Origin of the sequence: Glycomyces amatae (assembly GCF_020991375.1) — a bacterium.
In the GTDB taxonomy this organism is placed as follows: domain Bacteria; phylum Actinomycetota; class Actinomycetes; order Mycobacteriales; family Micromonosporaceae; genus Glycomyces; species Glycomyces amatae.
Genome location: NZ_JAJLQZ010000021.1, coordinates 1 through 55,598 on the forward strand (window position 1 = coordinate 1; position 55,598 = coordinate 55,598).

Here is a 55,598-nt window from a genome sequence, read left to right on the forward strand (position 1 = left end):
TCCCGTAGGCGGGCTTCCCGGCGTGCGCGGCCGGGGGTGTTCGCCGGCCCCTAGGCGAGTTTGCGGACGGTGACGGCCGTGCCGTAGGCGCAGACCTCGGTGCCGAGGTCGCGGGCGTCGGAGACGTCGAAGCGCATCATCACGACGCCGTTGGCGCCCAGGCCCTTGGCCTGTTCGACCATGCGGGTGAGGGCCTCTTCGCGGGAGGCGGCGAGGGCCTTGGTGAGGCCCTTGAGCTCGCCGCCGAGGATCGATTTGAAGCCCGCGCCGATGTCGGAGGCCAGGTTCCGCGAGCGCACGGTCAGACCGAAGACCTCGCCGTGGGTGTCGAGCACCTCGTATCCGGGCACGTTCTCAGTGGTGGTGACGACGAAACCCGCGGCGGTGGGGTTCGCCCCGCCGAAATCTCCGACTCTGTCCATGCCGACCACGGTATTCGGGGCCGGGGGCCCGCGCATGGGCCTTCGGAACGGTGTTTCGGGCCGCGCATGGCACTGAAGTACTACGACCAAAGGAGGGAAGGGCCCCGGCGGCGCCGGGGCCCTTCCTCACGATCCGATGGGACGCCTCCCGCGCGGCCCCTACTGGGAGCTGTGGAGGGCGGCGTTCAGCTCGCCCCACGTGCCCGAGCGCGGGCGCACTTCGAGGACGCCGGTCTGCGTGTTGGTCCAGAACTGGAGGTCGTCCTTGCCCGAGAGGGTGGCGGCCTTGACGACCGAGCCGTCCGGCAGCGTCACCTTCGAGCCCGCGGTCACGTAGCAGCCGGCGGCCACGACGCAGTTGTCGCCCAAGGAGATCCCCAGCCCCGAGTTGGCGCCCAGGAGGCACCGCTCGCCGATGGAGATGACCTCTTTGCCGCCGCCCGAGAGCGTCCCCATGATCGAGGAGCCGCCGCCGATGTCCGAGCCGTCGCCGACCAGGACCCCGGCCGAGATGCGGCCCTCGACCATCGAGTTGCCGAGCGTCCCGGCGTTGAAGTTCACGAAGCCCTCGTGCATGACCGTGGTGCCCTGGGCGAGGTGCGCGCCCAGGCGCACCCGCGAGGCGTCGGCGATGCGGACCCCGGCGGGGGTCACGTAGTCGGCCATCGGCGGGAACTTGTCGAGGGACTTGACCTCGAGGGTGTGGCCCTCGGAGCGCAGGCGCAGGCGCGCGGCGTTGACGGCGTCGGCCGGGATCGGGCCGAAGTCGGTCCAGGCGTTGTTCGGCAGGAGCCCGAAGATGCCCTCGAGGTTGATCGAGTGCGGGATGACGAAGCGGTGGGAGAGCAGGTGCAGGCGCAGGTAGACGTCGGCGGTGTCGACGGGCGCGTCGGCGAGGGACTTGACCGTGACGGCGAGGCCCTTGGAGGCCGTCCCGGCCGGGTTCACCCGGTCGATCGCGGGGGCGGCCACACCGGTGGGCGCCTCGCCGAGGCCGAGGCGGGTGAACCACACGTCGAGGACCGTGCCGTCGGCGGCGTGCGTGGCGACGCCGACCCCCCAGGCTGCGTCAGTCAGGAATTCACTCATCCACAGAGCCTAGCGAGGGGGCGGGTATCGTCTGCGGATGTGACAGTTTTGAGTGAGGCAGTCCTCGCCGACCCGGTCGCGCTGACCAGGGCCCTGTGCGACGTCCCGTCGGTCTCCGGGGACGAGGCCGCGATCTGCGACGAGGTCGAGGCGGCCCTCAAGGGCCTGGGGCACTTGACGACCGAGCGCGTCGGCAACACGCTCGTGGCCCGCACGGGCCTGGGCCGGGGACGGCGCGTCATGCTCGCCGGGCACCTCGACACCGTCCCGGTCAACGACAACTTCCCGACCCGCCTCGACGGCGACGTCCTGTGGGGCCTGGGCACCTCGGACATGAAGTCGGGCACGGCGCTGGCGCTGTGGATCGCCGCGACGGTGAAGGACCCGAAGTTCGACCTGAGCTTCGCGTTCTACGACTGCGAGGAGATCGAGGCCGAGCGCAACGGGCTCAACCGGTTGTCGAAGTCGCGCCCGGACCTGCTGGAGTCGGACTTCGCGATCCTCCTGGAGCCGACGTACGGCCTGGTCGAGGCCGGGTGCCAGGGCACGATGCGGGTGCGCGTGACGACCCGCGGGAAGCGGGCCCACTCGGCGCGGTCCTGGAAGGGCGAGAACGCGATCCACAAGGCCGCGGCGGTCCTGGAGCGGCTCGGGTCGTACGAGGCGCGGGAGGTCGAGGTCGACGGCTGCGCGTACCGGGAGGGCCTGAACGCGGTGTTCGTCGGCGGCGGGGTCGCCGGGAACGTCATCCCCGACGAGGCCTGGGTCGACGTGAACTTCCGGTTCGCGCCCGACCGCGACGAGGCCGCCGCCGAGGCGCACCTGCGAGAGGTGTTCGCGGGCTTCGAGGTCGCGGTGACCGACTCGGCGCCGTCGTGCCGTCCGGGCCTGGACCGGCCGGAGGCCGCCGAGTTCGTCGCGGCCGCCGGGGGCGGGTTCCGGGCCAAGCTCGGCTGGACCGATGTGGCGCGCTTCGCGACGCTGGGCATCCCGGCGGTGAACTTCGGGCCGGGCGACCCGAACCTCGCCCACAAGCAGGACGAGCGCGTGGAGATTCCGCGCATCCGGTCCTGCGCCGAGGCACTTCGAGCCTATGTGGAGGCACCATGACCGAGCGACGCGTCCTCTCGGGCGACCGGCGCATCACCGCCGACCAGCACCTGCTGGACATCGCCCACGAGGAGGAGTGGAAGCAGCGGGCCGCCTGGCGGATCATGAAGTTCCAGGCCGAGTTCGTCGAGGGCTTCGACGCGATGGAGGAGGCGGACCTGGGCGACGCCATCGGCGTCTACGGGTCGGCCCGCACGCCGGTCGACTCCGAGGAGTACAAGCTCGGCGTCGAGCTGGGCCGCAAGCTCGGGGAGGCCGGGTTCTCGATCATCACCGGCGGCGGGCCCGGCACGATGGAGGCCGCCAACCGCGGCGCCGTCGAGGCGGGCGTCAAGTCGGTCGGGCTCGGCATCGAGCTGCCGTTCGAGCAGGGCATCAACGAGTTCGTGCACGTCGAGCTCGACTTCAAGTACTTCTTCGTCCGCAAGGTCATGTTCCTGAAGTACTCGTGCGGGTTCTGCGCGCTGCCGGGCGGCTTCGGGACCATGGACGAGCTGTTCGAGTCGCTCACGCTGGTGCAGACGGGGAAGGTCGGCAAGTTCCCGATCGCGCTGATCGGCACCGGCTACTGGGGCGGCCTGGCCGACTGGCTGCGCAACTCCATGCTGGCCGAGGGCAAGATCAGCCCGAAGGACGTGGACCTGCTCATGGTCACCGACGACCTCGACGAGGCCGTCGACCACATGAGGCGGGCCGGCGGCCCCGACGAGTGACCGCCTGCCGCGCTGCCGCCGCAGGCGGTCCCGTCCGGGTCAACGGAACGGGTTCTCGATGACGAGGCCGTCGTAGGAGGCGCCGTCGGCGAGGTCCTCGGTGAGGACCTTCACGCATCCGGACTGACGCGCCGCTTCCACGACGAGCGAGACCCGGTGCGACAGCTGCCAGCGCTGCCCGGCCCGGAGCGCCAACTGGACCAGCTGCGCATCGACCGGCACGCATTGAAGCCGGGCCAGCTTGCGGACCATGTGCCCGGCGGCCTCGGCGTCGACGGCGGGCTTGAGCTTGCGTGTGACCGTCACATAGAACTCGTTGAGCACTTGTGCCGAGATGACGACGTTCTCCGCCTGCGCGAGCAGGGCCCGTGCGGCCTTCTTCTTCTCGGGGTCGGCGTCGTCGACGGCGTAGACCAGGACGTTCGTATCGAGGAAGGCTCTACCGGTCATAGAGGTCCTCGCGGGTCCAGCCGCGGCCGTCAGGCCCGCTCGACGCCGAGACGCCCTCGGTGAGATCGAGGAAATCGGCCAGCGCCCGCTTCGTGGGGCTTTCTCCAGCGAACCCTTCGAGGTACTCGCGCACTACGGCGTTGACAGTGGTATCGAGCTCCAGGGCACGCATGCGCGCGCGTCGGAGCAGCTCGTCGTCGATGCTGAGCGTCAGGTTCGACATGATGCCTCCATCCGTGTTACACATAAACAGTGTAACACGGGTCAAGAATTCAGAGGCTGCGGCGGGGGGCCTTCGGGGGCTTGTCGCCCTTGATGGCGGCGACCATGTCGAGGACCTCGCGGGTGGCGGCGACGTCGTGGGCGCGGAAGACGCGGGCGCCGTTCCAGGCCGAGACCGCGGTCGCCGCGAGGGTGCCGTTGAGGCGACGGTCGACCGGCAGGTCCAGGGTCTCGCCGACGAAGTCCTTGCGGGACAGGGCGACCAGCACGGGCCAGCCGGTGCCGCCGAGTTCGTCGAGGCGGCGGGTCAGGTCGAGCGAGTGGTAGGTGGTCTTGCCGAAGTCGTGGGTCGGGTCGATGAGGATCCCGTCGGCGCGGACGCCCGCGGCCACGGCCGCCTCGGCGCGCCCGACGAGCTCGGCCCGGACCTCGGCCACGACGTCGCCGTAGACGGCCTTCGCGGCGACGGTGCGCGGCTCGAGCCCGCCGGTGTGGGAGACGACGAGGCCCGCGCCGGTGTCGGCGGCGACCTCGATCACCGCCGGGTCCCACCCGGCCCAGGTGTCGTTGATGAGCTCGGCCCCGGCGGCGACGGCCTCGCGGGCGACCTCGCCGCGCCAGGTGTCGACGGAGACGACGAGGTCGGGGTGCTTGTCGTGGACGGCGGCGATGAACGGCACGACCCGCTCGATCTCCTCCGCGACGGTGACCTCGGGCCCGTCGCCGGCCTTGACGCCGCCGACGTCGACGATGTCGGCGCCGCTCGCCACCGCGTTGTCGACGGCGGCCACGGCCGCTTCGAACGCGAACGTGGCCCCCGAGTCGAAGAATGAGTCGGGCGTGCGGTTGACGATCGCCATCACCGCGTAGTCGCCGTCATCGAACACCCGTCGGCCAAGTCTCAACGCTCGCATTGCTCCATGGTCGGCCACCCGCGGCCGAAATTGCAAACCGGCGCGGCGGCGCGGTCGGGCTCGGGTCGCGGGCGGCGCCGGCGCCGCCCGCCTCAGCGGGCGGCGCGGTCCCGGCGGTACCGGGCCAGATGGCGGGAGCGCCGGTAGCGGTCGACGAGGAGGGCGACGGCGGGCGGGCGGGGAGGCGTGTCCCTGCCGCCTCCGATCGACTGGAGCCGCCCGGTGATCGCGGCCTGGACGGCGGCCGCCCGTACCGGCTTGGACCGGATGAGCGAGCACGGGGGCTCGACCGGGGCGTCCTCGCCCGCGAGCCACCGGAGCGGGACGTCGGGCCGCTGCGCCAGGGCGGTCGCGACGCCGGCGAGCGCGAATCCGCGCTCGACGACGCGTTCGGCGATCTCGCGGCGGCGGATGCCCCCGGTGAGCATGAGCGGTGCGGCCGTCTCGTCGACCAGGCGGCCGGCGAGGTCGATGAGGTAGGCCTCGCGCGCGAGCGTGCGCTCGTCGGCCGGGCGCAGCGGCCTGGTCAGCGACTCGATGTTGCCGCCGGAGAGCTCCACGAAGTCGACGCTGCCGCTGAGCCAGTCGACGACCTGCCGCGCGTCGTCGATCGCGAAGCCGCCGCGCTGGAAGTCCGCGGAGTTGAGCTTGACCGCGACGCCGAAGCCGGGACCGGTGCGGTCGCGGACGGCTTCGACGGTCTCCAGCAGCAGGCGGGCCCGGTTGCGGAGCGGTCCGCCCCACGCGTCGTCGCGGCGGTTGGCCAGCGGCGACAGGAACTGGGAGAGGAGGTAGCCGTGGGCGGCGTGGACCTCGACGCCGGGGAACCCGGCCTGCTGCGCGAGTCGGGCGGTCTGCGCGAACCGGTCGATGACGGTCCGCAGGTCCGCCTCCGTCATGGGCCTCGGCGCGGGGTAGAGGCGGGAGAGCCCTCCGACGTCGAGCGGCACGGCCGACGGCGCCAGGGCGGTGGCGCCGGTGTCGCGCAGGACGATGCGGCCGGGGTGGTTGATCTGCATCCAGACCGGCGTGTCGCCCGCGGCCGCCGCCCAGCGCCGGAACGGCTCGAGGTCGCTGGCCTCGTCGAGCACGACGTCGCCCGGCTGGGCGACGGCGCGGCGGTCGATCATGACGTGCCCGGTGAGGAGGAGTCCGGCGCCGCCCTCGCCCCACCGGCGGTAGAGCGCCTCGAGGCGCCCGTCGGGCTGCTGTCCGGGGCCGGCGAGCTGCTCCTCCATGGCGGCCTTGACGATGCGGTTCCGAAGTGTGGTCCCGCCGCGCAGTGCGAGCGGGCTGCCGAGCGTCGACATGCAAACTCCTTCAAGTCTTGAACTAATTGAAAGAGTACTACAAGTCTTGAAGTAAATTGGCGGGGGCGGACCCGGTCTCGGCGACCCGGGCGAGCGTCCCGGCGAGGGCGCGCAGGTCCTCGGGCGGCAGCGCGGCGAACGGGGTCGCCTCCAGCGCGGCCTCGATGACCTCGCCGCGCGCCCGCACGCCCGCCGCGGTCAGCTCGAGCACGCTCGAGCGGCCGTCCCGCGGGTCGCGCCGCCGCGCCGCGTAGCCGCGGTCCTCCAGCTGCTTCGCGATGAACGTCAGGTTGGAGGCGTTGCAGTGGAGGCGCTGCGCCACCGCCCGCATCGGCGGCGCGGGCAGGTCCGGGTCGACGGCCCACAGCGCCTGCGCGGTCTGGTAGGTGAGCCGGAGCCGGCTCAGCACCGGCTCCAACCTGGTGTTCGTGACCATCGAGATCTCGTGAACGGCGCGCACCACGCCCAGCAGATCGTCCATGCCCCCATTGTGAACCAGCGCGGCCGGGAGGCGGCGGCGTCGGCCGCCGCCCGCATCGCGCCGCGTCGCGGCGATGCCGCCGCTGGAGTGCGCCCAAGTACAATTCCAGACCCCCGCCCGATCCGTGCCAGTGAAGGAACGACGATGCCCCGTTTCGACCGGTCCCACACCGACGACCTCGCCGCGTTCATCGAGGCGAGCCCCACGCCCTACCACGCGTGCGCGGAGGCGGGCCGCAGGCTCGAGGCGGCCGGGTTCCGGCGGCTGGCGGAGGCCGACGAGTGGCCGACCGGACCCGGCGGGTGCTACGCGGTCCGCGACGGCTCCCTCATCGCCTGGCGCGTCGGCGACGAGGACGTGGAGGGCTTCCGGATCTTCGGCGCGCACACCGACACCCCGACGTTCAAGGTCAAGCCCCGGCCGGACACCGGCAGCGCGGGCTGGAAGCAGATCGCCGTCGAGGTCTACGGGGGCGTGCCGCACCAGACCTGGCTCGACCGGGACCTGTCGGTCGCGGGGCGCCTGGTCATGCGCGACGGCTCGGAGGTGCTCGTCCACGTCGACCGGCCGCTGCTGCGCGTCCCGCGCCTGGCGATCCACCTCGACCGGGGCGCCAACGAGGGCCAGAAGCTCAACGCGCAGTCGCAGCTGACGCCGATCTGGGGCCTGGGCGAGCCGCGCGAGGGCGAGTTCCTGGAGTTCATCGCCGCCGAGGCCGGGGTCGACGCGGCGGACGTGTTCGGCCACGACCTGTTCACCGTGGCGCTCGACCGGCCCGCCTACCTCGGCAAGGACGGGGAGCTGTTCGCCGCGTGGCGCCTCGACAACCTCACCAGCACCCACGCCGGGCTCGCGGCGCTCATCGCCGCCGAGGGCACCGGGGCCCGGGTCCCCGTCCTCGCCTCGTTCAACTACGAGGAGGTCGGCTCCATGACCTACTCGGCCGCGCAGGGCCCGTTCCTCGAATCGGTGCTGCACCGGCTCGTAGGCGACGACTTCGAGACGTACGCGCGCGCGATCGCCCGCTCCGCGATGATGTCCTCCGACACCGGCAACGCCGTGCACCCGAACTTCGCCGAGAAGCACGAGCCGGGCCACCGGCCGGTCCCCGGCCGCGGCCCGATGATCAAGGTCAGCGCGAACCAGCGGTACGCCAGCGGCGCCGAGGAGCAGGCCCTGTTCCGGCGCTCGGCCGACGCGGCGGGGATCCCGTGGCAGACCTACGTGAACCGCAACGACATCCCCGGCGGCACCACCATCGGCCCGATCTCGGGGACGCAGCTGGGCGTCCTCACCGTGGACGTGGGCCTGCCGATCCTGTCGATGCACTCCGCGCGCGAGCTGTGCGGCGCCGACGACCCGGCGTACCTCGCGGACCTGGCGCTGGGCCTGTTCACGCATTAGCGGGCGGCCGGGCCCGGCGGTGTCGAGGAGGCCCGGCGAACGGGCGGGCGGCCGCCTCCACGACCTACCGGAAGGACTGCGACCATGGCGACCCTGCTGCACCTGGACGCTTCGGCCGAGCTCGTCGACTCGCGGTCGCGCGCGATCACCCGGGCGTTCGCGACGGCGTTCGCCGCGGCGCCCGGCAACACCGTCGTCCACCGGGACCTCCACGCCGACCCGCTGCCGCACCTGCCGCATCCGGAACTGCACTGGGCCGCGCCGCTGCGGTCCGGCGGCGCACCGGACCCGGCCGCGGAGGCGCTGCAGGAGCGGCTCATCGCGGAGCTGCTCGACGCGGACGCCCTGGTCGTGGACTTCCCGCTGTACAACTACTCGCTGCCTTCGGCGCTGAAGGCCTGGATCGACCACGTGCACGTGCCGGGGAGGACCGCGCCGTCGGCAGTCTCGGAGGCGCCCCTGGCCGGCCGCCCGGCGGTCGTCGTGACCACGCGCGGCGGCGACTACGGGCCCGGCGCGCCCAACGCGGGCCGCGACCACGCCACGCCCGTGCTCGAACTCGTCCTCGGTGAGGAGATGGGCATGGACGTCGCCACCGTCGCGGCCGGGCTGACCCTCGCCGGACGCGACCCGGCCCGCGCGGAGCGGGCCCGCCGCGGCGAACGCGAGTACGCCGAGGCGGTGCGGCGCGCCCGCGACCTGGGGGCGCGCCTCGGCCGCACACTGGGGGCACGCGAGTGACGCACGATGCCCGTGTGACGTGTTCACATTGGGCCGCAGTCGTTTCCGGCACCGCTCCGGTCATCTCGCGCGGGGTCCGCCACCGGTAGGCTGGGAACGGCGGCACGGAACCGCACCATGGTGCCGCTCCGTACCGCGACATGGCCCAGACCCCCAGGAGGCGGCTTTGACTTGGCGGACCGAACTGGAGCAGGCCGCCGCGCGGCTGCGCGAGGCCGCCGGGGCCGCCGACCGGGCCGAGCGCCTGATCACGGACTCCGCGTCCCGGATGGCGGCCGACGACACCGAGCGCCGCCGCCGCGACCTCGCCGGGAGGCTCCGGGCCGCCGCCGAGGCGGCCGCGACCGGCTGGCTCGGGCGGGACCTCGCCGCGACCGCGCCGAACACTCCCGTATGGACGGACGAGCCGTCCTCTGCGGCGGTCCGGATCGGCGAGGCCGAGCTCGACGACGCGCCCGCGTTCCCCGCCCTGGCGGGCCTGCTCGGCAAGGGCCACCTGGTGTGCGACGCCGACGCGGCCGACCCGCGCGTGGCCGGGATGCTCCAGTCGCTGCTGCTGCGGATCACCGCCGCGCACCGGAACCTCGAGGTGAGCCTGGTCGACGGCGTGACGCTCGGCCAGGTCTTCGCGCCCGCGACCGCGCTCGTGGACGCCGGGATCGCCGGGCCCGTCGCCACCGACCACCTCGCGCTCGGCCGCATCCTCACCGCCGCCGAGAAGCGGCTCACCGAGCTGCGCGACATCAGCGCCCGCGGCCTGCCGATCGCCGACCGGCCCTTCCACCTCATCGTCGTCGCCGGGCTGCCGCCCGAGGTCGGCAAGTCCATGCGCGAGCGCCTCGCGGCCCTCGCCCACGCGGGCCCCTCCGCCCGCTGCCACCTCGTCCTGTGCGGATGGCGAGGCGCCCCGCACCGCGAGCCGCTCCCGGCGATCGAGCACGCGACCCACCTGTCCTGCAAGCCGGGCGAGGTGCGGCTGGGGACGCTGCCGCTGCCGGTGGCCCTCGACCCGGCCCCGCCGCCCGCGCTCGCCCGGGCCGTGTACGGCGCCAGGGCGCAGCAGCGCCGCGAGGCCGGCGAGCTGTCGGTGTCCGACCTGGTCCCCGAGGAGCTGTGGACCGCGTCGAGCCGGAACGGGCTGACCACCGTGATCGGCCGCGACCAGGCCGGGAGCGCCACCGGCGGCGACGTCGAGGTGTCCTTCGACGACGCGACCCCGCACTGGCTCATCGGCGGGCGCACCGGCGGCGGCAAAACCGTGTTCCTCCTCGACGTGCTGTACGGCCTGGCGACCCGCTACTCCCCCGAGGAACTGGAGCTGTACCTCCTCGACTTCAAGGAGGGCGTCTCGTTCACCGAGTTCACGCCCTCGCACCTGGACCCGTCGTGGATCCCGCACGTCAGGGCCGTCGGAGTCGAGTCCGACCGCGAGTACGGCGTGGCCGTGCTCGGGGCGCTGCGCGCGGAGCTGTCGCGGCGCGCCGGGCTGATGAAGCGGGCCGGGGCGACCCGGCTGGCGCGGCTGCGGGAGCTGCGGCCCGAGGTGCGGCTGCCGCGCATCGTCGCGGTCGTCGACGAGTTCCACGTGCTGTTCGCCGGGAACGACCGGCTCGCGGGCGAGGCGGTCGCGCACCTGGAGGAGCTCGCCCGCAAGGGCCGCTCCTACGGCGTGCACCTGGTCCTGGCCAGCCAGACCATCTCCGGCATCGAAGCGCTCTACTCCAAGAAGGACTCGATCTTCGGGCAGTTCCCGCTGCGCGTGGCCCTGCCGGGCGCCAAGAACCTCCTGGACGAGGGCAACGACGGGGCCGACGGCATCAGCGTCGGCCAGGCCGTCATCAACGACGCCGGAGGCATCAAGGGCCGCAACCGGACCTGCCGGTTCCCCGACGCGTCCAGCGCCGAGGACCTGCTCACGGGCGTGCGGCACCGGCTGTGGGAGCGGCGCGACTCGGACGCCGAACCGGTGGTCTTCCGCGGTTTCGACGAGCAGCACCTCACCGGGGACCCGACGTTCGAGGAGCTCGCGCCGACGCACGCGCCGCGGGCGCTCCTGGGGCGCGCCGTGGACGTCCACATGTCCACGGTCGAATACCAGTTCGACCGCAGCCCCGGGCGGCACCTCGCGGTCCTGGGCACCTCCGCGGTGGCCGCGGACGTGCTCGCCGCCGGGGCGGTCTCCCTGGGGCGCCAGCACGAGCCGGGGAGCGTCGCGTTCCAGGTCGCCGTGACCGCCGTGGGCGTGGAGGACACCGCCGCCGAAGTGGTCGGCGAGCTCGGGCGCCTGGGCCACGAGTGCGAGCGGCTCGCGCCCGGGTCGATCCTGGACGGCCCGCGCGGCGGGCCGGCCTACCTGGTGTGGTTCGGCGCCGACGGCGCGGACGGGAAGGCCGCGAAGCTGCGTGAGCTGCTGCTGCACGGCCCGGCGAGCGGCGTGCACCTCCTCGGCTGGTGGCGCGGCGCGCGCCGGTTCCTCGACGACATCGGCGGATCGGCCGGGCGCGAGCACTGCGCCGGGATCGTGGCGCTCAACATCGCCGGGAACGACCTGGCCGCGATCACCGGCGGCTTCGAGCGGTCCTGGGAGGCGAGGTCCAACCGGTGCCTGGTCATCGACCGGCACGCGGGCACCGAGACCCTCGCCGTCCCGTACGTGCGGCCCGGCCGCCTCGACGGGCTCCCCGTCCAGGACCGGCCTGCCGGAAAGGTGGAGTCCCGATGAGCCTGAGCGCCTACGAGGACCTGGTCCACGAGCTGACGCGCCTGGACGCCGACAGCGCGGCGAGCACCGCGCGGGCGGCGAAGCGGCTGGAGCGGCGCCGCTCGGCGCTGCGGGAGGTCGAGAGCGGCCTCGTCGAGCGGTCCGCGAAGCTCGCCGAGCTCAGTTCGCGGCTGCGGCACACCGCGCCGGACCTGACGCCCGCGGCGGACGACCTGGCGGCCTACGGGATCGACGGGGACGCCGAGGAGGCGCCCGCAGGGGGCGGCGCCGAGGACGATGTGGACAGGGAGCTGGCGCGGGCGCAGCGGTCCCTGCGCGAGGCCGACGCCGCGCTGGCGAAGACGGTGCGCGTCGCGCAGCGGCCCACGCTGCTGCCGAAGGCCCACCATGTGGTGCGCGAGCTCCTCGTCTACGGCGCGTGCATGGTCGCCTGCCTCGCGGGGCAGCTGCTGTACCTGGCGGCCACGGACGGCGGCGGCGAGGCCGCCTGGTGGGTCACGTTCCTGCCGCCGACGATGGCCGTCCTCGTGGGGTATCTGCTGGTGGGGGCCGCCAACCGGCCCCGGCTGCCGATGCTCGACCGCCACGGGAAGCCGATCAGGCCGGTCGTCCCCCACAACCCGCGTCTGGGAGTGACGCTCGCGGTCTGCACAATGGCGTTGTTCGCCTATGTCGCGTTCTTCGCTTAGAGCTGCTTGGAGGAACCACCAGTGGGTTTCGTGCTGCCGGTCATCGTCGCCGCCATCGGCGTGTGGATCGCCTTCTCGATCGTCGTGTGGGCCACCGGCCGCGACACGCTTCTGGACCTGTCCCCCGCCGGGGCCCCGCTGGGACTCGGCGAGGAGGGGGCGGTGAGCGAGGCCGCCGTCGCGTCCGTCCAGTTCGACACCGGGATGCGCGGCTACCGCACCGACCAGGTCGACGCCGCCCTCACCCGCCTGGCCTGGGAGATCGGCCGCAAGGACGAGCAGCTCGCGGTGCTCCAGGCCAAGCTGGACGGCACCTGGGAGGAGCCGGTCGAGGAGCCGATGGACGAGGACGCGTTCCGCCTCGCGGGCGAGTCGGTCGCCGAGGCCATGCCCGAGGCCCGGCCCGGCGACGTCGAGGGGGCGGACGGCCCCGGGAGTGAGGCAGCGCGCGAGGACGGCGGTGAGGCGGCGCCGCGCGCCGGGACGTGATGGGATATGCCCATGCGTTATTGGCTGCTGGCGTTGCCGGACGACGAGTACACCGAACAACAGGCCTACGAGCTCGACGCGGTCGAGCCGTCCGCGGCCCTCCCCGAGAGCGCCGCGGACGGCGACGAGGTCGCCCTGGCCGGCCCCGAGGGCGTCTTCGCGCTCGGCGAGCTCGAGGGCGGCGCGGTGGCCTACCGGCGGCGCCTGGAGGAGCCGAGCAAGACCGACGAGACCGTCGCGGCCTACGCGGACGACGCGCTGGGCTGGAACGGGCTGAACCCGGACTCGTGGGAGGCGCTGGTGCGGAGCCTGCCGGTCCCCGAGCGCCGCAGCGACTGGCTCGTGACGCTGTCGATGCCGATCGAGGCGGTCGACAAGGCGGAGGCCGTGCGCCAGTTCTGGTCCTACATCCGGTCGCTGGGTCCGATGGAGCTCCCGACCTTCGTGTCCCCGTACGGAAGAGAACTTGAGGGTACTTCGTTCCTTTTGGGCGTCGAGCACGAGCAGGACCCGGAGGAGTGAGTGGCGGGCTTCACAGGCCGTTAAGAAAAATCACGCAAGTCACAAAGGCCGCTTTTCAGGCGTTTTCTACGCAACCTTGTCACATACCCGGAGGGGCGAGTTGGCCTTCGCCCACGTCATCGGGGAAACTTGATCTAGAACGTCGAGTCGCAACCTGCGACCTTGGATCGAGGGGAGACGAATATGGCGGCCATGAAACCGCGGACGGGTGACGGGCCACTCGAGGTCACGCAGGAGGGCCGCGGCATCATCATGCGCGTTCCGCTCGAAGGCGGCGGACGGCTGGTCGTGGAGATGACCCCGGAGGAAGCGGCGACCTTGAACAAGGAGCTCCAGGGCGCCCTCGAGTAGCGGACCCGCCCCACCCCACCTCGGCGGTCACCCCGCCGCCGGACCGGACCGAGGACCCGCGGCACGCCCGTGCGTGAAGCGGGTCCTTCTGCGCGCCCCCGAACCGGGACCCCGCCGGGCGTTCCCGCGGCGAAGGGGAGTCGCGTGAGGACGGACCGGCACGAGGTGAGCGGGAATCGCAGCGCGGATGAAGGCGCGGCAAATGCGGCATAGACTCGACGCATGACTTCCGGCACCCAGCCGCCCCAGGCAGATCCGGGCCCACCGCAAGCCTCACCGCACCACCGGCCGTCCGCGCCGGCGGGCGACGCGGCCCCGCCGCCGGACGGCGGGCCTCCCCGGGACGAGCAGGCGTGGCAGCGCCCCGCCGCCGCTCCCCCGGAGCACGGCGGATGGCGGCAGGCGGCGCCCGCCGCTCCCGCGCCGGACGCGGGGCAGTGGTGGCACCCTGCCGCCGCCGCCGACCCGTGGCGGGACCCGGGCAGCCACGCGGTCGTCCATACCCGCCCGGCGCCGCTCGCGCCCCCCGTGGAGCCGCTCCCGGCGCCGCCCGCCGCACCCGCGCGGCCCGCGCTCGGACTGGTCGTCGCCGTCTCGGCGATCACCGCGCTCATCGCCGGGACCCTCGGCGCGGCCATCGGCATCTGGGCCGCCCGCGGCGACGGCGGCGGCGGGTCGATCACCGGGGCCGACCCGCAGACCGACCGCGAGCTCACCTCGGTGGCCGGTGTCGTCGAGCAGATCATGCCCTCGGTCGTCACGGTCCTCACCGCCGACGGCGGCAACGGCTCGGGCTTCATCGTCTCCGACGACGGCTACATCATGACCAACCACCACGTGGTCGTCGGGGGCGGCACCGAGCCCGTCGCGAACCTCCAGGTCCTGTTCAGCGACGGCAGCGTCACCACCGCCGAGGTCATCGGCTCCGACGCGGACTCCGACGTGGCCGTCCTCCAGATCGAGGGCGGCGACCACCCGGCGATGGTCCTGGCCGACTCCGACCGGGTCGCCGTCGGCGACCCCGTGCTCGCGGTCGGCGCGCCGCTGGGCCTGTCGTCCACGGTCACCGAGGGCATCGTCTCGGCGATCGACCGGCCGGTGCTGACCCAGAACAACAACGGCGAGGTCGAGTCGGTCATGGCCGCGATCCAGACCGACGCGGCCATCAACCCCGGCAACTCCGGCGGGCCCCTCACCGACATCGGCGGGCAGGTCATCGGCATCAACACCGCGATCGCCTCGACCGCCGCCGAGGGCGAGGCCGGGAACATCGGCATCGGCTTCGCGATCCCCATCAACCAGGCCAAGCGCATCGCCGACGAGATCATCGCGACCGGCTCGGCCACCCACACCGTGCTCGGCGCCGAGCTCGGCGACTCCGAGCTGGGGGTGGGCGTGACCCTGAGCCGGATCGTGCCCGACTCCCCCGCCGACGACGCCGGACTCGAGGACGGCGACGTCCTGACCAGCTTCAACGGCAACATGGTCGCCGAGAACACCGAGCTCATCGCCCTCATCCGCAAGCTCGCGCCGGGCACCGTGGTCACCGTCGTCTACGAGCGGGATGGCCAGGAGCACAGCGCCCAGGTCACGCTGGAGGCGGCCGATGACTGACGTGGGAGTACGCTAGGCGGAGGTTTTTCAGGTATCAGCGGTCACAGGCGGTCATCGGAGGGTCAGCGTGTTCGGAGGTCTGGGCGGAACCGAGTTCCTCGTCATCATCCTCATCGCCATCTTCCTATGGGGCCCCGACAAGCTGCCCAAGGCCCTCGCGAACCTGCGCCGGTTCATCTCCAAGGCCCGGAACATGGCCTCGAACGCGGCCGCGGACCTCAGCCGCGAGATCGGCACGGACATCAAGCCCGAGGACCTCAACCCCAAGACGTTCGTCCGCAAGCACATCCTGACCGAAGAGGACCAGGAGATGCTGACGAGCCCGCTGAAGTCCACGATGCGCGACCTCCAGGACGGCACCAAACCGCTCAAGGACGGCCTGACCGACGCCACCAGGGACATCGAGTCCACCCGCCGCAGCGTCAACCGCGGGAGCCTCACCAGGGGCGAGAACGGCTCGGGCGCGAACGACGCCGGGGACGCCGCGCCCGCCGAGCGGACGCGCGGGCGCGCCGCCAGCTTCGACGACGTCACCTAAACGGGTTTATCCGTCGCACCGGCCTGGAACACTGGCCGCATGATCGGAACATGGCACGGCCTCGTCATCGACTGCCCCGACCCGCAGGAGCTCGCGTCCTTCTACCGGGAGCTGCTCGGCATGGTCCCCGTCCAGGACGACGGCGACTGGGTGGTCATCGGCGACGCCCCCGACAGGCCCGGCGTGGCCTTCCAGCAGATCCCCGACTACCAGGCCCCCACGTGGCCCGGCGGGGGACGTCCCCAGCAGATGCACTTCGACGTGAAGGTCGACGACCTCGACGAGGGCGAGCGGCGGGTCCTGCGGCTCGGCGCGCAGCGCCTGGAGGGCGGCGGCGAGGCCTTCCGCGTCTTCGCCGACCCCGTCGGGCACCCGTTCTGCCTGGTCACGATGTAAGGCGGACGCGGCGCCCGCACGGACGACGCCGCGATGGAACGAGAAGGCGGCCCGGGCGATGCCCGGGCCGCCCTTCACGTGCGCCTTAGAGCGTGGACCCCGCGGTGCCGAGCATGGCCATGCCCGCCGCGACCGCGATGATACTGAAGGCCCCGAGCGCGCAGACGATGATGCCGAGCACGAGGCCCGTGATCGCCTGGCCCTTGCCGCCCGCGACGCCCTGGTTGACCTTCTTCAGGGCGATGCCGCCGAGGATCGCGGCGATGATGCCGCAGACGAGGGCGATGAACCCGCCGGCGTAGGGGATGCACAGGAACGCGACCGCGATGATGCCGAGCACCATCGAGGCGATCGCCTGGCCCTTGGGCAGCTGGGGCCCGTAGCCGGGTGCGCCGTACGGCGGCGGGTAGCCCGGGGCCGCGGGGGGCAGCTGCGGGGCCGGGCCGTAGCCGGGCTGCTGGGGCTGGCTGTAACCGGGCTGCTGCGGCTGGGGGCTGTAGCCGGGCTGCTGGGGGGGCTGGGAACCGGGCTGGCTGCCGTACGGGTCGTACTGGAAGCCGCCCTGACCGGACTGGTCCGGAGGCGGAGGATAAGTCATCGCTGATTGCTCTCTGCTCGGGCGGAAACGGCGCGCGGAGGTTCACGATAGCGGACTCCCGCCAGCACGCTGTGACGAGGCCGGTTCGCAAATCGTCGCGAAACAGGGTCAAGGACGGGAGATGATCCGTCCCCTGAGGATGATGAGCGCGGGTTCGCGCGCGGCGGCGAGATCGGCGCGGGGGTCGCGGTCGTACACGACGACGTCCCCGAGGTCGGCCGGGAGGCCGAGCCACTCGCGCGAGCGCCAGGAGGCGGCGGCGACCACGTCGGCGGCGGGGATGCCCGCCTTCTCGTGGAGCAGGCTCATCTCCTCGGCCGCGAGGCCGTGGTCGATGCCGCCGCCCGCGTCGGTGCCGAGGTAGACCGGCACGCCCGCCTCCCAGGCGCCGCGCACGACCTCGGGGAAGCCCTGCTTGAGGCGGCGCATGTGGTCGGCGTAGCGGGGGAACTTGACGTCGGCCCCGGCGGCGATGTCGTCGAACGTCTCGATGTTGATCATGGTGGGGACCAGGGCGGTCCGTTGCGCCGCCATGCGGTCGAGCAGGTCCGGGTCGAGGCCGGTGCCGTGCTCGATCGAGTCCGCGCCCGCGGCCACGACGCAGGCGGCGGCCTCCTCGGAGAAGGTGTGGACGGCGACCTTGGCGCCCTCGGCCTGGGCGGCGCGGATGGCGGCGGTGAGGACCTCGGGCTCGAAGGAGGGGGCGAGGTCGCCCCGGGAGCGGTCGATCCAGTCGCCGACGAGCTTGACCCAGCCGTCGCCGAGCTTCGCCTGGCGCGCGAGGGCGCCGACGACCTCGTCGGGTTCGCACTCGAGGCCGATGCCGCGCAGGTAGCGCCGGGAGGCCGCGATGTGGTGCCCGGCGCGGACGAGGCGCGGGAGGCCGTCCTCGCCGACGAGCTCGGGGTAGGGGTAGGGCGATCCGGCGTCGCGGATGGCGAGCACCCCGGCGTCGCGGTCGAGGCGGGCGAGGGCCCGGGCCTCGTCGAGGCTCTCGATCGGGGCGGCGCCGCGGCGGATGCCGATGTGGCAGTGGGCGTCGACGAGGCCGGGGAGGGCGAAGCCCCCGGTGGCGACGGTGCGGGCCCCGGGGACGGGGTCGAAGGTGATCCGGTCCCCGTCGACGTAGACGTCGCGCACGGCGTCGTCGGGCAGCCAGACGACCCGCAGGTGCAGAGGCTCAAGCGGTGCGAGTGAAGTCATCGCCTCGCAGTATCGCCCGGGAGGCCCGGCTTGTCCAGACCGGGCGCGCCGGTGAGGCGGGCGGCGGCCGGGGCAGGCGGCGGAGAGGGGTCGGCGGTGCCGCGGTGCGGCGAGGCGGCGGGGTGGCCGGGCCTCCCACCCTGGGTGGGTAGGAAGGTATCGCTCCACACTCCCGCCGCGGACCGACAAGATCGCGCTTGCCCGGCCGCGGCAGTGGCCGGGAACACGTCGGCGCCGCTCGGCCTCGAGCGCCGCCGGCCGGGGCGTGCGGGTCCGGCGCCGGCCGGGACGCGCGCGGACCCGGCCCCGGGCCCGCGGCCTACTCGCCGTCCTTCTTGCCGCGCTTCTTCTGGTCCTTCAGGAACTGCTCGAAGTCGATGTCGGGCAGGTCCCCGGCGTTGAGCTGCGACAGGTCGGGCATCTTGCCGCCCAGGCCCGGCGGCAGCTGCGGCATCGCCTTCGGGGCGGCGGCCGGGCCGCCGCGGCGCGCGACCGGCTTCTTCTTGCCCTTCTTGCCCTTGCGCTTGTTGTACGGCGACTTCGTGGCCTTCGTGCCCGCGGGCAGGCCCATGGCGCCGGACATCTGGCGCATCATCTTCTGCGCGTCCTTGAACCGCGTCAGCAACTGGTTGACCTCGGAGACCGTCACACCGGAGCCGTTGGCGATGCGCAGGCGCCGCGAGCCGTTGATGAGCGAGGAGTCGCGGCGCTCGGCGGGCGTCATCGAGCGGATGATCGCGGAGGTCCGGTCGATCTGCTTGTCGTCGATCGAGTCGATCTGCTGGCGCATCTGGCCGCCCATGCCCGGCATCATCTTCAGGAGGTTGCCGATCGGCCCCATCTTGCGGATGGCCTGCATCTGCTCCAGGAAGTCCTCGAGCGTGAAGTCCTCGCCCTGGAGGAGCTTCTGGGTCATCTCCTCCTTCTGCTCCTCCTCGAACACGGCCTCGGCCTGCTCGATGAGGGTCAGCATGTCGCCCATGCCGAGGATGCGCGAGGCCATCCGGTCGGGGTGGAAGACGTCGAAGTCCTCGAGCTTCTCACCGGTGGACGCGAAGAGGATCGGCTGCCCGGTGACGTGGCGGACCGAGAGCGCCGCGCCGCCGCGGGCGTCGCCGTCGAGCTTGGAGAGGACCACGCCGGTGATGCCGACGCCGTCGCGGAAGGCCTCGGCGGTGTTCACCGCGTCCTGGCCGATCATGGCGTCGATGACGAAGAGGACCTCGTCGGGGTCCACGGCGGCCCGGATGTCGCGGGCCTGCTGCATCATCTCCTCGTCGACGCCGAGGCGGCCGGCGGTGTCGACGATGACCACGTCGTGGCCCTTCTGGCGGGCCTCGGCGATCGAGTCGGTGGCGACCTTGACGGGGTCGCCGACGCCGGAGCCGGGCTCGGGCGCGTAGACGGCCACGCCGGCGCGCCGGGCGAGGACCTCGAGCTGCCCGACGGCGTTGGGCCGCTGGAGGTCGGCGGCGACCAGGAGCGGGGAGTGGTCGTCGCCCTTGAGGTGCTTGGCGAGCTTCCCGGCGAGGGTCGTCTTGCCGGCGCCCTGGAGGCCCGCGAGCATGATGACCGTGGGGGCCTGCTTGGCGTAGTTGAGGCGCCGGGTCTCGCCGCCGAGGATCGCGATGAGCTCCTCGTTGACGATCTTGACGATCTGCTGGGCGGGGTTGAGGGCCTTGGAGACCTCCGCGCCCTTGCAGCGCTCCTTGATCTGGGCGATGAAGGTCTTGACCACCGGGAGGGCGACGTCGGCTTCGAGCAGGGCGAGGCGGATCTCGCGGGCGGTGGCGTCGATGTCGGCTTCGGTCAGGCGGCCCTTGCCGCGGATCGACTCGAAGATTCCCGACAGTCGATCTGACAGCGCGTCGAACACGGGCGAACCTTCCGATGGTGGTTGATGCTCCTACGAGCTTAACGGGGATGGCGGCGCGCCCGCCGCCCGGTGAGGCGGGGGTACCCCGGCGCACGGTCCCGACGCCCCTCCGGAGGGGTGATCCGGGACGGGACGCGGAACGGCCGCCCATCGCTGGGCGGCCGTTCCCCTGGGGGCGACGTGCGGTCGCGCTAGGCGTTGACCTTCTCGGGCTCGCCGGCGGCCTCGGGCAGGCCGGTGCCGATGTTGCCGTTGACGGGCAGGTCGTAGCCGGCCTCGCCGTGCTGGGCGGCGTCGATGCCCGCCAGCTCCTGCTCCTCGCTGATGCGGACCCCGATGGTGACCTTGAGAATCAGGGCGATGACCAGGGCCACCACGAAGGAGTAGGCGACCACGGCCAGGACCGCGACGGTCTGCCAGCCGAGGAAGGCGAAGGAGCCGCCGTAGAAGACGCCGTCCGTGCCGCCGGTGACGCCGCCGAAGGCGAACAGGCCGACCGCGATCGAGCCCCAGATGCCGGCGACCATGTGCAGGCCGACCACGTCGAGGGAGTCGTCGTAGCCGAGCTTGTGCTTGAGGCCGATGGCGAAGGGGCAGAGGACGCCCGCGACGGCGCCGATGGCGATCGCGCCCAGCGGGGTCACGTAGCCGGCGGCCGGGGTGATGGCGACCAGGCCGGCGATGACGCCGGAGCAGGCCCCGAGCACCGAGGGCTTGATGCCGCGGAGGCGGTCGATGAGCAGCCAGGCGAGGATCGCGGCGGCGGTGGCGACCTGGGTGTTGAGCAGGGCCAGGCCGGCGATGGCGTCGGAGACGAAGGCCGAGCCGGCGTTGAAGCCGAACCAGCCGAACCACAGCAGGCCCGCGCCGATCACGACCAGCGGCAGGTTGTGCGGGGCGAAGTTGCCGTCCTTCCAGCCGATGCGGCGGCCGACGACCAGCGCGAGGCCGAGCGCGGCGGCGCCGGCGTTGGCGTGGACCGCGGTGCCGCCGGCGAAGTCGAGGACGCCGAGCTCCTCGATCCAGCCGCCGCCCCACACCCAGTAGGCGACGGGGGCGTAGACGAGGACGACCCAGGCGGTGGCGAAGACGACCCAGGCGGGGAACTTCATGCGGTCGGCCACGGCGCCGGCGATGAGGGCGACGGTGATGATCGCGAACATCATGCCGAAGGCGGACATCGCCCCGGCGGAGACGCCGCCGTCGACCGTGCCGAGGTCGGTGACGTAGCGCAGGCCGAAGGCCGAGCCGACGTCCATGCTGAAGAAGGGGTTGCCGCCGCCGTCGCCGACGGCGATGGACTCGCCGACCAGGACCCAGACGACGGAGACGAGGCCGATGGCGACCAGGCACTTGAGCATCATGTTGATGACGCTGGAGGAGCGGCTCAGACCGCCGTAGAACAGGGCGAGTCCGGGGGTCATGAGCAGGACCAGGGCGGCGGAGATCAGGATCCAGGCGTTGTTGCCGGTGTCGAGTTCGGGCATGGCCGCCTCCTCTCTTCGGAGATGGGTAGGTGCGTGAGGGCTGGAGTCGTGGTCCGGTGCGAGGGGAGCGTCGCTGCTCGGTGCGGGTGCCACGCGCCGACCGCCGGGCCTGGCGGCCCGCCCCGCCGTTGCGGGCGGGATGCGGCCGGCGCGTGTTTCTCCTACCTACCGGAGTGAAGACAGCTTCACCGCGACGTGTTACGCGGCCCGGGCCTGCGTGTTAAGAAGCTGTCGCGAAAGATTTCAAGCGTGTGAACTCCCGCTCACCACGGGCGCTGAGACGCCCACCACTGCAACGCGTGGTGCGGATGCGGCTTTCGGGGCGTTTGCGGTGGGCTCACCGCCGGTTGCGCGGCCGTCACCGAGTCGTTGCGGCATCGTGCCTCCGGCGTCTTGACGTGCGAAATGCGTGAGCGCTAACATCGCTCGGCGTATCGTCGTACGGGACCGCGGCCGCACTGTGTCCTCACCGTGTCCCCTGAACCGGCCTGCGACGAACATAGAAAGAGCGACTGCGATGGCGCAACCGAAGAAGGCAGCCAGTATCTGGGACGTGGCCCGCCTGGCCGGGGTCTCCCACCAGACCGTCTCACGGGTCGTCAACGGCTCCCCGCGCGTGGCCGCCGCCACCCGCGACAAGGTCCTCGAGGCCATCGCCGAACTCGGGTACCGGCCCAACCGGCTCGCCCGCAGCCTCGCGGGCGGCGCGGTCGAATCGGTCACCGTGCTCACCGCCGACACCTCCCTGTACGGGCCCGAGGCGGCCCTGCGCGGGATCGAGAAGGCCGCGCGGTCGCTCGAGTGGAGCGTGTCGATCTCGGTGCTCGACCCCGCCGACACCCACTCCGACGCCGACATCATCGCCCGCCTGCCCCGGGCCGGCGAGCCGACGATCATCATGGCCCACGACGAGCCGGGCATGCGCGCCAAGCAGGTCCTGCTCGACACCCAGCCTCACGCGATGGTCGCGATCGGCCCCTACACCGCCGACGAGCTCGCCGCCTCCCCGTGGCTGGTGGGCATGGACGACGGCAAGGCCGCCGCCGAGGCCACCCGCTACCTGCTCGAACTGGGCCACGAGACCGTGCACCACCTGGCGATCCCGACCTCGACCGGGACGTTCGGCGGCGGCAAGGCCCACCGCGCCGACGGCTGGGCCCGGGTCCTGCGCGAGGCGGGCCGAGAGGTGCCCGAGCCCGTGCCCTCGGGGTGGACGATCACCGAGGCGTTCAAGGCCGTGCGGCCGCTCGTGTCCGACCCGGCGGTGACCGCGATCCTGTGCGGCAACGACCACCTCGCGCTCGCCACTCTGCGCGCCGCGCACCTGGCCGGGCGCTCGGTCCCCGGCGACCTCTCCATCGTGGGCTTCGACAACACCCCGTTCTCGGCGTTCACCACCCCCGCGCTGACCACGGTGAACCAGGACTTCGAGAGCGTCGGGCGCGGCGCGTTCGAGCTCCTGCGCCACCGCGTCGACAGCTCGACCCCCCGCCCCCGGCCGAGCTGGCCCGAGCCCGAGCTCATCGTCCGCGAGACCTCCGGCCCGCCCCGCCCCTGACCGCGACAGGCCCGCTGCCCGAGAAAGGCCCGGCATTCGAAAGGCCCCCGCCATGACCCCTCCTCCCCTCCCGCCGGCGGCACCGGACCGCCTCGTCGCGGACTTCGCCGCCCCCACCGGCCCGGTCCTGCACGGCGCGACCGGGTCGCTCTACGGCGTCTCCGACGACGGCGTGCCCGGCGACGAGCTGCTCGACGCCCTCGACATCACCACCCTCGCGGTGAAGCCCGACGGCGGCGCCCAGCACCCCGGCGGCGCCGCCTCGGACGCGGTCGCGGTGCTGCGCCGCGGCGACCGCGCGGGCAAGGGCACCGGCCTGGCGTTCGTGTACCTCCAGGACCTGTTCGCGAAGTGGCCGTACGAGGACGTGGGCATCGACGTCTACCACGAGCGGCTGTGCGCGGTCGTCCCGCCGATGCTCACCGAGGGGAACGCCGGGCGGCTGGTGCTCGTGCCGTTCAACGAGCCCGACTGGATCTGGTACGGGCTCAAGGAGGACGTCCCGGCGCGGTTCGACCGGTTCATGGCCGACTGGACCACCACGGCGCGGCTGCTGCGGGGCCTGGCCCCGGGCGTGCCGCTGGCGGGACCGAACGAGGCGTACTTCCACCCGGAGTTCCTGCGGCACTTCCTCACCCGCGCCCGCGACACCGGGACGCTCCCGGAGTGGACGGCCTGGCACGAGCTCGCACCGGACTCGCTCGCGGACTTCCGCGGGCACTACGCGGCGTACCGGCGGCTGGAGCGCGACCTCGGCATCGAGCCGCGCGAGGTCAACATCGACGAGTACGGGAACAACCGGGACCTGTCGGTGCCGGGTCAGCTCGTGCAGTGGGCGGCGATGTTCGAGGACGCGAAGGTCCACGCCGACATGGCCTACTGGACCGCCGCGGGCGGCTACTCGGGCGCGGCGCCGCGTCCGAACGTGCCGGGCGGCGCGTGGTGGTGCCTCAAGGCGTACTCGGGGATGACCGGCACCACGGTGCGGGTCACGCCGCCCCGGCCGGACACGGTCGACACCCTCCAGGGCGTCGCGAGCCTCGACCGGGAGCGCGGGACCGCGCAGATCCTCGCGGGCGGCGCGGACGGGGACTTCACCATCGCGGCCGAGGGCCTGGACCCGGCGTTCTGGGGCGAGGCCGTCACCGCCACGGTGCACCGCATCGACTGGTCGGGGTACGAGGGCGCCGCCGGGCCGCCCGTCGTGGTCGACCGCCTCACCGGTCCCCCTGCGGGCCTGGAGGTCGCCGTGCGCGGCGCGGACCGGATGGCGGCGTACTGGGTGACGCTGGCGCGCGGCGCGGGCGAGCCGGTCGGGCCGCCGCCGTGGAAGGGCTCGTGGGAGGCCGAGGAGGCGGTCGTCACCTCCGGCGAGATCACCCGGCACGGCCACGCGGGCGACGGCAGCGGCTTCGCGGCCTCCGGCGAGCACGACGTGAACGGCCTGAACCTGGTCGACTCGGGCGTGGTGTTCCATGTGGAGGTCCCGGCGGCGGGCGAGTACGACCTGGGGATCTTCTACGCGCACATGTACGGGCGGGGCGCCGAGGCGACCGAGCCGCAGCCCGCGCAGCAGGTGCTCACCGTGAACGGCGCCGAGCGGTTCGTGGACTACCCGACCACGATGAACTGGCAGCACCGGTCGATCGCCCACGAGGGCGTGCGGCTGCGGGCGGGCGCGAACACCGTGGAGCTGTCGAAGACCGGCGCGATCGGGACCGCCCGCGGGGAGGTGGCGCTCGACAAGATCGAGCTGACCGAGCACCGGCCCTGCCGCGAGGCATACGACGGGGCCTTCGCGCGGACCGACGGCGACGGCCTGGTCTTCGACCTGTACGCGGCGGCCGACGGCTACCACCGGGTCGAGGGCGCCCTCGCGGGCGTCCTGGCGGGGCCGCAGAACCAGGACGTCCCGGTGGACCTGGAGCGGCCGGTGTTCCTGCACGCGGGGATCAACCGGCTGCGGACGGCCGCCGACGTGGCGGGCCTGGAGGTCCGGCCCGTGCCGGGACCCGAGCCGGTGGAGGTCGACGCCGCCGAGGCGGTCCGGTCGGGCGGCTCGTGCCTGGTGGTGAACGACTTCGCGAACCGCGGGCACGTGATCGGCTGGAACGGGCGGGGCGCGGGCGCGGCGATCACCGTCGAGGCCGCGGCGGGGCCGCACATGCTGCTGGTGAGCTACGCGAACGACGTGCGCGCCGAAGGCCACGAGTACAACGTGGACATCGTCACGCGCCACTGCGACATCACCGTGAACGGCGCCCTGATCGGGCGGTTCCCCATGCGGGGCACCTGGACCTGGAACGACTTCTGGACCTGCCCGGTGATCGTCGAACTGCAGGAGGGCGCGAACACGCTCACCTTCACCAACCCCGATGAGCCCACCGCGGACTTCGAGCGGTTCCGCCTGGCACCGCTCAATCCGTGACCGGACCGTCCGGTATCCGACAGTTCAAGGAGCGCTCGTCACCTTCGGATCACCCGTTCGTTGGACATGCGCGGGGCGGTGGCGGGAGCTCGCCGGTTGCCACATACTGGGGGAACCTGGCCGTCCCGATCCGCACCATTCATCGAGACGCCAGGAAAGGAGGTCGCACATGGGAGGACTCGCGATGGCCGTTGCCGAAACCGACAGCGAAGCAGGCCCCGCCGACCAGGGTGAACTGTGGAAGGCATGGGAAGAACTCGATGTGCCGCCCGGATTCCGAGCGGAGATCATTCGAGGAGACATCGTCTTGTCGCCGTCCCCGACCAGCAAGCACAGCCAGATCTGCGCTCAGATCAGCCGCCAGTTGTGGCCGCTCGCCTCCGAACGCGAGTGGTACTCGGCGAATGAGCTCGGCGTGCGCATTGCGCACACGGACGAGGCGTTGATACCAGATCTCGTCGTGCTGCCGATGGCGGTACTCGACGAGGAAGAGGAGACCCAGGCCGTCGACTCGGGAGAGATCCTGCTCGCCGTGGAGGTCACCTCCGACTCCTCGGCCCGCAGGGACCGGAAGACGAAGCTGTGGAGCTACGCCTACGGGATGATCCCGGTCTACCTCCTGGTGGACCGGCATGAGGGCGAAGGCACGGTGACCGTGTACAGCGAGCCGGACGGCAACGGGAACTACGTCGAGCACCAGAAGACGGCGTTCGGCAAACCGGTGACGCTTCCCGACCCCATCGGGTTCGAGCTCGACACCGGCCCGTTCACGCCGAAGACGCGAAAGGCCTGAAGTGAGCGGAGGGGCCCGCGCCGCGAGGCGCGGGCCCCTCCGCCGTCCGGCTGCTCCCCGGCGAGGCCGTTCAGGGCCTCGAACCGGGCGTCGGCGAGGACGACGTCCCGCGCCTTCACGCTCTCCTCGTCCCGTAAGGGTGATCTCGTGCGCGGCACTGCGACACCGCACCGAGCGACCGCGGCCGGGGCGGGTGCGGATGCGAGACTCGTGACCATGATCAAAGGGTTCAAAGAGTTCTTGATGCGCGGCAATGTGGTCGAGCTGGCCGTCGCGGTGGTCATGGGATCGGCGATGACCGCCCTGGTGACGTCCTTCGGCGACGCGTTCCTCAACCCGCTCATCACACTGGTCACCGGCGGCGCCGAGGTCGGCGGCAGCTTCACGATCAACGGCGTCGAGTTCCCGTACGGGGTGTTCCTCAACGGGCTGCTCGTGTTCTTCCTGACCTCGCTGGCGGTGTACTTCGTCGTCGTGATGCCCATGAACAAGCTCCGCGAGCGGTTCATGTCCAATGAGGAGGAGGCCGAGGTCGTGCGCGAGGAGCAGGTGGTCCTGCTGGAGCAGATCCGGGACCTCCTCCAGGAGCAGCGCCGCGGCCAGCCGTGACGTCCGGGCCCGCCGCGGCGGCGCGGCGGGCCGACGCGGAGGTTTGGCGCGGGAGCGCGGCCGGGTACCCGCCGGGCCGCGGGATCGAGGTATTGCCTGTGTCGCACCCGCGTGGGACGGTGGGGTGGCATCGCCGACCCGCGGTGCGCCGACCCGCGAGACCTGACCCGAAGTGCAAGACCCGACCCCGAAGGACGTACGCCATGGCGACCTCTATCCCTCTCGGTGCCCCGATCTGGGCCGACACCACCACCCCCGACCTCGCTACGGACCTGGCGTTCTACACGCGCCTGTTCAACTGGGCGAGCTTCGACAGCGGCGAGCAGTTCGGGCACTACACGGAGCTGTGCCTGGGCACGACGGCCGCCACGGCCCGGGCGGTCGCGGGGATCGTGGCGTCCCCGCCCGGCGAGCCGCCGGCGGGCTGGGGCGTGGCGTTCCACGTGGGCGACTGCGTGCAGGCCGCGGCCGAGGCCGAGAAGCTCGGCGGGACCGTCGTGAGCCACCCGATGCGCATCGGGGAGGACCTGGTGTACGCGGGGATGCGCGACCCGGACGGGGGCGCGTTCGGGCTGTACGAGCCCCTGAGCGACCACGTCGGCTTCACGGCGTACAACGAGCCGGGCGCGGTCGTGTGGTGCGAGTACGTCTACGACGGCGCCCCGGTGGAGGCGATGCAGTTCTACTCGGAGCTGCTGAACTGGTCGGTGCGGCTGCCCGACGCGGAGGACCCGCCGCGGGACGCGCCGTACGTGGGGCTGTGGACGCACGAGACGAACGTGGAGTTCGGGGGCGGGCGCATGGCGCTGGGCCCCGAGCTGGAGATGAAGCCGCACTGGCTGGTGTGCTTCGGGACCGACTCGGTGGACCTGACCGCGGCGAAGGCGGTGGACCTGGGCGGCTCGGTGGCGGTGGCCCCCGTGGAGGACCCGGGCGGGCGCATGGCGGTCCTGGTGTCGCCGACGGGCGCGCACTTCTCGGTGATGTCGAGCAGGGAACGCGCGAACGACGCGTGAGCGGTTCTCCGCAACGAACGTGAGAGGCCCCGCCGCACTGCGGCGGGGCCTCGGCGCGTCAGCCGAATTCGGGGACCGTGACGGCGCACTCGATTCCGGGGGCGTTCGCGAGTCGCTTGTCGAAGGTCCACAATTCCGCGCCGAACCGCTCAGCGAGCGCGACGTACGCCGCGTCGTACGGAGTCACGTTGTGCCGCAGTTCCCAGATGCGGATTTCCAAGGCCTCCGAAGGTACGCGCTCGATCGAGAGCTCCTTGAGGTCGAACAGCGCCAATCCGGCCCGCTCCTCAGTGAGGACGTTCCTGCGGCAGTACTTGCGGAGGATCGACATCACCTCGAGGTTGACATGAGCAGGAGCAGCCAACTCGTGTTGCCCGAGCTCCTTGCGAAGACGTGTGTCGGCTTCGGTCAGCGACGCCACTGCGGGGGCGAGCACCGATGCGTCGACGATGATCACCGGGCTTCTCGGTCTTCGCGGATCATCGCCACGATCTCGTCGTGGTCGAGCGCAGGGCCCCCTCGGTGCTCCACCCGTGCAAGAACCTCCGCAACGGTGGGCCGCTGCGCTTCCCGGGTGAGCTTGCGGAGCAGGTACTCCTGGAGGGACATGCCCTCGGCGGCGGCCCGAGTCTTCCACACCCGGTGGACCTCGTCGGGGACATTCTTCACCTGGATGTTCTTCATGGTCTCAGCATAACTTTCGATCATGCGACGAGCATATGAATCATGCTTCGCGCATCCTCGCATTTCGCCTCGAGCGGTGTGTCGGGCGCTTCGGGAGCGATACGGCGGCCATCACGGCGAGGGTCAGGGCGATCATCGCCGCGGCCGGGGCGAGGGCCGCGAGCGGCGCCCGCTCGAGGTACGGCATCGATCTCGCCAGGCTCGCGCCCCATTCCGGGGCGTCGGGGCCCGCGCCGAGGCCGAGAAAGCCGAGCGAGGCGATCCCGAGGGCCATCCCCGGCAGCCGCAGTCCCGCGTGCGCCGCGAGCGGCCCGGTCACGAGCGGCAGCGTGTGGCGCCGCAGCATCCATCCCGGTCCGGCGCCGAGCGCCAAGCGCCCTTCGCGGTGCCCGGCGCTCCCGGCCTGCGCGACGAGCGCGGCCGCGTGGGCCGCGAGCGGCGGCCACGAGACGGCGACGACCGCGATCACCGCGCCGAGCTGGCCGCGCCCCAGCACGACCACGACGAGCATCCCGGCGATCGCCACCGGGAACGAGTTGAACGCCTCGGCCAGCGGATGCGCTAGGCGCGGAAGGAAGCCGAGCGCCAGCGCGATCGCGTACGACAGCGCGCACGCCCCGAGCGCCGCCCCCGCGGTCCACGCCGCGCCCTGGCCGAGGCGGGCGAGCACGTCGCGGCCGAGTTCGTCGGTGCCGAGCCAGTGGGCCGCGCTCGGTCCTTCCAGGCGCGTCCCGGTGGCGATGGCGCCGCTGCGGGCGAGCCCGTAGACGACGGCGATCAGCAACGGCGTTGCGGCGCAGGCGAACCAGGCCAGGTGGCGGCGCCGCCCGCCCGAGACGGGCGGGGCGACCGGGATCGCGGCGGCCTCGGCGGCCGGTCCGGCGAGGCGGCGGGCGCCCGCCCGCGCGGCGAGCCCCGCGGCGAAGCCGAAGCCGATGAGGAGCACCATGCACGCCTGGAGGACCGGGAGGTCCTGGGCGTCGGCGGCGGCCAGGGCGGCGCGGCCGAGCCCGGGGATCGCGAAGATCGTCTCGGTGGCGACGGCCGCGCCGGTGATGCTGACGGCCACGATCGCCAGCTGCGGGGCGAGCGGCGGCGCGGCCCGGCGCAGGAGCGCGCGGGCGATCCGGACGCGCGGGTACCCGGCGGCGCGCCACTGCCGCACCCAGTCCTCGGCGGCGACCTGGCCGATGGCGTCGCGGCCGAGGCGGGCGGCGACGCCGCCGCCGGGCAGGCCCATGGCGAGCGCGGGCAGGACGAGGTTCGCGGGGCCGTCGAAGCCGTAGGCGGGCAGGAGGCCGAGCCAGGCGGCGAAGACGGCGACGCCGAGGGTCGCGAGGAGGAAGTCGGGGAGGGCGGCGAAGGAGGCCACGGCGATGCCGCCGGAACGGACGGGCCGCCCGGAGGCGGCGCGGCGCAGGGCGGGCGCACACGCGGCGGCGGTGACCGCGGCGGTCACGAGCAGGGCCGCGCCCATGACGGTGAGGGACGTGCCGAAGGCCGGGACCACGGTGTCGGCCACGGGTGCGCCGCTGGCCCAGGAGGTGCCGAGGTCGCCGCGGGCGAGTCCGGCGAGCCAGTCGCGGAGGATCGCGAGCGGCCCGGCGTCGAGGCCGAGCTCGGCGCGGACGGCGGCGAGGGCCCCCTCGGTGGCCTCGCGGCCGGGGTAGCGGGCGCGCAGGACCGTCAGGGCCGGATCGCGGTCGGCGAGCCAGGGCAGCAGTCCGATCGCGACGAGGACGGCCAGGAGGACCAGCAGTCGCGTCAGCACGCCCCATGCGCCTCGGAGTGCCACGGGTCAGGCCCTGTCCGGGAGGGGCGGTGTCCGCCGCCGGATGGCGGCGATCCGCGCACCGGCGCCGGGGAACGCGACGCGGCGAGCAGGCGCATTGCTTGCGCGCCAAGCAGTGCGCGGTCCGAGCCGAGCGACGGGTGGGCGGGCCGGATGCGGGCCGTTCGAGTGCACGGGGCCGCTCCTACTCCATGTCGGTGGCTGCGGTGATGATCTCGCGTTCGCGCGGGTCGCTGGCGACGCCCGTGACGCCTTGGGCCACACCGGTCACGAGCCGCTCGTGGGCGACGGGCACGAACGCGCCGGTGCCGAGCACGACCGCTTCGGCGTCGAGCACGGCGGCCTGGCGGCGCTCGGCGACGGCCTCCGGGGTGTCGCCCTCGACCGGCGCGGACGCGGTGTTGACCGCGGCGATCGCCTCGTCCACGGCGGGGTCGGCGAGCTGGGAGGCGTTGAAGCCGCCCTCGGAGGCGAAGTCGGAGGCGAGGGCGGTGTAGGCGTCGCCGGAGTCCTGCACGACCGAGCGGGACATCAGGAAGACGTCGAAGTCCCCGGCGAGCATGTCGGGCTCGATGTCGTTGTACTCGCGCACGTCCGTCTCGGTCGCGAACCCGGCGGCCTCGAGCTGCGCGGCGATGACGATGAGCGCCTCGGGCAGTTCGGCCCGGTTGGAGTACGTGCCGAGCCTGAGCGCCTCGCCCGCGGGGGCCGCGGCCTCGGGGAGCGTGTAGTCGCGGTGGTCGGCGGCCCAGGCGAGGGCGGGCCCGAAGAGTCCCTCGGGGGCGTCGGCGCGGCCTTCGTAGATGTCGTCGACGATCGGGGCGGGGTCGACCGCGGCGGCGACGGCGGCGCGCAGCGCGGGGTCGGCGAGGGGGCCCGCGGCGGTGTTGAGGTAGAGGCCGACGGTGCGGGCGGTGGGGGCGTCCTGGAGCTGGGAGTCCTCGAGGTTCGCGATCTGGGCGTAGGGGACGGCCTCGAGCACGTGGGCCTCGCCGGAGCGCAGCGCCGCGACGCGGGTGGCGGCGTCGGGCACGTAGTCGGCGCGGTAGCCGTCGAGCAGCGCGGGCTCGCCCCAGTAGTCGTCGTTGCGTTCGAGGACGACGCCGGTGGCGGTGGACTCGGTGATGGTGAAGGGCCCGGTGGCGTGCCCGACCGGGTCGACGGCGCCGTTTCCAGACGTGCCGCCGCCGTAGGCGCCCGGGGAGAGGATCGCGAGCTGCGGGCTCGAGAGCCGTTGCGGGAGCACGGGGTCGGCTTCGACGGTGGTGACGCGGAGGGTGTGGGTGCCGGTGGCCTCGGCGGCGAGGCCGATCCCGTCGATGACGCGCGGGACGGCCGCGGCCGCGGCCGCGGCGTTGAGGCAGGCGGCGACGGCGGCGGCGTCGAGGGCGGCGCCGTCCTGGAAGGCGACGTCGTCGCGGAGGGTGAGGTCCCAGGCGGTGCCCTCGGCGCGGGTCCAGTCGAGGGCGAGGCGCGCGACGGGCAGGCCGTCGTCGTCGAGGCCCAGGAGGGTCTCGGCGACGGCCCAGCGGGCGAGGAGGAACGCGTCGTCGGAGTGGGGCGAGAGGGCGGCGGCGGGGGTGAGGGCCATCGCGATCGTGAGGCGGCCCGGCGCGGCGCCGCCGGAGTCGAAGCAGCCGGCGGTGGCGAGGAGCCCGCCGAGGCCGAGGGGGGCGGCGGCGAGCAGGGAGCGCCTGGAGAGCGGCATGGAGTGAGTCTCGTCTCTTGTCGCGAAGGTCTTCCTATTGCAAGTCGAGTGCAATACTGGCATGCATGTCGAGTCTCGTGATGTCCAGTGAAACCAAAGGTGCATCGGATTACGCCCTCCGCCAGGCGGGCCCGGAGGACCTCGCGCAGGCCCGCTCGGTCATGCTCGACACCGTCTACCGCGACTTCGGCCACGGCTACCTCCCCCGGTGGCATTCGGACATCATCGACCTCGAGTCGTTCTACCTGGCGCCGGAGGACAACGCGCTGTTCGTGGCCGTCCGGGACGGCCGGGTGGTCGGCACGGCGGGCGTGCGCGGGCAGACCCCGTTCTCGCCGCCGCACCCGCTCGAGGTGGCCCGCGGCTTCGAGGAGGGCCGCACGGCGAGTCTGTACCGGGTCTACGTGCGTCCCGAGCACCGCCGGCGGGGCCTGGCGGGCGGGCTCGTGGACGCCTGCCTCGGGTTCATCGCCTCGCGCGAGCGCTACACGGGCGTCTACCTGCACACCGACGCGCGCACGCCGGGCGCGGTCGAGTTCTGGTCGCGGCGCGGGGAGGTCCTGTTCGACGAGCGCACCGCGGTCAACGACCTGCGCGAGGACGCGGGCGAGCCGTTCGAGACGGTGCACTTCAGGCTGCGCATCCCGCGCTGAGCGGGGCGGGGCCGCGCCGTCGCTCATCGGGGCGGCGGCGGCTCACGTGTCCTCGTACGGCAGCCCCACGTAGTTCTCGGCCAGCACGGTCGCCTGCGCGCGCGAGCGCACGACCCCTTCGAGCCGGGCCCGCTGGAGCCGCCGGTCGAACCCGGCTTCGCCGTTCTCCTGAGGGCCGAAGGCGTGCAGGAGGCTCGTCATCCACGCCGAGAAGTGCTGGACCCGCCACACGCGCCGCAGGCACGCGGCCGAGTAGGCGTCGAGCCCGGCGTCGTCCCCGGACCGGTAGTGGTCCTCCAGGGCGCGGGCGAGGACCCGCACGTCGGCCACGGCGAGGTTGAGGCCCTTCGCGCCCGTCGGCGGCACGATGTGGGCCGCGTCCCCGGCCAGGAAGAGCCGCCCGAACCGCATGGGCTCCACCACGAACGAGCGCATCGCGGCCACGTCGACGGCACGGACGGGCCCGGTCCGGAGGGTGAAGCCGGGCACGGTCTCGTGGCGGGCCTTGAGCTCGGCCCAGATCGCCTCGTGGGTCCAGTCCTCGGGCCGCGTCTCGGGCGGGACCTGGAGGTAGAAGCGGCTCACACGGTCCGACCGCATCGAGTGCAGCGAGAAGCCGCGTTCGGAGGCGGCGTAGATCAGCTCGGCGGCGGAGGGGGCGACGTCGGCGAGGACGCCGAGCCACGCGAACGGGTAGGTCTTCGCGAAGACCCGCAGGCGTTCCGGGGGGACGGAGGCGCGCGAGACGCCGTGGAAGCCGTCGCACCCGGCGATGAAGTCGCAGTCGAGGCGCTCGCCGCCGAAGGTGAGGTGCGGGGCGCCGTCGATGCCGTGGACGGCGACGTCGTCGGCCTCGAAGCGGATCTCCACGCCCGCGGCGAGGTTCGCCGCGATGAGGTCCTTGACGACCTCCTGCTGCCCGTAGACGGTGATCGCGCGGCCGGGCACGAGGTCTTCGAACGCGATCCGGTGGCCCGCGCCGCCGAAGCGCAGCTCGATGCCTTGGTGCACATGGCCTTCGGCGAGCATCCGCTCCCCCGCGCCCGCGGCGGCGAGGGTGTCGGCGGTGCCCTGCTCGAGGACGCCGGCGCGCACGCGCGACTCGCAGTGCGAGCGGCTGCGGCGCTCCAGGACGACCGCGTCGATGCCGCTGCGGCGCAGCAGGAGCGCGAGGAGGAGCCCGGCGGGCCCGGCCCCGATGATCCCGACGCGGGTCCTCATCGGTCCGCCTCCGCGGCCGGGCCGGCGCCCTGCCCGGCCGCCCGGATCTCCTTCCAGACCGCGCCGCGCGGCTTCGCGAACTCGGGGCCGGAGCGGATGCCGAGCCGGTCGCGGTCCCCGCCGCCGCAGGCGGTGACGGTGCCGACGGGGGTGGCCGCCGGTGCGGCGAGGGCGAGCGGGCGTCTCATGGGTGCCTCCGGGGACGAGGTGAGGGCACCGGATGTTCGCGATGCGAATACTCGTTCACATATCGAAGTTAATGGATACCCGACACGAGGTCAAGACCGGACCGCCCTCGGCACGGCCCCGGCCCCGGCCCCGGCCCCGGCCCCGGCCCCGGCCCCGGCCCCGGCCCCGGCCCCGGCCCCGGCCCCGAATTGTCACACCGCCGCGGCATTGTTGCATCGGGGGGCCTTGCGGCGCAACACACCCGACCTCGGGGGACGGCGCCGCCCCGGATTGTCGGACCCGCCTGTCACCCTTGTGCCGGGGGCTTCGCGAACCGCCCCCGGCGGCATCGCCCCTGCCCGAGGACCGGTCCCGAGACGACCCTCCTCAGTCGGCCGCGGAGCCGATCCGGACCCTGTTGCCGTCCGGGTCGATCAGCTCGACCTCCCTGGTCCCCCACTCGGTCTGCTCGGCCTCGCCGCCGAACCGGGCCGCGATCGCGTCCACATCGCGCAGCCGCAGGTACACCACCCCGTCCGGCTTCGCGTCCTCTTCGTGCTCGGACAGGAACAGCCGCACCGGCCCCCGCGCGACCGACGCGAACGCCGGGAAGCCCGGTTCGAACCGGTGCACCCACTCCTCGGTGAACCCCAGCCGCGCGTACCAGGCCGCGGCGGTCTCGGCGTCGGCGACGCGGAGGATCGGAATCGCCTGCTCGGCGGTGTCTTCAGTGCTCATCCGGCCATCGTGCCAGCCCGCACCGACAATCCCGGGGAACGGCGAGGGGCCGCCCCGGCGGCAGGGCGGCCCCTCTCCGGTGTTGCGAATCCCGGGTCTAGCCCCGGTGCCGGCGGTCGTCGCGCGCGGCGACCGCCAGTTCCGGGAAGTCGCTGAAGACCGCGTCGACGCCGAGGTCGTAGAAGAGCGCGAACTCGGCCTCGATGTCGCCCCACGCGGCCGGGTCGTCGCCGTCGCGGAGGTTCGCGGGCAGGAACGCGTTCTCGGCGCGGAAGGTCCAGACGTGCACGTCCAGGCCGCGGTCGTGCGCGCGCTCCACCACGTCGGTCGGCTCCGAGACCGAGCCGTCGGCGCCGCGCGGGAAGATGCGGTTCTTGTTGAGGCTCACCGTGTCCAGGGTGCGCGCGTACTCGTCGAGCTCGGCGTCGGAGATGCGGCCCTGGCCGTCGATGTTGAGGCCGATCCGGTTGTCCACGCGCTCGGCGATGTCGAGCAGGCTCTGGTACTCGAAGGACTGGACCCACACCGGCGACCGCTTGCGGTCGAGCCCGCGCTCCTCGAGGAGGTCGGCGAGCGCGTCCTCGATGCTCATGCCCTGCTCCTCGTAGTAGGAGGGGTGCTTCATCTCGGGGTAGGTGACGACCTTCCCGCGGAGGGTGTCCACGTAGTCGAGGACCTCGTCGTAGGTGACGAGCTCGAACTCGCCGTCGTGGGCGGCGCTCTGCGGCCGCAGGTCGGGCAGGCGCTCCTCGGCCCGGAGGGTCTTGAGCTCGGCGAGGGTGAAGTCGTCGGCGAAGAACCCGGTGACGGGGCTGCCGTCGACGAGCTTGGTGGTCTCGCGGTCGGCGAACTCCGGGTGCTCGGCGATGTCGGTGGTCCCGTCGAGCATCGGCTCGTGGCGGGCGAGCAGCTCGCCGTCCGCGGTGAGCACGAGGTCGGGCTCGATCACGTCCGCGCCGAGTTCGACCGCGAGCGCGTAGGCCTCGAGCGTGTGCTCGGGCAGGTGGCCGCTGGCGCCGCGGTGGGCGATGACGATCGGCTCGTCGTGGTGGTGGCCGTGGTGGGGCCTCGCGGCGGCCGGGGCGGCGGCGAGGCCGATGAGGGTTCCGGCGGCGGCCAGCACGGCCGCGCCGCGCAGGAGCAGGCGCTTGCGGGACATGGAAGTCCTCTTCCTGTCGGTGAGCGGGGACCTTCAGCGAACCGCGCGCCGCCGTACCGCGGCCTGCCCGCGGCTGAACGGTACTTGAAGAGTGGTTGAAAACGGGTGATTCGACCCCGGCGGGTCGGGGCGGTCGACGCGGCCGCGGCGGGCCCGGCGCCCCTTCAGCCGCGGAGGGCCGCCCCGTCGAGGAACAGCGCGATGACCGCGGCGGCGGCCCGCTCGGGGCCGAGCCCGTCCCGCGCCGCGAGCCTCACGGCCTGCGTCAGCAGGCCGGTGAAGAGCGCGAACAGGGTCTCGACGGGCAGGTCGTCGCGCAGGACCCCTTCGGCGACGCCGCGTTCGAGCAGCGCCCGGACGGGGTCGCCGAGGCGGCGGTGGAGGTCGGGCCCCTTCTCGGGCTGGTCCTCGACGGCCGCGAGGAAGCCGTACCGGGAGCCGGCGGCCATGAAGCCCCGGCACAGCCGCGACAGGCCTTCGCGCACGTCCACATTGTCGATGTCGGCGTCGGCGATGCGGCGCTCGACCTCCTCGGACGCCGCGTGGACCAGGCCGCGCAGGAGCGCGGCCCGGTTCGGGAAGTAGCGGTAGAGGGTGGCGCGGCCGACGCCGGCGGCGGCGGCGACCTCGGCCATGCCCGCGGTCCCGCCGCGCTCGGTGAACACCTGCGCGGCCGCGTCGAGCAGGCGCTCCGCGGTCGGATCGTGCGGTTCGGGACGTCGGGTCATGGCAGGAGCCTACGGGAGAGACATGCATGTATCATTATGAGACATAACTATCTCACAAGGCGGCGAGGCCGCCTTCCACCACTGCGACGGGAGTCGCCATGCGCACCCGAAGACTCGGCACCACCGACCGTGAGATCACCCCTATCGGACTGGGCTGCATGCAGTTCAGCAATATCGGCGCCGGAGGGCGCTTCTACGGCGCCACCAGCCGGGACACCGCCACCGCGATCGTCAGGACCGCCCTCGACGGCGGCGTCGACTGGTTCGACACCGCCGAGATGTACGGCGGCGGCCACTCCGAGCGGACCCTGGCCACCGCCCTGCGCGACCTCGACGTGCGCCCCGGCGACGTCGCCGTCGCCACCAAGTGGACCCCGGCCCTGCGCACCGCCCGCAGCATCGGCGCGACGATCGGCGACCGCCTGGACGCCCTCCAGGGCTTCCCGGTCGACCTGCACCAGATCCACATGCCCTTCGGGGCCCTGTCCTCCCTCGCTTCGCAGGTCAAGGCCATGGCTCGGCTCCAGCGGCGCGGCCGGATCGGCGCCGTGGGCGTCTCGAACTTCAGCGCCGCCCAGATGGAGCGGGCCGCCGCCGTCCTCGCCGCCGAAGGACTGTCCCTGGCCTCCAACCAGATCCAGTTGAACCTGCTGCACCGCGACGCGGAGTCCAGCGGGGTCGTCGCGACCGCGCGCCGGCTCGGGGTCACCCTCATCGCCTCCTCGCCCCTGCGGTCGGGACTCCTCACCGGCAGGTTCCACGACGAGCCCGAGCGGCTCGAGCGCGTCCGGTTCATCCGCCGCGCGCTCGGCCGGTTCAACCGGCGCACGCTCGACCGCACCCGGCCGCTCATCGAGGAGCTCAAGCGGATCGCCGCGGCGCACGGCGCGTCGCCGAGCCAGGTGGCGCTGGCGTGGGTGGTGACCTTCTACGGCGACACGGTGGTCGCCATCCCCGGCGCGTCGCGCCCGGAGCAGGCCGCCGAGGCCGCGGCGAGCGGCGACCTGGTGCTCGGCGGCCGCGAGCTCGACCGCCTCGACGAGGCCTCGCGAGGCCTCTCCCACGCCCGGTGACGGGGCCTGTGCGGCGCCCGGGAGACCGGTGCGCACCGGCCGCCGAAGCGGGAGGCCGTCGCCCCGGCGGTGGCGGCCACCCCGGCATGCACCACCGCGACCATCCGTCCGGTCACCGGGGCGGCGGCCTCCGGCCGGCGGGGAGGCCCTGGCCGATACCGCTCCAGTAGATCTGGAACCGGTTTCTACGAAGAAGCGTCTATACGGGAATCTTCGCAGCCAGAACCGTGCCACACGGCCGTAGAGAGCGATAGGAACCGCTTTCTATAAGCATCTTGGCGCACTCGGGCCCGGACGTCAAGCATCGAACCTCGCGAATATCAGTGGCGGGGTCGCGACCGCCTGCGAGGCAACGTGAACCGCTCGGGGGCAGGGGCGCCCGGCCGCGGTCGCCGACCGCCGGGTCCCGCCGCGGCGCGGCGCCGGTCGGCGGGACCCGGCGGTCTTCGCGCATCGCAGCGGGTCGCGGGCGCCGGCAGCGCCCGCGACCCGCTTCCCTATGCGGCGGTGAGGAGCTGCGAGGCCGCGAGGTCCCGGTACAGCTCGTCGGTGGCGACCAGCTCGGCGTGCGTGCCGACCGCCCGCACCACTCCGGTGTCGAAGACGACGATCTGGTCGGCACTGGTCACCGTCGACAGCCGGTGGGCGACCACCAGCACGTTCGTGCGCTCGGCGGCGTCGAGCATGACCTGCTTGAGCGCGGCCTCGTTCGCGGCGTCCAGCTGCGAGGTGGCCTCGTCGAGCAGCAGCAGCCGCGGCTTGCGCAGCAGCGCCCGCGCGATGGCGACCCGCTGGCGCTCGCCGCCCGAGAGGGTCGTGCCCCGGTACCCGATCCGCGAGTCGAGCCCCTCGGGCAGCTTGCCGACCAGCTCGGTCAGCCGCGCGGTCGCCACGACCTCGTCGAGGTCGGCGTCGCTCGCGTCGGGAGCGGCCATCACGAGGTTCTCGCGGAGCGTCCCGTCGAGGACCGGCGCGTCCTGCTCGACGTAGCCGATGAGGCCGCGCAGCTCCTCCAGCGGCCAGTCCCGGACGTCGACGCCGTCGACCAGCACCGAACCGGTGGTGACCGGGTAGAACCGCTCGATGAGCGAGAACACCGTGGTCTTCCCGGCGCCCGAGGGGCCGACCAGGGCGGTCAGGCCGCGGCCGCTGGAGGCGAAGGTGACGCCGTGGTGGACGAGCGGCAGGTCCTCGGCGTACCGGAAGGTCACGTCCTCGAACACGACCTGCGCCGGGCCGCCGCGGGTGGTCTCGCCCGCGGCGTCCGGGGCTTCCTGCGGCTCCTCGGAGTCGAGGTTCGCGACCTCCTCGACGCGGTGGATCGCGGCCAGGCCGGTCTGGAGCTGCGAGAGCGAGGCGACCAGGCCGCCGATCGGGCCCATCATGTAGAACAGCAGCAGCAGGAACCCGATGAGGGTGCCGACGTCCATCGCCCCGGAGGCGACCCGGGCGCCGCCGACGCCCAGGACCATCAGGAACGCGATGTTGACCGGCATGAACGCGGCCACGCCCGCGAGCGCCTCCCAGAAGGAGGCCTTGACGCCCTTGTCGCGGGCGATCGTGGCGGCCGACTCGAGGCGGGCGATCTCGTGGTTCTCGGCCCCGGAGGCCTTGACCGTGCGGAAGGCGCTGAAGATGCGCTCCAGCAGGGAGCCCATGTCGCCCAGGGACTTCTGGGAGTCGAGGGTGGCGTTCTGGATGCGCGGCATGATGAACACCATCGTCACCGCGACCAGAACGACCATGGCCATGGTGGTGCCGAACAGGGCGATGTCGAGCCAGGCCATGAGGGCGACGCCGCCGAGGAGCATGAACGCGTCGGTGACGCCGCCGATGACGGTGGTGCTGGCGACGGTGCGCAGGAGGTTGGTGTCGGAGCTGAGCCGGGAGACGAGGTCGCCCGGCTTGAGGCGGTCGACCTCGGCGACCTGGAGCCGCACGAGCCGGCCGATGAGCTGCTTGCGCACGGTCAGGACGACGTCCTGCCCGGCGATCTGCATGAAGTAGGGGCCCAGGGCGCTGAGGGCGCCGCCGACGATGACGACGGCCCCGAGGTAGAGCAGCGGCCGGGTGAGGGACCCGTCCGCGGCGAGGGTGTCGATGACGTCCATCGCGATGAGCGGCTGGACGAGGCCGACGAGTCCGCCGGCGAAGGAGAGGACGCCGCCGATGACGAGCAGGCGCAGGTGTTGACGGGCGTAGGCCCACAATCGGCGCACGGGCGCCTTCGCGGGCGGATCGGGTGCGACGGCGCCGGGCGGCGCCGCGGTGGTGTCGGTCATGCTGTTTCCTCCGCTGGGTGCTGCGGTCCTTCTCGACGCTACCCGGGGCCGCCGACGGCGGCCTCGGCCGGAAGTCGAGTATTCGTATACGACGGAAGTCGTACGTCTTCGGTGCGGGAGCCGGGGCGGGGCGCCGGCGGCCCCGGAGGGGTCCCGGCTCCGGTGCGGGGGCCCGGTGGCGCCCCTAGTCCTCGGCGAGCACGATGATCTTGTCGCCGGGCTGGAGCATGATCTGCTGGGCCTTGTCCGGGTTCAGGTGCACGCCGTAGCTGGGGGCGTGCGGCGCCTCGGCGGCCACGCGGTAGCCGATGGCCGTCTCGTTCCGCCTGCGGGCCGACTCGGCGACCGTGTAGAAGTTGACCGGCGTCCCCGTGCGCACGTAGTGGTCGGCGGCCTTGAGGTAGATCTCGGAGCCGTCGGGGCTGAACAGGTTCGCGAACACCTGCGACAGGTGCGGGTTCTCGGCGGTCTGGGTCAGCAGCAGGCTGATGAGCTTGTCGCTGACGATGAAGTCGTCGGCCTGCGTGACCTGCGCGAGCGTCCGGTTGCGGTCGTCGGCCATCTCCGACACCACCTTGAAGCGGGTGCCGGTGCGCTGGGCCATGTCGCGCAGGTGGAGCAGGGTCACGAGCGTCTTCGAGTCGGCCAGCTGCGGCGCGACGTCGTCGGAGCACAGCGCGATGATGTGGTTGTACGAGCCAGGGTTCAGCGTCTCGAGGAGGCGCCGGTCGGTGGGGTCGTCCTCCTTGAAGTTGAGGCCCTGGACGCGCATGGTCGGGCCGATCTTACGGATCGCCTCGGCCGCGTCGGGGTGGTCGGTGACCACGTCGGTGATCGAACCGGGCGTCACGTACTGGTCGAGCTGCTCGAGGATCGTCCGGGACATGGCGTTCCAGCCGAGGATGAGGGTGCGCTCGGGCCGGTTCCCGGTGTCGCCGCGCGCGACGATGGCGCTCTCGTCGATCGCGGGGCGCGAGCCGTCGAGGCGGATCGCGGAGTCGTCGGCGGCGATGAGGATGAGCTTGTCGCCGGTCTGGAGGTTGGCGCTCGCGGGCGGGTTGACGATGCAGCGGCCCTCCTTGGTGAGGACGCCGATGAGCGAGGAGGTCCGGTACGAGTGCAGGGCCTGGCCGAGGGGCCGGCCGTACAGGCCGGGCTCGTCCACCATGTAGATCTCGTCGCCGCCGAAGTCGAGCAGGTCGGTGTAGACGACCGAGAGGCCGGACTGGCGGCAGGTCTGCACCATCAGGCGGGCCATGAGGTCGTTGGCGTCGACCACGTGCGCGGCGCGGCCCCCGGCGAGGCGCGCGGCCGGGAGGTTCCGGCCGTCGGCGACGGCGCCGACCACGTGGCAGCGCAGCGGGCCCTCGCCGCCGTGGGTGACGGCCAGGAGGCTGCGGACGAGCTGGGCGTCGGGGTCCTCCTCGGCGGAGGTCAGGAGGATGACGCTCTTGGCCTGGGCGGGGTTGACCAGGGCGATGTCGGCCGGGTCGGCGGGGTCGCCGGTGCGGCAGACGACGTGCGTCGACTTGAGGTCGGCGATCTTCGCGCGGATCTCGTCCTCCATCTCGACCTTGTCGCGGTCGGCGAGGATCGCGATGCACGCGCGCTTCTCGCTCTCGTTGGCCTCCACCAGTTCCGAGATGACGATGAAGACCTGGTCCGACCATCCGAGAATGACGGTGTGATCCTTCTCAACGACGAACGAGCGGCCTTTCCGGAGGTCTTCGAGTTTCGCGTCGAGACCGGTGGTGAGCACACCCACGAGTGAGGACAGGATCACCAGGCCGCCGATGGTCGTGGCGAACATGATGACCATGGAGGCGAAGTTGAAATCGGCGTCGCCGGTGATGGTCCCGGCGTCGAGGATGTGGATGAACGAAGTCCACAGAGTACTGCCGAGGCCGCCGGATCCCGAGCCTATGGCCAGGAGCAGCAGGGCGCCGAGCGCGGTGAGCACCAAGGTGATCACGGTCAGCCACCCGATGAGCGCCTTCGTGCCCTTCGACATGGTGTTGTCGAACCAATAGCGCGTCCGCTGCTTGAACGTCGGTTCGGACATCGGGGAGTCCTTTCTGGGGGAACGGGTGTCGACCGGGCCGACTCGGGGCGGAGGCGAGTCGAACCGGGGAGGTCGCGGGGTGTCGACCATTGATACCGCATTGCGTCCACTTCGGGACGGTCACGCGGAGTGATCCGGGGGTCGGGGAGGCGTCGGCGAGGGCGCGGCGACCGGAGGGCCACCGACCACCATAGAACTCGGGCGGGGAGGGCGCGCTAGGGGACGGGCGCGACCCGGATCGCCAGGCGGGTGTGGCGCTTGGGGACCGTGAACCGGGCCCCCCGCGCCGCTTCCGGTTCGTCGTCGCCCCGGTAGGCGACGATCTGGAGGTTCACGCCGTCGCGGCACACGCGGTCCCACAGCCGGACCTGCTCGGCGACCCGCACGGCGAGGGCCGTGCCGCCGGGACCGTGGCCCCGCACGCCGATCTCGTTGCCGCCGGGGACGCGGCGGCACACGGCGTACGCGAAGTCGCCGCCCTCGACCACGGCCGGGTTCGCCCAGCGCATGAGGAGCCGCTGGAGGCCGTGGTCGCCGAAGGGCGCGCTCATGCGCCCGTACCCGGCGAAGGCGCAGGCCAGCCACAGCGACAGCTGGGAGGCGTCCTCGTTCACCTTGAGGCGCACGGGGGTCCACACGGTGGTGCCGCGCCCGTCGAGCGCGCCGGTGGCGCCCTCGGCGTCGACCTCGCCCTCGACGTGGAAGGTCATGATCCGGCCCTCGGAGAGCTCGACGGTCTGGCCGTCGTGGCTGCCGAGGCCGCGCATGGGCATGAAGCCGCAGCCCACGACGGAGCGGCTGCGCATGACGCCGTCGCGGTAGTCGAAGGCGACCGAGTGCTCGCAGCTGCGGATGGAGAGCGGGGCGACGAGCCTGCCGCCGTCGGCCAGCTGGCCCCACCAGGCGGGGGGCAGGTCCCAGGTGCCGACGGTGACGATGATGCGGTCGTACGGGGCGCCTTCGGGGGCGCCGAGCTCGCCGTCGCCCTGGACGACCTGGACGCGCCGGCACCCGGCCTCGTCGAGGGCCTTGCGGGCGCGCATCACCGTGTCGGCGTCGATGTCCACTGTGGTGACCGAGCCGTGGGAGCCGACGAGGGCGTCGAGGAGCGCGGCGTTGTAGCCGGTGCCGGCGCCGATCTCGAGCACGCGGTGGCCGGGGCGGACGTCGAGCTGCTCGAGCATCTCGGCGACGATCGCGGGCTGGGAGGCGGAGCTGACGGCGTCGCCGTCGCTGTTGCGCTTGGTGACGTACACGTCGTCGGCGTAGGCCGCGCGCAGCGGCGCCTCGTAGAGGAAGCAGTGGCGGGGGACGGCGAGCATGGCGGCCTCGACCGACGCGCTGCGGATCACCCCGTTCGACCGCAGGTTCCCCACGAGCCGGGCGCGCAAACGGCTCGCTTCATTACCGGAAGTATCGGTGCGATCACCCACGACTCCAAGGGTACGTCCGATGCGCCGCGGGCGCCTCCACCGGTGTCACCCTTTGGAAGGCCGCATCGGTCGCCGGGGAGGAGGACGGGGCGCAGGAGTCGAGCCCCGGGAGCCGGACGGCGGGCGCCGCACTCGGGGAAGCCGAGGCCGCATGGAGTCCGGCGACGGGGCCTAACCCCAATGTCGTTCAGTTAGGGGAGCCGGTCTTAGTCCGGTGTTCGGGCGGTCGACGAACTAGCGTCGGGAAATCGGGGGGAGGTGCGTTGCCGGGGCTGGGCGGGTTCGTGGCCGGGGTTCAGGCGAGCAGCGAGGCAGAGACGAGGGGTCGGTCCTGGGTGCGTTGCCGAGGCGGTGTCGGTGCTCGGGTGGGGTTAGGGCGGGCGGCGACGGCGTAAGGGAGGGGCCGGTCCTGCGGTGGTCGCCGAGGCCGGGGTGGTTGTTGGGTGAGGTTCGAGCGGTCAGCGATGGCGCGAGGGGCGGCGAGCTTGAGTGCGTTGCCGGGGCCGGGCTGGTGCCCGGTGAGGGTTCGGGCGGCGACGAAGCCGGGGGCCGGGACCGAGGTAGGTGGCCGGGGCCGGGGCGGTGTGGGTCGCGCCGCTGCCGGTCATCGCTGCGGCGGCGGCGGGGTCGGTGGTGGCCGGGCTCGCCGAAGCGGCCTGCCGGGCGGTGGATGCCGCAGGAGTCGCAGTGCAGGGCATCGTCGTCGTGGTGGTCATGGTGGGTTCACCTCCTTCCAAAGGTGTGGTCGCGTCCTCGCGGGCACGCGATGGTGGTCGCGTCGCCTGGCGAGGCTGCCCCGCGGCGCTGTCTCGCATCGCCGTCGAGTAGTCGCCGTAGCGGCCTGCCGGTCCTATCCGGCGTGCCGGATGTGGCTCGGTTCGTCCTGTCCTTCCTGTCGGTGGTGGTGGTCGGGTGGGTGTGCTGGATACGCCCGGGGGTGTGTGCGGGACTCCGACTGTGCTGGCCGGCGGTACCTCCTCAAGGAGGCCGCACTCCCGTCACATGCCCGTAGACCGCGGTGACGGTGGTACCAGCGCAGGACCGGAACGCGAGACGAGCAACCCCCGTCCTAGCTGCGAGGGCGGCCCCGACACCAGTGGGCGGTACGAGCGGCCAGAGGCTGTCGTAGTCTGCATTAAATGAACACATCTCGTTCGCTTGCACTGATTCCGTAACCCTGTACGTACCCCAATCATCCCCCCGATAGCCCCACCCCGGCAACACCCACACGGGTAGAGAACCCTCACGTTTCCACCGGTGCCCCTGCACCGCAACAACACCGACCACCGGATCCACAATGGCGCCCCGCCCGCCCGACCCTCCACTACCTCGGGCCCGCCAACCGACCCCAGCCCTCCACCCACCGCTTCGTCGCCGCCGCTTTAACCGCTCCCCCAACGCGACCGGCACCCGACCGACCCACCCCGGCGCCCTAACTGAACGGCATTGGGCCTAGCCCTCGTGATCGCATCTCGCGTCGAGCATCGCCCACAGGTCCTCGCGCTGCGTCTGCGGCACCTCGACCGGCGTCGCGACCGGCTCGGCGCCGTCGATCGCGATCCACACCATGAACCCGAACGGCTGCTTCGCGTCGCCCACCGCGTGGCCGCTGCACCGGGAGGCGTCGAAGCCGATCGGCACCACCACCTCGCCGCCGGGCCCCGGCACCGGATCACCGGCGCTCAGCTCGAAGAGCACGCTCCCCCGCACCTCGGTCACGGCGAGCACCGCCCCCGCCAGCGGCCGCACCGCCAGCTCCCCCGCGAGCGTGCCGTCCCCGGCCTCCGCCAGCGCCCCCAGCTCGACCTCGGCCGCCGCCCGCACCGCCTGCGCCGCGCACGCCTCCCGCACCAGCCGGTCGAGGGTCCCGTTCGGGTGAGGCAGCGCGGCCGCGACCTCGTGCACCGCACCGTCCTCGGTCGCGACCCTCAGCAGCGCCGTCGCGGGCGCGGCCGTCGACGCGGTCCCGTCGGGGCACCGCGCCTCCCCGTACTCGGTCATCAGGTCCCGCGGGTTCACGCTCGGCGGCACCTCCGCGTCGAACGCCTGCTCCCCCAAGGGCGCGAACGACTCCGTGACCAGCTCGACGCCGAGCACCCGCACCGGCGCGTCCCCGTGGTTGGTCACCGCGACCGCCACGACGCCCGGTTCCATGAACGAGCGCCGGATCTCGGCGGTGGCGCTCAGGTCGGGGGCGGCGGACGGCGCGACCGGTGCGGCGGGCTCGGGTCGGGCCGAGTGCCCGGCCAGCCCGGCGGCCATGGCGGCCAGGAGGAACGCTCCGACGATGCCGATCCGGGCCCAGCGCACGGCGCCTCCTCATCGAGCCGTCGACGGCGCGGCGGGCTCCCCGCCGCGGACCGGTCCAGTCTGGCACCGCGGCCGCGCCCTGTGAAGCCCTCGCGCCCTTCACCGCGGTCGCCGTCAGCGGTCGAACGAAGGCATCGACTTCGGCTGCGGTGTCGGACAAGGGCGTCGCTGGACGAACCCGCTGCGCGGAGAAGCGCTCCGCCGCCAGCGGTCGAACCCCCGGCGGTCGAGCGACCGCTTCGGCGTCGGCCCAGACCCGCCGTCGAAGCGAACCGGCCGTGGGGTCCGCTAGGCGGGGATCGGCCGCGGCGCCGACCAGGGCGCGCCGCTGGACGAACCGCCGAGCGGAGAGGCGCCCCGCCGCCAGCGGTCGAGCACCCGGGCTGGCGACCGCTTCGGCATCGTCCGAGACCGGCCGCGGCGGGTCCGCTACGCGGGGAGGCCCGCCGCCGTCAGCAGGTGGTTGCTCGCGCCCAGCAGGGAGGGCTCGGACTCGATGACCCGCAGGCCCTCCATGAGGTGGCCGCGCAGCCGCTCGTCGTCGATGAGGCGCTCCAGCTCGGGGATGTAGCCGGGGAAGCCCTGCACAGCGTACTGAGCGGCCCCGGCCAGGCCCGCGTCCGCGAACTCGGACGCGACCTCGCCCGGATGCGCCAGGTACGCGGTCGTGAACACGTCCTGCTCGTAGTACCGCAGGTCGCCTTCGCGCAGGATGCGCAGGCTGCCGTCGGGGGACAGGCCCTTGTCCTCGCCGCCCGCCCCGAACAGCAGGTAGTCGTTCCAGGCGGCGCTGCGGTTGATGGTCACGGCCGCGACGACCCCGCCGGGCCGGGTGCACCGCCGCGCCTCCGCCAGCGCCTGCACCCGCTGGGCCCGGTCGGTCAGGTGGTACAGGGGGCCCATGAGCAGCACCGCGTCGAAACTCGAGTCCCCGCAAGGGAGTTCGCGCGCGTCGCCGACGACCGCCTCGACGCCGGGCAGCCGCGCGGCGACGGCGACCTGGCTCGCGACGGGGTCGACGAGGGTGACCCGGTGCCCGTCGGCGGCCAGCCACGCCGAGTGGATCCCGGTGGCGCCGCCGACGTCGAGCACGTCGAGGTCCTTGCCGGGGAGTATGCGGCGCAGCAGGTCCTGCATGCGCGCGAACTCCAGGCGGCCGCGCGCGTTCCGCGTCAGCCGCTCGCGTTCGCCGCCGCGCTCGTAGTAGGCCGCGATCTCGGTTTCGAGTTCCCATTCGCTCATCCGTCGATGGTCCGGGAAGCGTTTGCGGACCGCCACCGATTTACGGCCGGGACACGCGAACGGCGGCCGGTCTGCCGGGCCCGTGCACTCCCGCAAGCGCATGGGGCCGGTCGGCTGGCCGCCGCTGTGCTATCTCACCTCATCGCCTCCGAGGCCCGGCGCGCGGCTCCCCCGCGAAGCGGGCCGGGCGGCCTCAGCCCGCGGCGACCCGCAGGCCGAGGGCGACCATCACCGCGCCGGTGACCCCGTTGATCCAGGCGCGCACGCGCGGCCGGTCGAGCAGTTTGCGCAGGAGTCCGATCAGGTTGGCCAGCAACAGGAACCATACGGCGACAACGGTCATGGCGACGGCCGCGAGCTCGCCGATGAGCCCCCATTCGGCGCCGGAGCCGATGAACTGGGGCATGAGCGCGGTGAAGAACACGGCGGCCTTGGGGTTGAGCACGTTGCACAGCAGGCCGGAGCGGAACGCGGCCGCGCGGCTCATGCCGTGGTCGAGCTCGATCGCGTCGGCGGGCGTGCGCCGCTCCTTGATCGCGGCGCGGATCGAGCGGACGCCCAGGTAGACGAGGTAGGCCGCGCCCGCGAACTTGACGACGGCGAACGCGACCGCCGAGGCCGCGAGGAGTGCGGCCATCCCTGCGGAGGCGGCGAAGACCCACACCGAGACGCCGAGTCCGATCCCGATCGCGGTCCACATCCCGCTGGCGCGCCCGGCGAGGACCGTGTTGCGCACGACCATCGCGAAGTCGGGTCCGGGGACGATGGCGGCGATGAGGATCGCCAGCGCGAAGAGCAGCAGCACGGTCATCGGGTCTCCTCGGTTCGGGTGGGGACCCGTCGATACTGGCACCGCCGGGGGCCGGTCGCATCAGGATGATGACCGGGTTCACCGACCGGGTCCGGGCGCGGGGTCGCCGCAGCGCCGCTCCCATGGGACCTGCTCAGGCGGGGTCGCTGCGTCGCCAGTACTGCTTCTTGTCCTTGTCGTAGACGACGACGCCCAGGACGGCGAGCTCGTCGCGCAGCTCCCGCAGGTCGTCCTCCTTCGACTTCTCCAGGGCCTGCCCGCGGGCCTTGAGCACCGCGTCGGCGCCCTTCGGGAGCCCCTCGGCGCCGGGGACCCAGCGGCGGAACTCGTCGGCGTACGGGTCGCCGTCGGGCAGCCAGGCGTATCCGTGCCGGCGCAGGGCGGCCGCGAGCTCGTCGCGGTCGAGGTCGAACGGGACGCGGGCGAGTTCCTGGCGGCGGTGGCCGAGCACGACGAGCTGCTTGTCCTGCACGAACACCGAGGCCGTGTCGGCGCGGTCGACGCCGCGCCGGTAGTCGCCGCGTTCGAGTTCGAGCCGGGCGGAGCCGACGGTGACGGTGAGCATCTCGTGGATCGCCCACAGGGCCAGGAGGACGCCGACGACGAGGCCGAGCGCGAGGGCGACGATGAGCCGCACCGTCTCGGGCAGATCGGTGAACAGCTCGAACAGGCCTTGGAAGGGGAACCAGGAGAGCCCGGTGATCCACTCGGCGACGAGGGACAGCCCCCATCCGAGGGCGGCCCCCACGAGCGGCAGGCCCGCGAGGAGCGCCGGCCTGGCCCAGGCCGGGTCGGCCACGGTGGTGCGGGCGCCGCCGGCGGTGCGATCGGTGGACATGGGCTCGCCGCCTTTCCGTCGAGTGCGAACGCCCCCAGCATAGGCACACCATTTCACCAGGGAAAACACTGTACTGAAGGACTACTCCGCAAGGAGGAGAACGGGAGCGGTGCGCGATACCAAAGCCGCCGTCCGCGGGCGGCGGCCGATACCAAAGTCGCAGTGCGGCCCTACCTCCGTCCGAACGATCCGAGGCTCATTCAGGCGAAACCGGTACGAACAGGATTCACGCTGGCTACGATCCAGAGCGTTCGATCCGGGACGCGGCACGGGGTGCGCCGCGCGTGGGAAGGGGCCGATCCGATGCCGTACCGCTCTCTGTCGCTCGCCGCGGCGGCGACCGCGCTGATCCTGTCCGGGTCGGCCTCGACCGCCTCGACGCGGGACGGCGAGGCCGGCGGCTTCTACGCGGACGTGGCCCTGAACGAGGGCGAGGGCCGGTGCGAGGCCAACGACGTCCCGGTCGGCGCGGCCCCGCCCGCGGCGGTCACCGTCAAGGCGAGCGACGCGCCCCTGGGCTGCACCGGGCCCGTCCGCCTCGACCTCAAGGGCGACCTCGCGGTCGTCTTCGACGACGCGGAGGGGACCGCCGCGATCGGCGCGATCCGGGTGGACGCGACCAAGTTCGGCTTCACCTGCGGCTACGAGTCCGGACGGGTCGTGTTCGAGCGCGACGGCGCGACGCGGACGTACACGGGCGGGCCGTACCGGGGCGAGAAGGTCGAGGGCCCGTTCGTGTGCCCCGACGCGGTGAACCTCGACTCGGCCTCGCTGACCTTCCACCGGTAGGAGGCGGCCGCAGTGCGCTCCGCGCCGTCAGCCGCGTCCGAACCGGTCGCCGCCGGGCGGCGGCAGGCCGCCTCCCGCTCACCTGGCACCGCCTGAACCGGCACGGCCGCGCTGCCCGCCTCTCCTGCCGCCGGGCGGCAGGCCGCCTGAACCGGCACGGCCGCATCGCCCACGGCTTCCACCGCCCGGACCGGCCCCACCGCGCTGCGGCGAGGTGCGCCCGCCGGCCGCGTCACCGGAAAGCGCGGCCGCGGTGGCCGGACTCCCGCTTCGCGGGCGAACCGACTCGGCGGCCGTGCCCGGGCCGTGGGACTCGGCCTAGTTCGCGATCGAGACGACGCGGCCCGCGGCGGCCGGGTCCTCGGCCGCGTCGAGCAGCGCCTTCGCGAAGTCGGCCCTGGTGACCTGGAAGCCGCCGGGGACGTTGCGGTCCAAGGCACTCCGGTAGCGGCCCTTCCCCGGGCGGTCCGTGAGCATCCCGGCGCGGGCGATCGTCCACGGCAGGCCCGAGGCCCGCGCGAGCTCCTCGGCCCGGCGGGCGTCCGCGTTGGCGTGCCGCAGGACCCGCGCGAGGATCACGGGCTTGACGAAGTACCTGGTGAACGGGTCGTCCCCGGGGCCGGGGCTGTGGGCGCTGTTGCTGGCGACCACGAGCCGGGCACCGCCCTCGGCCTCGCGCACCGCGGCGGCGGCCGCCCGGGCGGCATCGGCGCAGACGGTCGTGGGCCGCTTCTGGTCGCGCGGGGCCACGACGCTGACCACGGCCTCGCTGCCGATGACGGCGGGTGCGAGCGACTGGGGGTCGGTCGCCTCGGCGACCACGACGGTGACGGCGGCCCGGAGGTCGTCGGGCAGGCGGGCCGGATCGCGCACGACGGCCGCGACCTCGTGCCCGCGGGCGAGCGCCTGGCGCACGACCTCCCGTCCGGTGCCGCCGGTCGCGCCGAGAACAGTCAGCTTCATGATACCCCTCGAAGGTTGGTGAGTATTCACTAACCATTAGACTAGGTAAGTATTCACTCACCCGTCAAGGGAGATCATGGGCACACGAGACCGCATCCTGGACGCCGCCGCCTCGGTCATGCGCGACCGCGGCGTCGCCCACGCCACCACCAAGGAGATCGCCCGCGTCGCCGACTGCTCGGAAGCGCTGCTGTACAAGCACTTCCCGAGCAAGACGGCACTGCTCCTCCACGTGCTCCAGGAGCGCATGCCCGCGTTCGGCGCGAAGGCCGTGCCCGGCGAGGCGACCGTGGAGGCGAACCTCGAGGCCGTCGCCCGCAGCGCGGCGCGCTTCTACCTGCGCGGCTTCCCGATGATGGCCTCGGCGGTCGCCCAGCCCGAGCTCCTGGCCGCGCTGCGCGACGCCCTCGCCGAGCACGGGGCCGGGCCCGGCCGCCCGGTCGACGCCGTCGCCGACTACCTGGCGGCGGAGCAGCGGCTCGGGCGCGTGGCGGCGACCGCCGACCCGGACGCCGCAGCGGCGCTCCTCATGGGCGCGTGCTTCCAGCAGGGGTTCCTCGCCTACTTCAACGGCGGCGCCGACATCCCGAAGACGTTGGCGGCCATGCTCGTCGCCGCGGTCATGCCGGGCCTGCGGCCGTAAGCGGCACGAATCCCGAAACACACTCGCGATTCGTACTAGTCTCGTGGGATGGCGATCCGATGGACTACCGCGTTCTGGGACTTTCCCGCCGAAGGCTTCGAGGCGGGCATCGCGTTCTGGCTCAAGGTCACCGACACGACGCTCTCACCCCGCCGCGGCCCGGACGGCGCGTTCGCGACCCTGGTCCCCGCCGAGGGCGACCCGTGCCTGCGGGTGCAGCGCGTCCGGGAAGGCAAGGGCGGCAACCACCTCGACCTGCACGTGGACGACGTGGAGGCCGAGGCCGAGCGCGCCCGGGAGCTCGGCGCGACCCTCGTGGCGCGGGAGGAGGGCCTCGTGGTCCTGCGCTCCCCCGGCGGCTTCGCGTTCTGCCTGGTCGAGCATGAGGGCGAAGCCGAGGTACCGCCGCCGCTGACATGGCCCGGCGGCCAGCGCAGCCGCACCGACCAGCTCTGCATCGACGTCCCGCCGCAGGCCTTCGACCACGAGCTGATGTTCTGGCAGTCGCTCACCGGCTGGCCGCAGACCGGCAAGGACTGGCGGGAGTTCCGCCGGCTCGTGCCCCCGCGGGAGATCCCGCTGCACTTCCTCCTCCAGCGGCTGGACTCGGCCGAGCAGGGGCAGAGCACCGCCGCGCACATCGACCTGTCCTGCGTCGGCGTCGAGGCCGAGACCGAGCGGCACGTGGCGCTGGGCGCCGAGGCCCTCCGGCGCCACCAGTACTGGCAGGTCATGCGCGACCCCGCGGGGCTGACGTACTGCATCACCGACAAGAACCCGGACTGGCACCCGAGCGACTGAGGCTCCCCCGGAACAGAGAGGCCGGTCACCGATGCGCCTATAGCTTGTAGGTGAAGGCCTAAAGGCTATAGGCTGGGCGGGTGAACCGTGCCGCCCTGACCGCGTCCGCCGTCGTCGCCGACGCGGCCTCGCTCGCCGACGAGGCGGGGTTCGACGCCGTCACGCTCTCGGCGGTCGCGCGACGCCTCGGCGTGCGCACGCCTAGCCTGTACTCCCACGTCCGCGACCTGGAGGCGCTGCTGGACGGCGTCGCCGCCCTCGCGCTCGCCGAACTCGCCGCCCGCGTCGCCGACGCCGTCGCGGGCCGCGCGGGCCGGGCCGCCCTGGAGGGGTACGCGACGGCGCACCGGGCGTACGCGCGGGACTCGCCGGGCCGGTGGCAGTCGCTCCAGCGGCGCGCCGGCGACGCCGTCGTCCGCTCCGAGGCCGCCCGGGAGACCGTCGCGCTGGCCCGCGCGGTGCTCAGGGGCTACCCCGTCCCGCAGACCGAGCACGTGCACGCCGTGCGCCTGCTGGGCAGCACCATCAACGGCTTCCTCGCGCTCGAGCGCATCGGCGGCTTCGACCACAGCGAACCCTCGCCCGAGGCGTCCTGGTCGAGGACCGTCGACGCCCTCGACGCCCTGCTCCTGGCCTGGCCCGCCGCTCCACGAGACCGAAAGGCCCCACTGTGATCACCGTGCCCGTCGCACCGCTCGTCCGAGGCGCCGCCGAACTGGAGGCGACCGACCGCGGCCTGCGGCCGCACCGCCTGCCGGCACGGGCCCGCGAGCAGTTCCCCGACCCGTACCTGCTGGCCATGGAGGAGCAGCCCGCGGGCGTGCGCCTGGCGATGAGGACGAGCGCGCGCACGCTCCGGCTCGTCGTCCACCCCGTGCACCGGGGGTTCCGGGGCGTCGACCGCCCGAGGGGCGGCATCGACCTCGTGGTCGACGGCGGCCTGTTCGCCAGTGACGCGCTCGACGGCGGCGACCTCGTCGAGACCGACCTGCGGACCGGCGCGACCGAGTTCCGGCCGGGAAGCGCGCACACCGCGGTCTTCGACGGTCTTCCCGAGGGCGACAAGCGCATCGAGATGTGGCTGCCGCACAACGAGGCGGTGGAGTTGATCGAGCTGCGCGCCGACGGGCCGGTGCGCCCGGCCGAGGCCGCCGGCCGCCGCTGGGTGCACCACGGCAGCTCGATCAGCCAGGGGTCCAACGCGGCTTCGCCGGCCCGCACCTGGCCGGCCGTGGCGAGCCGCCTGGGCGGCGTCGAGCTGCGCAACCTCGGCCTCGGCGGCAACGCGTTCGTCGACCCGTTCACCGCCCGCGCCGTCCGCGACGCCCCGGCCGACCTCATCAGCGTGAAGCTCGGCATCAACGTGGTGAACCTCGACGGGATGCGGCTGCGGGTGTTCACGCCCGCCGTCGAGGGCTTCCTCGACACGATCCGCGAAGGGCACCCCGAGACGCCGCTGCTGCTGGTCTCGCCGATCTTCTGCGGCATCCACGAGGACACGCCGGGGCCGGGCGCCGTCGATCCCGACAGCATCGGGACCGGCCGGGTCCGCTTCACCGCGACCGGCCCCCGAGGGGACGAGCGGAACGGGCGGCTCACCCTGCGGGTCGTCCGCGAGGCCCTGGCGGCGGTGGCCGAGCGCCGCAAGGACGACCCGAACCTGCATTACCTCGACGGGACCCGCCTCTACGGCGAGCGGGACGCCGCCGCGCATCCGCTGCCGGACGCGCTGCACCCCGACACCGAGGCGCACCGGCTGATCGGCGAGCGGTTCGCCGAGCACGCCTTCGCCCCCGGCGGGCCGTTCGCCGCGCGCTGAGCGCGCTTCGTCACGGCACCGGCCCCCGCGGGCACTCGGCGTGCGCGCGAACGCTCCCACCGGGTCCGCGTCCGGAATTCGGGGAAACAGTCCCTTCCGGAGTCTTGTGCGGTTCGACTGAGAAAGTTACCTTTATCTATAAGTAAAGCTTCCTTATCGATAAGAGGTGAGCCCATGCTCCGTCGACCCCGCCGGCAGCTCCTCGCGCTGTTCGGCTCCTTCATCCTCGCCGCGGCCCTCGCCACCGGCGTCTCCGCGTCGGTCGCCAACGCCGACGTGAACGCCCAGGCCGCCTGCGCCGCACCGTGGAACGCGGGCACCGTCTACACCCAGGGCAACGTCGCGTCGTACAACGGCCAGAACTGGACCGCCCAGTGGTGGACCCAGGGCGAGACCCCCGGCACCACCGGCGAGTGGGGCGTGTGGCGAGGCGCCGTCGCCTGCGGCGGCGGCACCGACCCGGGCGACCCCGGCGACCCCGACCCGTCCGGCGCGATCGTCACCGAGGCCCAGTTCAACCAGATGTTCCCGAACCGGAACTCCTTCTACACCTACCAGGGCTTCGTCAACGCCGCCGCCTCGTTCCCGGCCTTCGGCAACACCGGCAGCGACACCGTCCAGCGCCAGGAGGTCGCGGCCTTCCTCGCGAACGCGTCGCACGAGACCGGCGGGCTCGTCCACATCGTGGAGCAGAACCAGGCGAACTACCCGCACTACTGCGACGCGGGCCAGCCCTACGGCTGCCCGGCGGGCAACAGCGCCTACTACGGCCGCGGTCCGATCCAGCTGAGCTGGAACTTCAACTACAAGGCCGCCGGCGACCACCTCGGCCTGCCGCTGCTGAACAACCCGTGGCTCGTCGAGCAGGACGCGACCGTGGCCTGGCAGGCCGCCCTCTGGTACTGGAACACCCAGAGCGGCCCGGGCACCATGTCCGGCCACACCGCCATGACCACCGGCACGGGCTTCGGCCAGTCCATCTGGTCCATCAACGGCTCCATCGAGTGCAACGGCGGCAACCCCGCCCAGGTCCAGAGCCGCGTGAGCAAGTACCAGAGCTTCACCGGCATCCTGGGCGTCGCCCCGGGCGGCAACCTCTACTGCTGATCGGCTGAAAGAGGAACGCGGGCCGGCCGGGGATCCACCAATCCCCGACCGGCCCTTCGCGGGCACCGGCCGTTCTGGGGAGGCGTGCCCTTCAGACTCCGCGGACCGCCCGAGGTTCAGTCGCCGGGCCGCGGAGCGCCTTGTGCGTCAATGGATGTCGGGGTCGGCGATGAGCTCCTGGACCTGCTGCATGATCCAACCGCACCACTCGTCGCCGCTCCACCTGCCGTTCCATTCGGGAACGTCCTCGGGATCGTCGGTGAACCGGCAGCACTCGCGCGGCCCCGCGCCGTCCTCGACGTCGAGCAGGTACTCGGTGATCTTGCGGGCGCGGGCCGGGAACGAGTCGAGCCGGTAGAGGGAGAAGACCGCCGGGCCCCTCCGGAAGTCGCCGAGGTGGCCGTCCACGCCCGGTTTGCCGTCGGAGCGGAGGTTGTAGGGATCGTCGTCAGGGACCGTGGGTCCCGTTGCGCGGCTAGCCATTGCAAAAGCGCACCGAGGCCGGGGCCGCGGCGATGATGCGGTGGCCCGAGTAGAAGGCGCGGAACGCCTGCTCCTCGATCCAGATCTTCGAGTGGGGCTTCAGGCCGGACCAGAACCGGCCCCAGGTCGCCTTCAGGTTCCCGGAGTTGAGCCCGGAGACGATGAGTACGACGTCGTCCCGCCGCTCCCCAGTGAGCACCTGGAACGAGTCCGGCGCGTCGGGCCCCGAAGCGCGGACCGTGTAGGACCGGTACTCGTCGCGGAAGACCCCTCGGTCGAGTGGACTCCGACCGGAGTCACCGGCCGCATTCGGGTCGCTCATCATGCGCCTCCATTTCAGACTGTC

The 55,598-nt window shown here is 72.9% G+C and carries 55 protein-coding genes; 25 read left to right on the forward strand and 30 right to left on the reverse strand.

The features are described from left to right. Window positions 1-50 precede the first annotated feature (50 nt). Window positions 51-422, reverse strand: coding sequence for a YbjQ family protein (locus LO763_RS23405; protein ID WP_230789645.1), 372 nt, complete (start codon window positions 420-422; stop codon window positions 51-53). Window positions 423-581: 159 nt separating this feature from the next. Next, window positions 582-1,511 (reverse strand): DapH/DapD/GlmU-related protein, encoded by a 930-nt coding sequence (locus tag LO763_RS23410; protein ID WP_230789648.1) that lies wholly within the window; start codon window positions 1,509-1,511, stop codon window positions 582-584. 39 nt (window positions 1,512-1,550) lie between these two features. On the opposite strand from LO763_RS23410, the gene dapE reads away from it, so the two are divergent. Then, window positions 1,551-2,621, forward strand: a complete 1,071-nt coding sequence (gene dapE, locus LO763_RS23415) for a succinyl-diaminopimelate desuccinylase (RefSeq protein WP_230789652.1) — start codon at window positions 1,551-1,553, stop codon at window positions 2,619-2,621. Continuing rightward, window positions 2,618-3,334, forward strand: a complete 717-nt coding sequence (locus tag LO763_RS23420; RefSeq protein ID WP_230789655.1) for an LOG family protein — start codon at window positions 2,618-2,620, stop codon at window positions 3,332-3,334. The genes dapE and LO763_RS23420 overlap by 4 nt, the downstream gene beginning before the upstream one ends. Window positions 3,335-3,373: 39 nt before the next feature. Here the strand turns inward: LO763_RS23420 and LO763_RS23425 are convergent, their stop codons facing one another. From LO763_RS23425 to LO763_RS23445, 5 genes are all read right to left on the reverse strand, one after another. Next, complete coding sequence (locus LO763_RS23425; protein ID WP_230789658.1) at window positions 3,374-3,784, reverse strand: PIN domain-containing protein; 411 nt, start codon at window positions 3,782-3,784, stop codon at window positions 3,374-3,376. Further along, a complete protein-coding gene (locus LO763_RS23430) occupies window positions 3,774-4,007 on the reverse strand; it encodes a hypothetical protein (RefSeq protein WP_230789661.1) in 234 nt (77 codons plus the stop codon). Before LO763_RS23430 ends, LO763_RS23425 begins: the two co-directional genes overlap by 11 nt. A 49-nt stretch (window positions 4,008-4,056) precedes the next feature. Then, on the reverse strand, window positions 4,057-4,920 hold the full coding sequence (folP, locus tag LO763_RS23435) for a dihydropteroate synthase (RefSeq protein WP_369432065.1): 864 nt from the start codon (window positions 4,918-4,920) through the stop codon (window positions 4,057-4,059). A 92-nt stretch (window positions 4,921-5,012) separates the two neighbouring features. After that, window positions 5,013-6,230: an oxidoreductase gene (locus LO763_RS23440; RefSeq protein ID WP_230789667.1), complete on the reverse strand. Its 1,218-nt coding sequence runs from the start codon at window positions 6,228-6,230 to the stop codon at window positions 5,013-5,015. A gap of 37 nt (window positions 6,231-6,267) precedes the next feature. Next, a complete protein-coding gene (locus tag LO763_RS23445; RefSeq protein WP_230789669.1) occupies window positions 6,268-6,711 on the reverse strand; it encodes a MarR family winged helix-turn-helix transcriptional regulator in 444 nt (147 codons plus the stop codon). 144 nt (window positions 6,712-6,855) lie between these two features. Here LO763_RS23445 and LO763_RS23450 point away from each other — a divergent pair, with 144 nt between their 5' ends. The 10 genes from LO763_RS23450 (at window position 6,856) to LO763_RS23495 (ending at window position 16,177) form a co-directional block, all read left to right on the forward strand. Next, entirely contained in the window at window positions 6,856-8,115 is a 1,260-nt protein-coding gene (locus LO763_RS23450; RefSeq protein ID WP_230789671.1) for a M18 family aminopeptidase, read from the forward strand. An 84-nt stretch (window positions 8,116-8,199) separates the two neighbouring features. Continuing rightward, the gene (locus tag LO763_RS23455; RefSeq protein ID WP_230789674.1) at window positions 8,200-8,856 is read left to right on the forward strand and encodes an FMN-dependent NADH-azoreductase; all 657 of its coding nucleotides are present in this window, start codon (window positions 8,200-8,202) and stop codon (window positions 8,854-8,856) included. 166 nt (window positions 8,857-9,022) lie between these two features. Then, on the forward strand, window positions 9,023-11,578 hold the full coding sequence (locus tag LO763_RS23460; RefSeq protein ID WP_230789675.1) for an FtsK/SpoIIIE domain-containing protein: 2,556 nt from the start codon (window positions 9,023-9,025) through the stop codon (window positions 11,576-11,578). Then, complete coding sequence (locus LO763_RS23465) at window positions 11,575-12,267, forward strand: hypothetical protein (RefSeq protein WP_230789677.1); 693 nt, start codon at window positions 11,575-11,577, stop codon at window positions 12,265-12,267. Before LO763_RS23460 ends, LO763_RS23465 begins: the two co-directional genes overlap by 4 nt. Window positions 12,268-12,288: 21 nt before the next feature. After that, window positions 12,289-12,756 carry a DivIVA domain-containing protein gene (locus LO763_RS23470; RefSeq protein WP_230789679.1) on the forward strand — a complete coding sequence of 156 codons (468 nt, stop codon included), beginning with the start codon at window positions 12,289-12,291 and terminating at the stop codon, window positions 12,754-12,756. A gap of 12 nt (window positions 12,757-12,768) precedes the next feature. Then, window positions 12,769-13,278, forward strand: a complete 510-nt coding sequence (locus LO763_RS23475) for a hypothetical protein (protein WP_230789682.1) — start codon at window positions 12,769-12,771, stop codon at window positions 13,276-13,278. Between the two features lie 183 nt (window positions 13,279-13,461). Then, window positions 13,462-13,629 (forward strand): DUF3117 domain-containing protein, encoded by a 168-nt coding sequence (locus LO763_RS23480; protein ID WP_091030400.1) that lies wholly within the window; start codon window positions 13,462-13,464, stop codon window positions 13,627-13,629. 222 nt (window positions 13,630-13,851) lie between these two features. Further along, window positions 13,852-15,243: a S1C family serine protease gene (locus LO763_RS23485; protein ID WP_230789684.1), complete on the forward strand. Its 1,392-nt coding sequence runs from the start codon at window positions 13,852-13,854 to the stop codon at window positions 15,241-15,243. Between the two features lie 67 nt (window positions 15,244-15,310). Beyond that, the gene (locus LO763_RS23490; RefSeq protein WP_230789686.1) at window positions 15,311-15,781 is read left to right on the forward strand and encodes a twin-arginine translocase TatA/TatE family subunit; all 471 of its coding nucleotides are present in this window, start codon (window positions 15,311-15,313) and stop codon (window positions 15,779-15,781) included. 39 nt (window positions 15,782-15,820) lie between these two features. Beyond that, a complete protein-coding gene (locus LO763_RS23495; protein ID WP_230789688.1) occupies window positions 15,821-16,177 on the forward strand; it encodes a VOC family protein in 357 nt (118 codons plus the stop codon). 85 nt (window positions 16,178-16,262) lie between these two features. On the opposite strand, the gene LO763_RS23500 is transcribed toward LO763_RS23495, so the two are convergent. The 4 genes from LO763_RS23500 to LO763_RS23515 all read right to left on the reverse strand — a co-directional run bounded on the left by LO763_RS23500 (window position 16,263) and on the right by LO763_RS23515 (window position 21,341). Then, window positions 16,263-16,775 (reverse strand): DUF4190 domain-containing protein, encoded by a 513-nt coding sequence (locus tag LO763_RS23500; RefSeq protein ID WP_230789690.1) that lies wholly within the window; start codon window positions 16,773-16,775, stop codon window positions 16,263-16,265. A gap of 108 nt (window positions 16,776-16,883) precedes the next feature. Beyond that, window positions 16,884-17,978, reverse strand: coding sequence for an amidohydrolase family protein (locus LO763_RS23505; protein WP_230789692.1), 1,095 nt, complete (start codon window positions 17,976-17,978; stop codon window positions 16,884-16,886). Between the two features lie 319 nt (window positions 17,979-18,297). After that, window positions 18,298-19,854, reverse strand: a complete 1,557-nt coding sequence (gene ffh / locus LO763_RS23510; protein WP_230789694.1) for a signal recognition particle protein — start codon at window positions 19,852-19,854, stop codon at window positions 18,298-18,300. Window positions 19,855-20,045: 191 nt separating this feature from the next. Next, window positions 20,046-21,341, reverse strand: a complete 1,296-nt coding sequence (locus tag LO763_RS23515; protein WP_230789697.1) for an ammonium transporter — start codon at window positions 21,339-21,341, stop codon at window positions 20,046-20,048. A 517-nt stretch (window positions 21,342-21,858) separates the two neighbouring features. Between LO763_RS23515 and LO763_RS23520 the strand changes: the two genes are divergently transcribed. From LO763_RS23520 to LO763_RS23540, 5 genes are all read left to right on the forward strand, one after another. Next, window positions 21,859-22,899 (forward strand): LacI family DNA-binding transcriptional regulator, encoded by a 1,041-nt coding sequence (locus tag LO763_RS23520; protein ID WP_230789700.1) that lies wholly within the window; start codon window positions 21,859-21,861, stop codon window positions 22,897-22,899. 52 nt (window positions 22,900-22,951) lie between these two features. Next, complete coding sequence (locus LO763_RS23525; protein ID WP_230789703.1) at window positions 22,952-25,327, forward strand: carbohydrate-binding protein; 2,376 nt, start codon at window positions 22,952-22,954, stop codon at window positions 25,325-25,327. A 169-nt stretch (window positions 25,328-25,496) separates the two neighbouring features. Beyond that, window positions 25,497-26,120, forward strand: a complete 624-nt coding sequence (locus LO763_RS23530) for a Uma2 family endonuclease (RefSeq protein ID WP_230789705.1) — start codon at window positions 25,497-25,499, stop codon at window positions 26,118-26,120. Window positions 26,121-26,336: 216 nt separating this feature from the next. Next, complete coding sequence (mscL, locus tag LO763_RS23535; protein WP_230789708.1) at window positions 26,337-26,729, forward strand: large conductance mechanosensitive channel protein MscL; 393 nt, start codon at window positions 26,337-26,339, stop codon at window positions 26,727-26,729. A 203-nt stretch (window positions 26,730-26,932) separates the two neighbouring features. Then, window positions 26,933-27,745, forward strand: a complete 813-nt coding sequence (locus LO763_RS23540; RefSeq protein ID WP_230789710.1) for a VOC family protein — start codon at window positions 26,933-26,935, stop codon at window positions 27,743-27,745. 58 nt (window positions 27,746-27,803) lie between these two features. On the opposite strand, the gene LO763_RS23545 is transcribed toward LO763_RS23540, so the two are convergent. The 4 genes from LO763_RS23545 to LO763_RS23560 form a co-directional block, all read right to left on the reverse strand. Next, a complete protein-coding gene (locus LO763_RS23545; protein ID WP_230789712.1) occupies window positions 27,804-28,202 on the reverse strand; it encodes a type II toxin-antitoxin system VapC family toxin in 399 nt (132 codons plus the stop codon). Next, entirely contained in the window at window positions 28,199-28,453 is a 255-nt protein-coding gene (locus tag LO763_RS23550; RefSeq protein WP_230789714.1) for a FitA-like ribbon-helix-helix domain-containing protein, read from the reverse strand. Before LO763_RS23550 ends, LO763_RS23545 begins: the two co-directional genes overlap by 4 nt. 16 nt (window positions 28,454-28,469) lie before the next feature. Further along, the gene (locus tag LO763_RS23555; RefSeq protein ID WP_230789717.1) at window positions 28,470-30,200 is read right to left on the reverse strand and encodes an ABC transporter permease subunit; all 1,731 of its coding nucleotides are present in this window, start codon (window positions 30,198-30,200) and stop codon (window positions 28,470-28,472) included. Between the two features lie 205 nt (window positions 30,201-30,405). Beyond that, entirely contained in the window at window positions 30,406-31,929 is a 1,524-nt protein-coding gene (locus LO763_RS23560) for an ABC transporter substrate-binding protein (protein WP_230789720.1), read from the reverse strand. A 65-nt stretch (window positions 31,930-31,994) separates the two neighbouring features. Between LO763_RS23560 and LO763_RS23565 the strand changes: the two genes are divergently transcribed. Continuing rightward, window positions 31,995-32,582 (forward strand): GNAT family N-acetyltransferase, encoded by a 588-nt coding sequence (locus LO763_RS23565; RefSeq protein ID WP_230789722.1) that lies wholly within the window; start codon window positions 31,995-31,997, stop codon window positions 32,580-32,582. Window positions 32,583-32,624: 42 nt separating this feature from the next. On the opposite strand, the gene LO763_RS23570 is transcribed toward LO763_RS23565, so the two are convergent. The 5 genes from LO763_RS23570 to LO763_RS23590 form a co-directional block, all read right to left on the reverse strand. Then, window positions 32,625-33,803 carry a 4-hydroxybenzoate 3-monooxygenase gene (locus tag LO763_RS23570; RefSeq protein ID WP_230789724.1) on the reverse strand — a complete coding sequence of 393 codons (1,179 nt, stop codon included), beginning with the start codon at window positions 33,801-33,803 and terminating at the stop codon, window positions 32,625-32,627. Then, window positions 33,800-33,991, reverse strand: a complete 192-nt coding sequence (locus tag LO763_RS23575; protein ID WP_230789726.1) for a hypothetical protein — start codon at window positions 33,989-33,991, stop codon at window positions 33,800-33,802. The genes LO763_RS23570 and LO763_RS23575 overlap by 4 nt, the downstream gene beginning before the upstream one ends. Before the next feature lie 367 nt (window positions 33,992-34,358). After that, window positions 34,359-34,709: a bleomycin resistance protein gene (locus LO763_RS23580; protein WP_230789727.1), complete on the reverse strand. Its 351-nt coding sequence runs from the start codon at window positions 34,707-34,709 to the stop codon at window positions 34,359-34,361. 97 nt (window positions 34,710-34,806) lie between these two features. Continuing rightward, complete coding sequence (locus LO763_RS23585) at window positions 34,807-35,868, reverse strand: glycerophosphodiester phosphodiesterase family protein (protein WP_230789729.1); 1,062 nt, start codon at window positions 35,866-35,868, stop codon at window positions 34,807-34,809. Between the two features lie 164 nt (window positions 35,869-36,032). Beyond that, window positions 36,033-36,596, reverse strand: a complete 564-nt coding sequence (locus LO763_RS23590; RefSeq protein WP_230789730.1) for a TetR/AcrR family transcriptional regulator — start codon at window positions 36,594-36,596, stop codon at window positions 36,033-36,035. Between the two features lie 98 nt (window positions 36,597-36,694). On the opposite strand from LO763_RS23590, the gene LO763_RS23595 reads away from it, so the two are divergent. After that, window positions 36,695-37,669, forward strand: a complete 975-nt coding sequence (locus tag LO763_RS23595) for an aldo/keto reductase (RefSeq protein ID WP_230789732.1) — start codon at window positions 36,695-36,697, stop codon at window positions 37,667-37,669. A 497-nt stretch (window positions 37,670-38,166) separates the two neighbouring features. Here LO763_RS23595 and LO763_RS23600 read toward each other — a convergent pair whose 3' ends face one another. The 7 genes from LO763_RS23600 to LO763_RS23635 form a co-directional block, all read right to left on the reverse strand. Next, window positions 38,167-39,951 carry an ABC transporter ATP-binding protein gene (locus tag LO763_RS23600; protein ID WP_230789734.1) on the reverse strand — a complete coding sequence of 595 codons (1,785 nt, stop codon included), beginning with the start codon at window positions 39,949-39,951 and terminating at the stop codon, window positions 38,167-38,169. A 184-nt stretch (window positions 39,952-40,135) separates the two neighbouring features. Further along, window positions 40,136-42,013: a CASTOR/POLLUX-related putative ion channel gene (locus tag LO763_RS23605; protein WP_230789737.1), complete on the reverse strand. Its 1,878-nt coding sequence runs from the start codon at window positions 42,011-42,013 to the stop codon at window positions 40,136-40,138. 215 nt (window positions 42,014-42,228) lie between these two features. After that, window positions 42,229-43,404, reverse strand: a complete 1,176-nt coding sequence (fxlM, locus tag LO763_RS23610) for a methyltransferase, FxLD system (RefSeq protein ID WP_230789739.1) — start codon at window positions 43,402-43,404, stop codon at window positions 42,229-42,231. Window positions 43,405-44,898: 1,494 nt separating this feature from the next. Next, a complete protein-coding gene (locus tag LO763_RS23620) occupies window positions 44,899-45,756 on the reverse strand; it encodes a hypothetical protein (protein WP_230789743.1) in 858 nt (285 codons plus the stop codon). Window positions 45,757-46,185: 429 nt separating this feature from the next. Then, window positions 46,186-46,998: a class I SAM-dependent methyltransferase gene (locus LO763_RS23625; protein WP_230789745.1), complete on the reverse strand. Its 813-nt coding sequence runs from the start codon at window positions 46,996-46,998 to the stop codon at window positions 46,186-46,188. A 193-nt stretch (window positions 46,999-47,191) separates the two neighbouring features. Then, complete coding sequence (locus LO763_RS23630) at window positions 47,192-47,809, reverse strand: LysE family translocator (protein WP_230789748.1); 618 nt, start codon at window positions 47,807-47,809, stop codon at window positions 47,192-47,194. 133 nt (window positions 47,810-47,942) lie between these two features. Continuing rightward, window positions 47,943-48,647, reverse strand: coding sequence for a YqeB family protein (locus LO763_RS23635; RefSeq protein WP_230789751.1), 705 nt, complete (start codon window positions 48,645-48,647; stop codon window positions 47,943-47,945). Window positions 48,648-48,950: 303 nt separating this feature from the next. Here LO763_RS23635 and LO763_RS23640 point away from each other — a divergent pair, with 303 nt between their 5' ends. Beyond that, window positions 48,951-49,436 carry a hypothetical protein gene (locus tag LO763_RS23640; protein WP_230789754.1) on the forward strand — a complete coding sequence of 162 codons (486 nt, stop codon included), beginning with the start codon at window positions 48,951-48,953 and terminating at the stop codon, window positions 49,434-49,436. Window positions 49,437-49,754: 318 nt separating this feature from the next. Here LO763_RS23640 and LO763_RS23645 read toward each other — a convergent pair whose 3' ends face one another. Continuing rightward, entirely contained in the window at window positions 49,755-50,399 is a 645-nt protein-coding gene (locus LO763_RS23645) for an NAD(P)-dependent oxidoreductase (RefSeq protein ID WP_230789757.1), read from the reverse strand. A 76-nt stretch (window positions 50,400-50,475) separates the two neighbouring features. Between LO763_RS23645 and LO763_RS23650 the strand changes: the two genes are divergently transcribed. The 5 genes from LO763_RS23650 (at window position 50,476) to LO763_RS23670 (ending at window position 54,769) form a co-directional block, all read left to right on the forward strand. Then, window positions 50,476-51,042, forward strand: a complete 567-nt coding sequence (locus tag LO763_RS23650) for a TetR/AcrR family transcriptional regulator (RefSeq protein WP_230789759.1) — start codon at window positions 50,476-50,478, stop codon at window positions 51,040-51,042. 48 nt (window positions 51,043-51,090) lie between these two features. After that, complete coding sequence (locus tag LO763_RS23655) at window positions 51,091-51,843, forward strand: VOC family protein (RefSeq protein WP_230789761.1); 753 nt, start codon at window positions 51,091-51,093, stop codon at window positions 51,841-51,843. Between the two features lie 80 nt (window positions 51,844-51,923). Beyond that, complete coding sequence (locus LO763_RS23660) at window positions 51,924-52,517, forward strand: TetR-like C-terminal domain-containing protein (protein WP_230789763.1); 594 nt, start codon at window positions 51,924-51,926, stop codon at window positions 52,515-52,517. Next, window positions 52,517-53,662, forward strand: coding sequence for a GDSL-type esterase/lipase family protein (locus tag LO763_RS30115; RefSeq protein WP_439650316.1), 1,146 nt, complete (start codon window positions 52,517-52,519; stop codon window positions 53,660-53,662). Before LO763_RS23660 ends, LO763_RS30115 begins: the two co-directional genes overlap by 1 nt. Before the next feature lie 174 nt (window positions 53,663-53,836). Then, window positions 53,837-54,769, forward strand: a complete 933-nt coding sequence (locus tag LO763_RS23670; protein ID WP_230789768.1) for a glycoside hydrolase family 19 protein — start codon at window positions 53,837-53,839, stop codon at window positions 54,767-54,769. Between the two features lie 147 nt (window positions 54,770-54,916). Here LO763_RS23670 and LO763_RS23675 read toward each other — a convergent pair whose 3' ends face one another. Then, window positions 54,917-55,252 (reverse strand): hypothetical protein, encoded by a 336-nt coding sequence (locus tag LO763_RS23675; RefSeq protein WP_230789771.1) that lies wholly within the window; start codon window positions 55,250-55,252, stop codon window positions 54,917-54,919. Continuing rightward, window positions 55,245-55,574, reverse strand: coding sequence for a hypothetical protein (locus tag LO763_RS23680; protein WP_230789773.1), 330 nt, complete (start codon window positions 55,572-55,574; stop codon window positions 55,245-55,247). The genes LO763_RS23675 and LO763_RS23680 overlap by 8 nt, the downstream gene beginning before the upstream one ends. Between the last annotated feature and the right edge of the window lie 24 nt (window positions 55,575-55,598).

Bases quoted from the DNA above. Each gene is read 5' to 3' on its own strand.
- LO763_RS23445 (WP_230789669.1), bottom strand. From the start codon at position 6,711: ATGGACGATCTGCTGGGCGTGGTGCGCGCCGTTCACGAGATCTCGATG.
- LO763_RS23635 (WP_230789751.1), bottom strand. From the start codon at position 48,647: ATGTCCACCGATCGCACCGCCGGCGGCGCCCGCACCACCGTGGCCGAC.
- LO763_RS23640 (WP_230789754.1), top strand. From the start codon at position 48,951: ATGCCGTACCGCTCTCTGTCGCTCGCCGCGGCGGCGACCGCGCTGATC.
- LO763_RS23600 (WP_230789734.1), bottom strand. From the start codon at position 39,951: ATGACCGACACCACCGCGGCGCCGCCCGGCGCCGTCGCACCCGATCCG.
- LO763_RS23645 (WP_230789757.1), bottom strand. From the start codon at position 50,399: ATGAAGCTGACTGTTCTCGGCGCGACCGGCGGCACCGGACGGGAGGTC.
- LO763_RS23565 (WP_230789722.1), top strand. From the start codon at position 31,995: ATGTCGAGTCTCGTGATGTCCAGTGAAACCAAAGGTGCATCGGATTAC.
- LO763_RS23480 (WP_091030400.1), top strand. From the start codon at position 13,462: ATGGCGGCCATGAAACCGCGGACGGGTGACGGGCCACTCGAGGTCACG.
- LO763_RS23475 (WP_230789682.1), top strand. From the start codon at position 12,769: ATGCGTTATTGGCTGCTGGCGTTGCCGGACGACGAGTACACCGAACAA.
- LO763_RS23580 (WP_230789727.1), bottom strand. From the start codon at position 34,709: ATGAGCACTGAAGACACCGCCGAGCAGGCGATTCCGATCCTCCGCGTC.
- LO763_RS23650 (WP_230789759.1), top strand. From the start codon at position 50,476: ATGGGCACACGAGACCGCATCCTGGACGCCGCCGCCTCGGTCATGCGC.
- LO763_RS23670 (WP_230789768.1), top strand. From the start codon at position 53,837: ATGCTCCGTCGACCCCGCCGGCAGCTCCTCGCGCTGTTCGGCTCCTTC.
- LO763_RS23625 (WP_230789745.1), bottom strand. From the start codon at position 46,998: ATGAGCGAATGGGAACTCGAAACCGAGATCGCGGCCTACTACGAGCGC.
- LO763_RS23530 (WP_230789705.1), top strand. From the start codon at position 25,497: ATGGGAGGACTCGCGATGGCCGTTGCCGAAACCGACAGCGAAGCAGGC.
- LO763_RS23655 (WP_230789761.1), top strand. From the start codon at position 51,091: ATGGCGATCCGATGGACTACCGCGTTCTGGGACTTTCCCGCCGAAGGC.
- folP (WP_369432065.1), bottom strand. From the start codon at position 4,920: ATGCGAGCGTTGAGACTTGGCCGACGGGTGTTCGATGACGGCGACTAC.
- LO763_RS23540 (WP_230789710.1), top strand. From the start codon at position 26,933: ATGGCGACCTCTATCCCTCTCGGTGCCCCGATCTGGGCCGACACCACC.
- LO763_RS23675 (WP_230789771.1), bottom strand. From the start codon at position 55,252: ATGGCTAGCCGCGCAACGGGACCCACGGTCCCTGACGACGATCCCTAC.
- LO763_RS23570 (WP_230789724.1), bottom strand. From the start codon at position 33,803: ATGAGGACCCGCGTCGGGATCATCGGGGCCGGGCCCGCCGGGCTCCTC.
- LO763_RS23485 (WP_230789684.1), top strand. From the start codon at position 13,852: ATGACTTCCGGCACCCAGCCGCCCCAGGCAGATCCGGGCCCACCGCAA.
- LO763_RS23450 (WP_230789671.1), top strand. From the start codon at position 6,856: ATGCCCCGTTTCGACCGGTCCCACACCGACGACCTCGCCGCGTTCATC.
- LO763_RS23605 (WP_230789737.1), bottom strand. From the start codon at position 42,013: ATGTCCGAACCGACGTTCAAGCAGCGGACGCGCTATTGGTTCGACAAC.
- LO763_RS23575 (WP_230789726.1), bottom strand. From the start codon at position 33,991: ATGAGACGCCCGCTCGCCCTCGCCGCACCGGCGGCCACCCCCGTCGGC.
- LO763_RS23405 (WP_230789645.1), bottom strand. From the start codon at position 422: ATGGACAGAGTCGGAGATTTCGGCGGGGCGAACCCCACCGCCGCGGGT.
- LO763_RS23500 (WP_230789690.1), bottom strand. From the start codon at position 16,775: ATGACTTATCCTCCGCCTCCGGACCAGTCCGGTCAGGGCGGCTTCCAG.
- LO763_RS23430 (WP_230789661.1), bottom strand. From the start codon at position 4,007: ATGTCGAACCTGACGCTCAGCATCGACGACGAGCTGCTCCGACGCGCG.
- LO763_RS23680 (WP_230789773.1), bottom strand. From the start codon at position 55,574: ATGAGCGACCCGAATGCGGCCGGTGACTCCGGTCGGAGTCCACTCGAC.
- LO763_RS23425 (WP_230789658.1), bottom strand. From the start codon at position 3,784: ATGACCGGTAGAGCCTTCCTCGATACGAACGTCCTGGTCTACGCCGTC.
- LO763_RS23410 (WP_230789648.1), bottom strand. From the start codon at position 1,511: ATGAGTGAATTCCTGACTGACGCAGCCTGGGGGGTCGGCGTCGCCACG.
- LO763_RS23420 (WP_230789655.1), top strand. From the start codon at position 2,618: ATGACCGAGCGACGCGTCCTCTCGGGCGACCGGCGCATCACCGCCGAC.
- LO763_RS23520 (WP_230789700.1), top strand. From the start codon at position 21,859: ATGGCGCAACCGAAGAAGGCAGCCAGTATCTGGGACGTGGCCCGCCTG.
- LO763_RS23495 (WP_230789688.1), top strand. From the start codon at position 15,821: ATGATCGGAACATGGCACGGCCTCGTCATCGACTGCCCCGACCCGCAG.
- LO763_RS23585 (WP_230789729.1), bottom strand. From the start codon at position 35,868: ATGTCCCGCAAGCGCCTGCTCCTGCGCGGCGCGGCCGTGCTGGCCGCC.
- LO763_RS23550 (WP_230789714.1), bottom strand. From the start codon at position 28,453: ATGATCGAAAGTTATGCTGAGACCATGAAGAACATCCAGGTGAAGAAT.
- LO763_RS23560 (WP_230789720.1), bottom strand. From the start codon at position 31,929: ATGCCGCTCTCCAGGCGCTCCCTGCTCGCCGCCGCCCCCCTCGGCCTC.
- LO763_RS23630 (WP_230789748.1), bottom strand. From the start codon at position 47,809: ATGACCGTGCTGCTGCTCTTCGCGCTGGCGATCCTCATCGCCGCCATC.
- LO763_RS23515 (WP_230789697.1), bottom strand. From the start codon at position 21,341: ATGCCCGAACTCGACACCGGCAACAACGCCTGGATCCTGATCTCCGCC.
- LO763_RS23440 (WP_230789667.1), bottom strand. From the start codon at position 6,230: ATGTCGACGCTCGGCAGCCCGCTCGCACTGCGCGGCGGGACCACACTT.
- LO763_RS23455 (WP_230789674.1), top strand. From the start codon at position 8,200: ATGGCGACCCTGCTGCACCTGGACGCTTCGGCCGAGCTCGTCGACTCG.
- LO763_RS23595 (WP_230789732.1), top strand. From the start codon at position 36,695: ATGCGCACCCGAAGACTCGGCACCACCGACCGTGAGATCACCCCTATC.
- LO763_RS23505 (WP_230789692.1), bottom strand. From the start codon at position 17,978: ATGACTTCACTCGCACCGCTTGAGCCTCTGCACCTGCGGGTCGTCTGG.
- LO763_RS23525 (WP_230789703.1), top strand. From the start codon at position 22,952: ATGACCCCTCCTCCCCTCCCGCCGGCGGCACCGGACCGCCTCGTCGCG.
- mscL (WP_230789708.1), top strand. From the start codon at position 26,337: ATGATCAAAGGGTTCAAAGAGTTCTTGATGCGCGGCAATGTGGTCGAG.
- LO763_RS23590 (WP_230789730.1), bottom strand. From the start codon at position 36,596: ATGACCCGACGTCCCGAACCGCACGATCCGACCGCGGAGCGCCTGCTC.
- LO763_RS23465 (WP_230789677.1), top strand. From the start codon at position 11,575: ATGAGCCTGAGCGCCTACGAGGACCTGGTCCACGAGCTGACGCGCCTG.